General features: G+C 43.8%; 53 protein-coding genes and 1 tRNA gene (1 of these 54 running past the window's edge). 38 read left to right on the top strand and 16 right to left on the bottom strand.

Annotation, left to right across the window (positions count from 1 at the left end; genetic code table 11):
• The 4 genes from KYS23_RS11110 (at nucleotide 1) to lolE (ending at nucleotide 4,091) form a co-directional block, all read left to right on the top strand.
• Nucleotides 1–77: transfer RNA gene (locus KYS23_RS11110), tRNA-Asp, on the top strand.
• Between the two features lie 470 nt (nucleotides 78–547).
• Nucleotides 548–2,104, top strand: coding sequence for an EAL domain-containing protein (locus KYS23_RS11115; RefSeq protein WP_218418691.1), 1,557 nt, complete (start codon nucleotides 548–550; stop codon nucleotides 2,102–2,104).
• 65 nt (nucleotides 2,105–2,169) lie between these two features.
• Nucleotides 2,170–2,865, top strand: a complete 696-nt coding sequence (gene lolD / locus KYS23_RS11120; RefSeq protein WP_159530891.1) for a lipoprotein-releasing ABC transporter ATP-binding protein LolD — start codon at nucleotides 2,170–2,172, stop codon at nucleotides 2,863–2,865.
• Nucleotides 2,865–4,091 (top strand): lipoprotein-releasing ABC transporter permease subunit LolE, encoded by a 1,227-nt coding sequence (gene lolE, locus KYS23_RS11125; RefSeq protein ID WP_159530889.1) that lies wholly within the window; start codon nucleotides 2,865–2,867, stop codon nucleotides 4,089–4,091. The genes lolD and lolE overlap by 1 nt, the downstream gene beginning before the upstream one ends.
• A gap of 297 nt (nucleotides 4,092–4,388) precedes the next feature.
• On the opposite strand, the gene KYS23_RS11130 is transcribed toward lolE, so the two are convergent.
• Nucleotides 4,389–5,735: a dicarboxylate/amino acid:cation symporter gene (locus KYS23_RS11130; protein ID WP_159530887.1), complete on the bottom strand. Its 1,347-nt coding sequence runs from the start codon at nucleotides 5,733–5,735 to the stop codon at nucleotides 4,389–4,391.
• 108 nt (nucleotides 5,736–5,843) lie between these two features.
• On the opposite strand from KYS23_RS11130, the gene KYS23_RS11135 reads away from it, so the two are divergent.
• Nucleotides 5,844–8,051: an Ig-like domain-containing protein gene (locus KYS23_RS11135; protein ID WP_218418700.1), complete on the top strand. Its 2,208-nt coding sequence runs from the start codon at nucleotides 5,844–5,846 to the stop codon at nucleotides 8,049–8,051.
• A gap of 46 nt (nucleotides 8,052–8,097) precedes the next feature.
• On the opposite strand, the gene astB is transcribed toward KYS23_RS11135, so the two are convergent.
• Nucleotides 8,098–9,438, bottom strand: a complete 1,341-nt coding sequence (gene astB, locus KYS23_RS11140; RefSeq protein ID WP_218418702.1) for an N-succinylarginine dihydrolase — start codon at nucleotides 9,436–9,438, stop codon at nucleotides 8,098–8,100.
• Nucleotides 9,439–9,836: 398 nt separating this feature from the next.
• Between astB and topA the strand changes: the two genes are divergently transcribed.
• On the top strand, nucleotides 9,837–12,503 hold the full coding sequence (gene topA / locus KYS23_RS11145) for a type I DNA topoisomerase (protein ID WP_159530881.1): 2,667 nt from the start codon (nucleotides 9,837–9,839) through the stop codon (nucleotides 12,501–12,503).
• A 13-nt stretch (nucleotides 12,504–12,516) separates the two neighbouring features.
• Complete coding sequence (locus KYS23_RS11150) at nucleotides 12,517–13,068, top strand: DUF2058 domain-containing protein (RefSeq protein ID WP_218397316.1); 552 nt, start codon at nucleotides 12,517–12,519, stop codon at nucleotides 13,066–13,068.
• Between the two features lie 121 nt (nucleotides 13,069–13,189).
• Here KYS23_RS11150 and KYS23_RS11155 read toward each other — a convergent pair whose 3' ends face one another.
• Nucleotides 13,190–14,077, bottom strand: coding sequence for a LysR family transcriptional regulator (locus KYS23_RS11155; RefSeq protein WP_218418705.1), 888 nt, complete (start codon nucleotides 14,075–14,077; stop codon nucleotides 13,190–13,192).
• A gap of 128 nt (nucleotides 14,078–14,205) precedes the next feature.
• Here KYS23_RS11155 and KYS23_RS11160 point away from each other — a divergent pair, with 128 nt between their 5' ends.
• Nucleotides 14,206–15,321 (top strand): MFS transporter, encoded by a 1,116-nt coding sequence (locus KYS23_RS11160; protein WP_218418706.1) that lies wholly within the window; start codon nucleotides 14,206–14,208, stop codon nucleotides 15,319–15,321.
• An 87-nt stretch (nucleotides 15,322–15,408) separates the two neighbouring features.
• Here KYS23_RS11160 and add read toward each other — a convergent pair whose 3' ends face one another.
• The 4 genes from add to KYS23_RS11180 form a co-directional block, all read right to left on the bottom strand.
• Nucleotides 15,409–16,416, bottom strand: coding sequence for an adenosine deaminase (gene add / locus KYS23_RS11165; protein WP_218418713.1), 1,008 nt, complete (start codon nucleotides 16,414–16,416; stop codon nucleotides 15,409–15,411).
• A gap of 371 nt (nucleotides 16,417–16,787) precedes the next feature.
• Nucleotides 16,788–17,804 carry a pyridoxamine 5'-phosphate oxidase family protein gene (locus KYS23_RS11170; protein ID WP_218418722.1) on the bottom strand — a complete coding sequence of 339 codons (1,017 nt, stop codon included), beginning with the start codon at nucleotides 17,802–17,804 and terminating at the stop codon, nucleotides 16,788–16,790.
• An 8-nt stretch (nucleotides 17,805–17,812) separates the two neighbouring features.
• Nucleotides 17,813–18,484 (bottom strand): glutathione S-transferase, encoded by a 672-nt coding sequence (locus KYS23_RS11175; protein ID WP_218418723.1) that lies wholly within the window; start codon nucleotides 18,482–18,484, stop codon nucleotides 17,813–17,815.
• An 11-nt stretch (nucleotides 18,485–18,495) separates the two neighbouring features.
• Nucleotides 18,496–18,957: a nuclear transport factor 2 family protein gene (locus KYS23_RS11180; protein WP_159530867.1), complete on the bottom strand. Its 462-nt coding sequence runs from the start codon at nucleotides 18,955–18,957 to the stop codon at nucleotides 18,496–18,498.
• A gap of 153 nt (nucleotides 18,958–19,110) precedes the next feature.
• Between KYS23_RS11180 and KYS23_RS11185 the strand changes: the two genes are divergently transcribed.
• Complete coding sequence (locus tag KYS23_RS11185) at nucleotides 19,111–20,034, top strand: LysR family transcriptional regulator (protein WP_218397308.1); 924 nt, start codon at nucleotides 19,111–19,113, stop codon at nucleotides 20,032–20,034.
• Between the two features lie 101 nt (nucleotides 20,035–20,135).
• Here KYS23_RS11185 and KYS23_RS11190 read toward each other — a convergent pair whose 3' ends face one another.
• The gene (locus tag KYS23_RS11190) at nucleotides 20,136–20,369 is read right to left on the bottom strand and encodes a hypothetical protein (RefSeq protein ID WP_159530863.1); all 234 of its coding nucleotides are present in this window, start codon (nucleotides 20,367–20,369) and stop codon (nucleotides 20,136–20,138) included.
• Between the two features lie 165 nt (nucleotides 20,370–20,534).
• Between KYS23_RS11190 and KYS23_RS11195 the strand changes: the two genes are divergently transcribed.
• Nucleotides 20,535–20,993, top strand: a complete 459-nt coding sequence (locus KYS23_RS11195) for a GNAT family N-acetyltransferase (RefSeq protein WP_159530861.1) — start codon at nucleotides 20,535–20,537, stop codon at nucleotides 20,991–20,993.
• A gap of 92 nt (nucleotides 20,994–21,085) precedes the next feature.
• On the opposite strand, the gene KYS23_RS11200 is transcribed toward KYS23_RS11195, so the two are convergent.
• Nucleotides 21,086–21,859 (bottom strand): haloacid dehalogenase type II, encoded by a 774-nt coding sequence (locus KYS23_RS11200; RefSeq protein WP_218418731.1) that lies wholly within the window; start codon nucleotides 21,857–21,859, stop codon nucleotides 21,086–21,088.
• A 192-nt stretch (nucleotides 21,860–22,051) separates the two neighbouring features.
• Between KYS23_RS11200 and KYS23_RS11205 the strand changes: the two genes are divergently transcribed.
• The gene (locus tag KYS23_RS11205; protein WP_218418733.1) at nucleotides 22,052–22,627 is read left to right on the top strand and encodes a TetR/AcrR family transcriptional regulator; all 576 of its coding nucleotides are present in this window, start codon (nucleotides 22,052–22,054) and stop codon (nucleotides 22,625–22,627) included.
• Here KYS23_RS11205 and KYS23_RS11210 read toward each other — a convergent pair.
• Together KYS23_RS11210 and rne are read right to left on the bottom strand one after the other, a co-directional pair.
• On the bottom strand, nucleotides 22,624–23,703 hold the full coding sequence (locus KYS23_RS11210) for an oxidoreductase family protein (protein WP_159530855.1): 1,080 nt from the start codon (nucleotides 23,701–23,703) through the stop codon (nucleotides 22,624–22,626). The genes KYS23_RS11205 and KYS23_RS11210 overlap by 4 nt on opposite strands.
• A 149-nt stretch (nucleotides 23,704–23,852) precedes the next feature.
• On the bottom strand, nucleotides 23,853–27,164 hold the full coding sequence (gene rne / locus KYS23_RS11215; protein WP_218418735.1) for a ribonuclease E: 3,312 nt from the start codon (nucleotides 27,162–27,164) through the stop codon (nucleotides 23,853–23,855).
• A 702-nt stretch (nucleotides 27,165–27,866) separates the two neighbouring features.
• Here rne and rluC point away from each other — a divergent pair.
• Nucleotides 27,867–28,808, top strand: a complete 942-nt coding sequence (gene rluC, locus KYS23_RS11220; RefSeq protein ID WP_159530851.1) for a 23S rRNA pseudouridine(955/2504/2580) synthase RluC — start codon at nucleotides 27,867–27,869, stop codon at nucleotides 28,806–28,808.
• A gap of 132 nt (nucleotides 28,809–28,940) precedes the next feature.
• Nucleotides 28,941–29,588: an HAD-IA family hydrolase gene (locus tag KYS23_RS11225; RefSeq protein ID WP_159530849.1), complete on the top strand. Its 648-nt coding sequence runs from the start codon at nucleotides 28,941–28,943 to the stop codon at nucleotides 29,586–29,588.
• Nucleotides 29,589–29,674: 86 nt separating this feature from the next.
• Here the strand turns inward: KYS23_RS11225 and KYS23_RS11230 are convergent, their stop codons facing one another.
• Nucleotides 29,675–30,322 (bottom strand): Maf family protein, encoded by a 648-nt coding sequence (locus KYS23_RS11230; protein ID WP_159530847.1) that lies wholly within the window; start codon nucleotides 30,320–30,322, stop codon nucleotides 29,675–29,677.
• A gap of 409 nt (nucleotides 30,323–30,731) precedes the next feature.
• Here KYS23_RS11230 and yceD point away from each other — a divergent pair, with 409 nt between their 5' ends.
• From yceD to KYS23_RS11300, 14 genes are all read left to right on the top strand, one after another.
• Nucleotides 30,732–31,265 carry a 23S rRNA accumulation protein YceD gene (gene yceD / locus KYS23_RS11235; RefSeq protein ID WP_159530844.1) on the top strand — a complete coding sequence of 178 codons (534 nt, stop codon included), beginning with the start codon at nucleotides 30,732–30,734 and terminating at the stop codon, nucleotides 31,263–31,265.
• Between the two features lie 3 nt (nucleotides 31,266–31,268).
• Nucleotides 31,269–31,439 (top strand): 50S ribosomal protein L32, encoded by a 171-nt coding sequence (gene rpmF, locus KYS23_RS11240; protein WP_013784462.1) that lies wholly within the window; start codon nucleotides 31,269–31,271, stop codon nucleotides 31,437–31,439.
• 15 nt (nucleotides 31,440–31,454) lie between these two features.
• Nucleotides 31,455–32,480, top strand: a complete 1,026-nt coding sequence (plsX, locus tag KYS23_RS11245; protein ID WP_218418737.1) for a phosphate acyltransferase PlsX — start codon at nucleotides 31,455–31,457, stop codon at nucleotides 32,478–32,480.
• The gene (locus KYS23_RS11250) at nucleotides 32,477–33,442 is read left to right on the top strand and encodes a beta-ketoacyl-ACP synthase III (protein WP_013784460.1); all 966 of its coding nucleotides are present in this window, start codon (nucleotides 32,477–32,479) and stop codon (nucleotides 33,440–33,442) included. The genes plsX and KYS23_RS11250 overlap by 4 nt, the downstream gene beginning before the upstream one ends.
• 75 nt (nucleotides 33,443–33,517) lie before the next feature.
• Nucleotides 33,518–34,447 (top strand): ACP S-malonyltransferase, encoded by a 930-nt coding sequence (fabD, locus tag KYS23_RS11255; protein ID WP_159530840.1) that lies wholly within the window; start codon nucleotides 33,518–33,520, stop codon nucleotides 34,445–34,447.
• 9 nt (nucleotides 34,448–34,456) lie between these two features.
• The gene (gene fabG / locus KYS23_RS11260; RefSeq protein WP_057792377.1) at nucleotides 34,457–35,197 is read left to right on the top strand and encodes a 3-oxoacyl-ACP reductase FabG; all 741 of its coding nucleotides are present in this window, start codon (nucleotides 34,457–34,459) and stop codon (nucleotides 35,195–35,197) included.
• A gap of 199 nt (nucleotides 35,198–35,396) precedes the next feature.
• The gene (acpP, locus tag KYS23_RS11265; RefSeq protein WP_013784457.1) at nucleotides 35,397–35,636 is read left to right on the top strand and encodes an acyl carrier protein; all 240 of its coding nucleotides are present in this window, start codon (nucleotides 35,397–35,399) and stop codon (nucleotides 35,634–35,636) included.
• 86 nt (nucleotides 35,637–35,722) lie between these two features.
• Nucleotides 35,723–36,961 (top strand): beta-ketoacyl-ACP synthase II, encoded by a 1,239-nt coding sequence (gene fabF, locus KYS23_RS11270; protein WP_057792376.1) that lies wholly within the window; start codon nucleotides 35,723–35,725, stop codon nucleotides 36,959–36,961.
• Nucleotides 36,962–37,079: 118 nt separating this feature from the next.
• Complete coding sequence (gene pabC / locus KYS23_RS11275; RefSeq protein WP_218418739.1) at nucleotides 37,080–38,021, top strand: aminodeoxychorismate lyase; 942 nt, start codon at nucleotides 37,080–37,082, stop codon at nucleotides 38,019–38,021.
• Entirely contained in the window at nucleotides 38,005–39,045 is a 1,041-nt protein-coding gene (gene mltG / locus KYS23_RS11280; RefSeq protein ID WP_218418741.1) for an endolytic transglycosylase MltG, read from the top strand. The genes pabC and mltG overlap by 17 nt, the downstream gene beginning before the upstream one ends.
• Nucleotides 39,046–39,066: 21 nt before the next feature.
• Nucleotides 39,067–39,684: a dTMP kinase gene (gene tmk, locus KYS23_RS11285; RefSeq protein WP_218397295.1), complete on the top strand. Its 618-nt coding sequence runs from the start codon at nucleotides 39,067–39,069 to the stop codon at nucleotides 39,682–39,684.
• Nucleotides 39,684–40,580 (top strand): DNA polymerase III subunit delta', encoded by an 897-nt coding sequence (gene holB / locus KYS23_RS11290; RefSeq protein ID WP_218418750.1) that lies wholly within the window; start codon nucleotides 39,684–39,686, stop codon nucleotides 40,578–40,580. Before tmk ends, holB begins: the two co-directional genes overlap by 1 nt.
• 43 nt (nucleotides 40,581–40,623) lie before the next feature.
• On the top strand, nucleotides 40,624–41,403 hold the full coding sequence (locus KYS23_RS11295; protein ID WP_159530830.1) for a TatD family hydrolase: 780 nt from the start codon (nucleotides 40,624–40,626) through the stop codon (nucleotides 41,401–41,403).
• 20 nt (nucleotides 41,404–41,423) lie between these two features.
• Nucleotides 41,424–41,981, top strand: a complete 558-nt coding sequence (locus KYS23_RS11300) for a pyridoxamine 5'-phosphate oxidase family protein (RefSeq protein WP_218418751.1) — start codon at nucleotides 41,424–41,426, stop codon at nucleotides 41,979–41,981.
• 100 nt (nucleotides 41,982–42,081) lie between these two features.
• Here the strand turns inward: KYS23_RS11300 and KYS23_RS11305 are convergent, their stop codons facing one another.
• The 3 genes from KYS23_RS11305 to KYS23_RS11315 all read right to left on the bottom strand — a co-directional run bounded on the left by KYS23_RS11305 (nucleotide 42,082) and on the right by KYS23_RS11315 (nucleotide 47,850).
• Nucleotides 42,082–42,717 carry an SDR family oxidoreductase gene (locus KYS23_RS11305; protein WP_218418752.1) on the bottom strand — a complete coding sequence of 212 codons (636 nt, stop codon included), beginning with the start codon at nucleotides 42,715–42,717 and terminating at the stop codon, nucleotides 42,082–42,084.
• A 183-nt stretch (nucleotides 42,718–42,900) separates the two neighbouring features.
• Nucleotides 42,901–45,864, bottom strand: coding sequence for a ligand-binding sensor domain-containing diguanylate cyclase (locus KYS23_RS11310; protein ID WP_218418753.1), 2,964 nt, complete (start codon nucleotides 45,862–45,864; stop codon nucleotides 42,901–42,903).
• Between the two features lie 162 nt (nucleotides 45,865–46,026).
• Entirely contained in the window at nucleotides 46,027–47,850 is a 1,824-nt protein-coding gene (locus KYS23_RS11315; RefSeq protein ID WP_218418755.1) for a M2 family metallopeptidase, read from the bottom strand.
• A gap of 358 nt (nucleotides 47,851–48,208) precedes the next feature.
• On the opposite strand from KYS23_RS11315, the gene KYS23_RS11320 reads away from it, so the two are divergent.
• From KYS23_RS11320 to KYS23_RS11365, 10 genes are all read left to right on the top strand, one after another.
• Nucleotides 48,209–48,529, top strand: a complete 321-nt coding sequence (locus KYS23_RS11320) for a hypothetical protein (RefSeq protein ID WP_159530820.1) — start codon at nucleotides 48,209–48,211, stop codon at nucleotides 48,527–48,529.
• A gap of 118 nt (nucleotides 48,530–48,647) precedes the next feature.
• Complete coding sequence (locus KYS23_RS11325; RefSeq protein WP_218418756.1) at nucleotides 48,648–48,830, top strand: SEC-C metal-binding domain-containing protein; 183 nt, start codon at nucleotides 48,648–48,650, stop codon at nucleotides 48,828–48,830.
• 119 nt (nucleotides 48,831–48,949) lie between these two features.
• A complete protein-coding gene (locus KYS23_RS11330; RefSeq protein ID WP_218418758.1) occupies nucleotides 48,950–49,459 on the top strand; it encodes a M23 family metallopeptidase in 510 nt (169 codons plus the stop codon).
• Nucleotides 49,460–49,476: 17 nt separating this feature from the next.
• Nucleotides 49,477–49,986 (top strand): RDD family protein, encoded by a 510-nt coding sequence (locus KYS23_RS11335; RefSeq protein ID WP_218418759.1) that lies wholly within the window; start codon nucleotides 49,477–49,479, stop codon nucleotides 49,984–49,986.
• Between the two features lie 90 nt (nucleotides 49,987–50,076).
• Nucleotides 50,077–50,535 (top strand): methyltransferase family protein, encoded by a 459-nt coding sequence (locus tag KYS23_RS11340; protein WP_159530813.1) that lies wholly within the window; start codon nucleotides 50,077–50,079, stop codon nucleotides 50,533–50,535.
• Complete coding sequence (locus tag KYS23_RS11345; RefSeq protein WP_159530811.1) at nucleotides 50,526–50,903, top strand: DUF1294 domain-containing protein; 378 nt, start codon at nucleotides 50,526–50,528, stop codon at nucleotides 50,901–50,903. The genes KYS23_RS11340 and KYS23_RS11345 overlap by 10 nt, the downstream gene beginning before the upstream one ends.
• An 86-nt stretch (nucleotides 50,904–50,989) precedes the next feature.
• Nucleotides 50,990–52,159, top strand: coding sequence for an alpha/beta hydrolase-fold protein (locus KYS23_RS11350; protein ID WP_218418760.1), 1,170 nt, complete (start codon nucleotides 50,990–50,992; stop codon nucleotides 52,157–52,159).
• Nucleotides 52,160–52,206: 47 nt separating this feature from the next.
• The gene (locus KYS23_RS11355; RefSeq protein WP_159530807.1) at nucleotides 52,207–52,593 is read left to right on the top strand and encodes a tautomerase family protein; all 387 of its coding nucleotides are present in this window, start codon (nucleotides 52,207–52,209) and stop codon (nucleotides 52,591–52,593) included.
• 165 nt (nucleotides 52,594–52,758) lie between these two features.
• The gene (rhlP, locus tag KYS23_RS11360) at nucleotides 52,759–53,601 is read left to right on the top strand and encodes a rhombotarget lipoprotein (protein ID WP_208805102.1); all 843 of its coding nucleotides are present in this window, start codon (nucleotides 52,759–52,761) and stop codon (nucleotides 53,599–53,601) included.
• Nucleotides 53,602–53,622: 21 nt separating this feature from the next.
• Nucleotides 53,623–54,654 carry a DUF2157 domain-containing protein gene (locus KYS23_RS11365; RefSeq protein WP_218418761.1) on the top strand — a complete coding sequence of 344 codons (1,032 nt, stop codon included), beginning with the start codon at nucleotides 53,623–53,625 and terminating at the stop codon, nucleotides 54,652–54,654.
• Between the two features lie 127 nt (nucleotides 54,655–54,781).
• On the opposite strand, the gene ppsR is transcribed toward KYS23_RS11365, so the two are convergent.
• Nucleotides 54,782–55,594: a posphoenolpyruvate synthetase regulatory kinase/phosphorylase PpsR gene (gene ppsR / locus KYS23_RS11370; protein ID WP_063458448.1), complete on the bottom strand. Its 813-nt coding sequence runs from the start codon at nucleotides 55,592–55,594 to the stop codon at nucleotides 54,782–54,784.
• Between the two features lie 271 nt (nucleotides 55,595–55,865).
• On the opposite strand from ppsR, the gene ppsA reads away from it, so the two are divergent.
• On the top strand, nucleotides 55,866–57,671 hold the 5' portion of the coding sequence (gene ppsA, locus KYS23_RS11375) for a phosphoenolpyruvate synthase (protein ID WP_218418763.1). 567 nt of this gene lie beyond the right edge of the window; the window shows 1,806 of its 2,373 coding nt (coding positions 1–1,806); its start codon is at nucleotides 55,866–55,868; its stop codon lies beyond the right edge, outside the window.

The raw sequence follows: 57,671 nt of genomic DNA on the forward strand, positions 1-57,671 counted from the left end.
GGAGCGGTAGTTCAGTTGGTTAGAATACCGGCCTGTCACGCCGGGGGTCGCGGGTTCGAGTCCCGTCCGCTCCGCCATTTTCGGGAAAGCATTTACTACCTAGCAGGTTCTACTGCGCATTAGCAACGTCTTCTCATCTTTCGATTGGCTTTCTGTCCTTCGCTTGCCGTCTATTCTCATCTTGTTATTTATTTCTTCATTTTTTCTTTACCAAGCTTGTCCCTATTTGTCTTGCAGTACTGTTACCTGTAGCGTACGTATGGCTAACCACTGAATAGCGGTTTGGCTTGAATTGGCGTTTAACGTCCTTTTGTTGGCATTTTCACGTGAGTCACTTCCATAGCAGCTACATCCGTAAACTACACGTTTTAGATGATGTTGTTACCAGGTTTCATTTCGACACGAGATAAATTTATTCTTCTTCGCTTCATTAACTTATCTTAATATCCTGAAATACTTAAGTTCATCTAAAGTATCATGTGAATAGTCAATTTTTCGACTACTTTCATGTGTATACAACAAAATGTTTAAATTTTACGTGGTACGAATGACTTATAATCAGCATAAAAAATTTCTAGTCGCTGACAATCTTAAAGCAATAGCTGTATCTTTTTTGTCTGTCGTTGTTGTTTGCGCGGTGCTTGGCCTGCTGATGTTCTCAGTCATTAATGAGCATGAGGATGATCGTGCCGAAGATATTTTATTAAACGTGAACATGGTATTTAAAGACGCCGAGGCCGCATTAGATAATTTGAACGCTCAACCTTACTACTCTTGCAGCGAAGAAAATTTAAACGAAATGCGACGGACGTTGTTTCGCTCTCGTTTCGTGAAAGAAATTGGTTTCTTTGGTGATGGAAAGTTATTGTGCAGTACCTATCTGGGGATTTTAGAGCAACCCATAGACGAAGCTACCCCAGACTTTGAGACTTCTTTGGGAGATGCATTTTGGATAAATACCCCGTTAGAGTTATTTGACAATCAATCTAAAGGAACCATTGCAAAGCGTGGCCGTTACAATGCTGTATTAGATATGGATGCGGTTATTGGCCTAAACTTTAGTCAGGATTGGGCGCTATTTTACAAAGGGGATTCGTTATTTCACATGGCGGGGAACGCCGATTTAATGCCACAGAGCAAAGGTGTTGCCAGCCTTGCTACTAGCTACTTCTCTTTAAGTTTGATCAAGTGCGATAAATATTATTATGCCACTTGTTTGAGCGTAGTATCGGATAAAGAACGAATTTTTAACATTCATAAAGGCAAATTGGTTTTGTTCGTTTGTGTAATGTTAATGACGGCAGCGTTGACCCATATGCTTATGTTCAATTGCTTAAGACGCAGGCGTTCACTAGAGTCGCGGATTAGTCGTGGGCTTAAATCGGGTAAGTTCTATTGTTTATATCAGCCGTTCGTAATATTAAAATCTGGCGAAGTTGTTGGCTGTGAAGTATTAAGCCGATTTGAAGATGAATTTGGCTCGATTTACCCCGATGAATTTATACCTCAAGTCAAAGAGTTAGGAAAAACGTGGGAATTCACTACTGTGATGATTGAATCGGCAATGACTGCCCTCAACGAGAACAAGGACATTCCAGAAGGCTTTAAAGTTTCATTTAATCTGTTTCCGTCAGACTTTATGCAAGATGAGCTACTAGACTTAGATTGGGTGCTCGATATGAACGACAAGCACTTTAAGTTGGTTCTTGAGATAACCGAAGATGAGCAGCTAGCCACAGCTAGTGCGGTTAAGCATATAAAAGCACTCAAAAGCAGAGGTTTCTGGATGGCCATCGATGATTTTGGGGTAGGGTATTCAAACCTTAGCCAACTTAAATCTCTTAAATGTGAATTTTTGAAAATAGATCGTAGCTTTGTGATGGATATGGAAGATCACAGTATTCGTTCCTCTCTAATTCCCCATATTGTCAGTATCGCCGACGAATTGAGAGTGACATTAATTGCCGAAGGTGTTGAAAACACCGAGCAGTGTCAGGAACTTGTGAACATGAATGTTGAGTACGGGCAAGGGTGGTTATTTGGTAAACCGCAAACCGTTGAGAATCTAGCACATACCATTGAGCTGTCGTCTCAAACCCATTAATCGGTTGGCGTGCCGGTCGTTCCGCGATACCATGCGCTTATTGTTAAAAGACGAAGAACGGCTGCATGCAGGACGTATTACATTGCCGCAAAATTTGTAAAACTTATCAAGAAGGCGAGAATAGTACGCCTGTCCTAAACAACATTTCACTTTCTATCAATGCGGGTGAGCATGTTGCCATTTTAGGTAGCTCTGGTTCAGGAAAAAGCACCTTACTGCATTTGCTTGGTGGGCTCGACACACCCACAAGCGGTGAGGTGTGGTTTAAAGGCGAGTCACTTACACACTTAAATGCTAAACAGCTTGCCGCCTTGCGCAACAAAGAAATGGGTTTTATTTACCAATTCCATCATTTGCTAGGTGAATTCACTGCACTTGAAAACGTTGCCATGCCCCTTCGAATTGGCGGCGAGAGTGCCACATCGGCTAACGAGAAAGCTAATGCATTACTTAACGACGTTGGGTTGTCTCATCGCGCGGATCACTTGCCTAGCGCGTTGTCAGGCGGTGAACGTCAGCGTGTTGCTATTGCGCGTGCATTAGTTACATCCCCTTCCGTTGTGCTTGCCGATGAGCCAACAGGAAACTTAGATGCCACTACAGGTGAGCAGATATATCAGTTGCTGAAGCGTCTAAGTGAACAAAAACAAACAGCATTTGTCGTGGTAACGCACGATATTACGCTTGCCAATCGTATGGACAGAGTACTTCGCATTAAAGATGGTGAACTGCTTAACACAGCAACTGAGGAACAACCCTAGTGGCGTTGGCATGGCAACTTGCTAAACGATTTCGTCGAGCCAAAGTACAAAATCGTTTCATCTCTTTTATCTCTATGTCATCCACGGTAGGCATAGGCCTTGGCTGCTTCGTGTTAATTATCTTACTTAGTGTAATGAATGGTTTTGAACGCGAGCTGACGCAGCGAATTTTAACCGTTATTCCTCACGGCGAGTTATATAGCACCGATAACACCGGTATTGAGAACTTAGATGCGCAGCTATACCGCCTGAAGCAAGACCCCAGAATTGCCACAGTTGAACCTTACACAGCGCTTACCGGCATGTTGCAATTCAAAGGTGAGTTAAAGGCAATTGCATTGACGGGCATTGCGGCAGATACACAAAACACGTTTAGCCGACAAGTATCGGATGAGCATTGGCAAAACTTTGCATTAAATGCCGACAGTGTGCTGATTGGCAAAGGTATAGCTAATAAGCTTAATATTGTTGTAGGCGATACCGTTCAAGCACTTATTCCCGTCACGACGAAAGATTTACGCTTTAGCGCACCGACATCAATAACGTTAACCGTTGCAGGCTTTATGCATGTTGGTGGCGAGCTTGATAACCAGTTGGGGCTGATGCATCTTGCGAAAGCTTCTGCGGCCGCTGGCATAGAGGGCAAAGCATTAGGCATGCGCTTTACATTACACGACCCCTTTTCGGCCTATATAACCATGCGAGATATAGGCTATAGCTACCCTCAAGCGGTCTATATGTCTGACTGGACGCGAACTCAAGGTCATTTGTACAACGACATTCAGCTAGTTCGTACCGTTGTGTATATTGCTTTGGTACTCGTGATTGCCGTGGCCTGTTTTAATATTGTGTCTTCATTAGTGATGGCAGTGCGAGAAAAACAACCTGCCATTGCTATCTTAAAAACCATGGGTGCTACCGATACACTAATTCGGCGCACGTTTATGTTTCAAGGTTTACTGAACGGACTCATTGGCATAGTGGTAGGGGTAACCCTTGCTATGATTATTGCCCCTAATCTTTCTACTATTGTTAAGTTCTTAGAAAGTGTTTTTGGGGTAGAAGTGTTGTCAGGGGATATCTATTTTATCGACTTTTTACCTTCCGCGCTCATGTGGCAAGACGTGGTACTCACCTGTGTGGTCGCCATCATCATGTCCGTATTAGCAACCTGGTACCCAGCCCATAAAGCGACAAAAGTGTCTCCCTCTCAATCCCTTCACTAAAAGTGTTGGAGTTTAGAGATAGGGTGGCTTTATTGTCATCGCTAGTATGACTAGCTAGCAATATTCTTAGCTAGTCATAATCGTAAATGACAACTGTACTAGCCGCATACTAAAGCGTTTGATGGAGCGTATTGCAGCATCAATATGCTTGGCTTATTCACTTACAAATAGGTATTGAGGTAGTCAGTATATTGCAATTCAAAAGTGTATTTGCATTGGGTGATGGCAAGACCAACAAGCAACAAAAAAGGGTTAGCGATGCTAACCCTTTTGTTATGTTCGAAAGCGATGAGGGAGTTAAGCGTTCTTGTCAAATTCGCTAAAATTCACATCTTCTTCTTTTTCACCGGCATGTTCGTCGTAGTACACATCTTCATCCAGTCCTCCTTCGCTTTTCGCAACGACGCATGACACCATACAGTCACCTGTGATGTTGACCGCAGTACGGGTCATATCAAGTAAGCGGTCGACACCAATAATCAGCGCTATACCTTCCACTGGCAGATTAACTTGCTGTAGTACCATGGCAAGCATGATTAAGCCCACGCCTGGCACACCCGCCGTACCGATAGAAGCTAAGGTAGCAGTTAACACCACCATCATGTAGTCGCCCAAACTCAAATCAACGCCATAAACTTGTGCGATAAATACGGTAGCTACACCCTGCATAATGGCTGTGCCATCCATATTGATGGTTGCGCCTAAAGGAAGGGTGAAAGACGCTACTGAATTGTTAATACCCAATTTATTTCGCGCTGTTTCCATAGTGACTGGCAGTGTAGCGCTGCTGCTTGAAGTACTAAATGCAAATAAGGCGGCATCGCGCATTTTTTTCAGTAGGACAACTGGGCTCAAGCCGCTCAGTAATTTAAGCAGTATTGAGTAAGTCACTAAACCATGGATGATAAGCACACCAAATACTAAGAAGAAGTATTTGGCCAAGCTGAAGATAGTGTCGCCACCAATGGTAGAAAACAGTTTAGCCATCAATACGAATACGCCGTATGGAGCTAGGTTCATGATGATGGTTACAAGGCGCATGATAACCGTGTTGATATCTTCAAAAAACGCACTGACGCGTTTGCCCGCTTCGCCAGTCATCGCCATAGAAATACCAAATAACACCGCAAACACGATGATTTGAAGCATATTGCCTTGCGCCATCGAGTTAATAGGGTTACTAGGAAACATATTGACGATAACGTCACCCAAGCTTGGTGCGGTCTTCGCTTCAAATGATGTTTCAGTGGTTAGATTTAACCCTTCTCCTGGTGAAATAAGTAAAGCCATACTCATTGCCAGTGTGATTGCTATTGCAGTCGTGACAACATAAAGACCAACAGACTTTGCGCCTAACCGGCCTAATTTACTCGGGTCGGATAGCGTACTGGTACCGCAAATCAATGAGACAAAGACTAATGGCACCACCAACATCTTTAAACTAGCGATAAAAATCTGCCCAAGGGTAGAAAATATACCATCTACAAAAATGCTATACGCAGAGAACTGGAAACCAAATACCGAAAACGTAAAATCTCCGCTATCATCGAATAATAATTGAAGAAGCACACCTATCACGATACCGGCAATCATGCCGATAAAGATTCTGGTGGTTAAACTAAATTTATGTGCAGATTGAGACATTAAAATTCCCTGTACATTTTTATATTTTTATTTAGTGTGACAGATTCTATTGATTTTAAAACATAAAAAACGACCCAATTGTCATTTATAAAGGTTCAGGAACGAATTATGCGACAAATTACGCGAGTCTTGTCTAAGACGCTCTGGCTATTTAGTGCACTTTTTATACTAACAGCGTGTGGGGGCGGCGACTCAGTCTCTAGAGATGATAGCGATGGCTCCGATGATGGCGGTGGTTCCTCCGCTACTGTTAATGTCGTATTAACCGTTCAAAACGCCAGCGGCGAAACCGACCGCAATCTAACCGCCGACAATTCCCTTACCGTTATTGCCACTGTTACCGACACCGACGGCGTTGCCCAAGCCGACCAACTTGTCACGTTTGCTTTAAGTAATACCGACCTCGCGGTGTTCGGGAACGACACCGGTACAGCGCGAACGGATGACAGCGGGGTTGCAAGAATTACTATTAGTGCCAGTACTGCCTCAGGCGATGGAGAGATTACAGGTAGCTTGAGCAGCGGTGAAAGCGGCTCTACTACTTTTTCGGCAGTGGGTAGTGTTACTGTTAGCGAAGAACCTGCGTCGCTACAATTATATGCCAGTGCGGTTCAACTTGCCTCAAGTGGTTCAGATGACATAGAGCTTATCGCTTTGATTAAGAACGAACAAAGTGTGTTGATGGAAGGAATTGAAGTTAACTTTTCAGCCAGTAATGAAGCGGGCGTTGAATTGCAATTAACCCAATCTACCACCACCGCCGATGGTACAGCCAGAGCGTTAGTGTCTACTCAGAATGATGCGTCGAATCGCACGGTAACGCTAACAGCTCAAACCGGCGCATTAGTTGAAACCGTTGATATTTTGATCACCGGCACCGAAGTTACTATTAATGGTGCAAATTCAGTCATATTGAATGATACTGCCGAATATACGTTACGTGTACAAGATTCTGATGGGGTGGCCATTGTTAATCAAACTATCCTATTAGAAGCAGATAATGGCACTTTAAGTGAAACCTCGGTTAATACGGGGGCTGATGGGCAAGCGACTATCACTTACACAGCGACTGCTTCGGGCGCAGATACGATCACTGCATCATCGCTTAATGCTTCAGTAGAATTTGATTTAGACGTTCAACAAGATGAATTTAGTTTTGTGGTATTGCCAGATGAAGAAATATCATTAAATGAAGCGGCCACAATCAGCGTTCAATGGCTACAAGAAGGTATTGCGGCTGTTGGCAATAACGTGACATTTAGTACCTCTCGTGGAGAGATTATTGACGCAGCGGTTGTAACAACTGATGCTGAAGGTATTGCCTCTATCTCAATAGAGTCTGACAACGCCGGTTTCGCTTCAATTACTGCCACAGGAAGTGAGTCTGGTAATGAGTCTACGGTTAATGCGGTTGCGCAAGTAGAATTTATCGCGGTTGAGCCTGCTACCTTGATTGCGGATGCTACCCCTGATCTTATTGGCCCCGATGGCCAAACAAGCACCATTACTGCGGTAGTAAGAGATCCGTCAGGTAATTTAGTTAAAAATACCGTGGTTAACTTTAACGTTGATGATGTATCTACAGGCTCTATTTCACCTTCTCAATCAACTACCGACAGCAGCGGTATAGCGTCTACGGTATTTACTTCAGGCGCACCTTCAAGTGAAGATGCTGTGATTATTCGCGCTGAAGTGGCTAGCGATGAATCTATCTCTGATTTGGTTTATATGACAGTGGGTGATAGAGCATTTGATATTTCAATTGGTACGGGTAACTCTCTAGAGGAGCCTGACTCAACCACTTACTTAAAACGCTTTGCAGTATTCGTGTCAGACTCCGCGGGACGGCCAGTTAGCGGCGTTGAACTAACGGCATCGGGTACGCCAGTCAAATTTAGTGAAGGCGGTACGTACGATAAAGGTTATTGGCAGTGGAATGATACGGCTTCTATCTGGGAGTCAATCACCACGATAGTGTGCCCTAATGAAGATATAGACAGTAATGGTATTCTTGATAGCGGCGAAGATACTAACGACGATGGTTTCCTAACGCCGGGTATAGTAGGGACATTATCTTTCGCTGATACAAATGTGACGGATGAGAATGGTCAGGCAGAATTAGAATATCGCTATCCAGCTAATTACGGACATTGGTATAACCTCGTTATCACTATTTTCGGTCAGTCTACGGGCAGTGAAGCTAGCCAAGATCATTATTACAGACTAAGTGTTTCTTCTGATGATATCACTAACGAAGCCGCGTCTTTACCCAGAAACCCATTTGGTTCTGAAGCAAACTGTAGTACTTTCAACTAACACAAAAAAGCCGGCGTAAGCCGGCTTTTCATAAGCAAAACAATAACTAATCTTGTTGGAATGGATACACAGAACCAAGCTTTAATAGCTGAGTAAGTTCATCTAGGGCAGTACGTGATTCAATCAGTAACTGTGGGTCGCGTAAATCGTCTTCAGCGAGTACGTCGCGGTAGTGTTTATCTACCCATTTGTTCAGACGCGCAAATTGCATGTCGTTAATTAACGTTGCTGGGTTTACCGCATCAAGTTCTTGGTCGTTCATGGCTACACGTAAACGCAAGCACGCAGGGCCGCCACCATTGCGCATACTTTGCTTTACATCAAAATAGTTCACCGATTTTATCGGCGTGCCCAAGGTTACTAGCTTGTCTAAATAACGCTTAACCGCATCGTTTTCTTCACAGTCCGTTGGCGCAATAATCGTCATGTCACCGCTTGGCAGCGTGATGATTTGGGTATTGAAAAGATACGTTTTAATTGCATCTTGTACCGATACTTCATCAGTAGGCACTTCAATAAGATGAAGGGGGGAATCACCAAACTTAGTTTGTAGTTCTTTTAGCCCGGCGTCCTTTTTATAAAAGGCTTGGTCGTGGTAAAAAAGTACGTTTTGGTTGCCCACGGCAATCACATCGTTATGGAAAACCCCTTGGTCGATAACATCAGGGTTTTGCTGCATGTACACCACGCCTTCTTCACTTAACCCATGCAAGCGAGCAACGGATTGGCATGCTTCAAGCGTTTGTCGTGCAGGGAATTTAGTGGGGGCGGGTTTACTTGGGGCGAAAGCGTGACGGCCGTATACAAAGAGCTCTACCCCAGCATGGCTGTAATCTGAACACAAGCGGGTGTGGTTTGCTGCGCCTTCATCACCAAAGTGTTCGTTATCTGGCAAATGTAAGTGGTGGGCAAAGTGTTTTTCATTTGCGAAGGTCGCTTTTAAAATATTGCCTGTCACTTGCGGCTCTAACGAACGATGAAACTTGTTTGTTAAGTTTGCAGGTGTAAAATGCACGCGACCATCGGCCGTATCTGCGCTTGGAGAGACTGTGGCTGCATTTGCCGTCCACATGCTTGATGCAGAACAACATGCTAAGAAAATCTCTCTAGATTGCTTTGCAGCGCTTTCTAGCACTCTGGCATCTGAACCAGAGAAGCCGAGTCGACGTAATGCAGCTATGTCTGGGCGTTCTTGAGGGGCAAGTACACCTTGCATCATGCCCATGTCAGACAAGGCTTTCATTTTCAGTAAACCTTGTTTAGCCGCTTGTTTGGGGCTGCTAGCGGCATTGGCATTGTTCAGAGAAGCAACATTACCAAACGAAAGTCCGGCGTAGTTGTGGGTTGGGCCAACAAGCCCATCAAAGTTAACTTCAAATTGCTTCATACTTTCCCTCTATTTGGTGTTTGAGCGTTTGACCGCTACCCTATAAATGCACAACCCATGACTTAGGTGGTATTTACAGTGAAGCTAACGTCTCATTTTTTGGTGGCCGCGAATTAATAAGCATAATAAATGCCTGTTAATTACTAGGCGCAAAGGCATAATGGCTGGCATTATACGGTTTTTATGCGCCTTGCCAATCAAGGTGGTTGAAAAGTGAACAGGAATTGCACGTGATTGAAGCAATGGGAAGAATAACTATTAAGAAGATCTTGTTTTCCATTCACTTTGTCGATATATGTTAAAAAAGCACGGGCACCGCAATGGCACAGTCTACGGGCCCTTTATCTTTGAGAATGACTAAAATAGTCCTTTAGAATCAATAGGTTTAATTCAATTATATGGCAAAATCTCTAGTCATAGTCGAGTCGCCAGCCAAAGCGAAAACGATAAATAAATATCTTGGTAAAGATTTTATCGTAAAAAGTTCTGTCGGCCATGTTCGCGATCTGCCTACGAAGGCATTGGGCAAAGTTGAGCCCAAAAAGCCAGCGAAAGAACTCAAAACTTATAGCGAAGAAGACAAACAAGAATATCTTCGCAGACACGAATATTTAAAACTTGTTGATCGTATGGGAGTGGATCCAGAACAGAACTGGAAAGCTCACTATCAGGTTTTACAGGGTAAAGAAAAAGTGGTTAACGAGCTTAAACGCTTGGCCAAAGACGCTGACACTATCTATCTCGCAACGGATTTGGATAGAGAAGGGGAAGCTATTGCGTGGCACTTACAAGAGTTGCTGGGCAGTAAAGGCAAAACCTATCAGCGTGTGGTGTTTAACGAGATTACTAAAAACGCCATTCAAGAAGCCTTCTCAGATCCAGGTGAAGTGAACGTTGCTCGTGTAAATGCACAGCAAGCTAGACGTTTCCTCGACCGCGTTGTGGGCTTCATGGTGTCACCGCTACTTTGGAAAAAAATAGCACGTGGTTTATCTGCTGGCCGTGTTCAATCGGTAGCTGTTCGTCTAGTAGTTGACCGTGAACGTGAGATTAAAGCGTTTGTTCCAGAAGAGTTTTGGGATATTCATGCCGACTTAACCAGTGAGCAAAAAGCAGCGCTGCGTATGTTGGTAGCCAAGCACGAAGGTAAAGCGTTCAAACCGGTTAATAAAGCGCAAGCAGACAAAGCATTAGAAGATTTGAACGGTGCTAAGTATTTAGTTGAAAGCCGTGAATCTAAGCCTACGTCTAGCCGACCTTCAGCACCGTTTATTACCTCAACATTACAGCAAGCCGCGAGTACCCGTTTAGGCTTTGGTGTTAAGAAAACCATGATGATGGCGCAGCGCTTGTATGAAGCGGGTTACATCACTTATATGCGTACTGACTCAACAAACTTGAGCCAAGAAGCACTCGATAACTGCCGTGCGTATATCGATGAAAATTTTGGCAGCCAATACCTACCAGAGTCGCCTAATCGTTATGGTAGCAAAGAGGGGGCACAAGAAGCGCACGAAGCGATTCGTCCTTCAAGTGTTAAGGTAAATGCTGCGCATTTAGGTGATATGGAGCGTGACGCTCAGCGTTTATACGAGCTTATTTGGCGCCAGTTTGTTGCGTGTCAAATGACACCGGCTAAATACGATGCTACCACCATTAGAGTGGGGGCTGGTAATTACGAGTTAACGGCGAAAGGTCGTGTGTTGAAGTTTGACGGTTGGACACGCGTTCAACCGCAGCTTCGCAAAAAAGGTGAAGAAGAGTTAATGCTGCCTGATGTTCAAAAAGGTGATGTATTAAACTTAAACGCGCTTGATCCCAAGCAGCACTTCACTAAACCAGTGGCTCGTTTTAACGAAGCGTCTTTGGTAAAAGAGTTAGAAAAGCGCGGCATTGGCCGACCTTCTACATACGCAAGTATCATTTCTACCATTCAAGATCGGGGTTACGTTCGCCTTGAAAATAAGCGTTTTTATGCTGAAAAAATGGGTGAAATCGTTAACGACCGTTTGATGGAAAACTTTGATGACCTAATGAGTTTCGACTTTACCGCCAACATGGAGCAACAGCTTGATGATATAGCGGAAGGTAACAAAGATTGGAAAGACGTACTTAACCTCTTCTACAGCGATTTCTATGGCAAGTTACTCAATGCTGAGAAAGCCCCTGAAGAAGGCGGAATGCGCCTTAATCAAGCTATTCCTGCTGGCATTACGTGTGACAAGTGTGGACGTGAAATGAACGTGCGTACGGCATCTACTGGCGTATTCCTTGGATGTTCTGGTTATAACTTACCGCCAAAAGAACGCTGCACCAACACCATGAACCTGACACCGGGTGATGAAGTGGTGAAGGTAGATGACGAAGAAGAGTTAGAAACCGAAGCGTTACGTGCTAAGAAGCGCTGTCCAATATGCAGTACTGCCATGGACAGTTACTTAGTAGACGAAACCCGTAAGCTGCATGTGTGTGGTAATACACCGACCTGCGAAGGTACCTTAGTGGAGACCGGTACGTTCAAGATTAAAGGGTACGACGGCCCCATTATCGAATGTGATAAGTGTGGTAGTGACATGGAACTGAAAAACGGTCGCTTTGGTAAATACTTCGGTTGTACCAATGAAGAATGTAAGAACACGCGTAAGTTGTTACGTAACGGCGAGGCTGCGCCACCTAAAGAAGATCCGGTAGATTTACCAGAACTTCCTTGTGAAAAATCGGATGCGCACTTTGTGTTACGTGATGGGGCTTCAGGTATTTTCATGGCGGCGCATAACTTCCCTAAATCTCGGGAAACGCGTGCACCAAAAGTGGAAGAACTGGCGCGCTTTAGAGATAGAATATCTGAAAAATTCTATTATTTAGCAGATGCACCGCAAAAAGATCCGGAAGGTAACCTTGCTATTGTTCGCTACAGTCGTAAGACCAAGCAACAATATGTGATGTCGGAAAATGAAGCGGGTAAAGCTACGGGTTGGTCTGCATGGTATAACGACGGTAAGTGGGAAACACAAGCCGCCAGTAAACCTGCTGCTAAAACCAAAGCGAAAGCCAAAAAGAAATAAAGAGATTTAGTATATGGCCTCGTTACAGGAACAGTTATTAAAAGCCGGCTTAGCAGATAAAGGTTCTGCTAAGCAGGCGCGTGCTGAAAAGCGCAAAAAGAATAAGCAAAAAACAAAGAACAACCAGGGGGTGGTGGACGAAGCAACTATTGCTGCTCAGAAAGCCGCTGAAGAAAAGAAAGCCCGTTCACGTGAGTTGAATCAGTTGCAACAGCAAGAGCGTGAAAAGCGCTCTGTCATTGCACAGGTGAAGCAACTCATTGATGTGAATAAACAGCCGCGAAAAGGCGATACCGTACTGAATTTCACGCATGACAATGTAGTGAAGCGTATGTACGTGAGCGCTGAAATGCACAAGCAAGTCACCAAAGGCCGCTTAACCGTGGTTATCTTAGGTGACGCCTACGAGCTAGTGCCTACACCTGTAGCCGATAAAATTGCGCAGCGTGACGATAGCTTCATTATTTACCGTGCCGATTTAGACACCAGCGATAGTGATGGTAAAGAAGAAGCACAAGACGATTGGTATGCCGACTACGACATTCCAGACGATCTTACGTGGTAACGAACTACTGTGGCGTGAAAAGTCTTTTTCACGCCATTTTTCTTCCTCTCTACTTTCCCGTTCTCTTTTGAATTTCATTCCATTGTTTTCGCTATTCATCTTTCATCGCTTCTAGTCATTTCTAAAATGCTAGCGCTTGATTAGCACACCACCTTAACCAGGTTTCAGTAACGGTAACGCCGTTAGTTTGCCAATGCATTTCTAGCGGCACGGATAGGGGAATATTCAACGGAATAAACACACATCCTTCTGTCTGTAAATTCTTGATGCAGCTGGGTACTAAAGCCACATTTCGCGTACTGGCTATGTGGGTAAGCAGGGCTTGCATACTACTAGGCTCGTTAGTTACTTTAGGTTGTACTTTCACGCGGTGGAATGCACTAATAATGGTGTCAAATAAGCTAGATGCTTGGTCTCGGGCAAACAAAGTGAGCGAGTAACGCGCTAAATCTACCAAGTCTACGCTGCTATTTTTCGACAGTGGATGCGATTCGGATATCACGAGAACAATAGGATCATCAGTTAAATGCTGTTGATTTATGAGGCCACTGTAGCCGCCATCTATAGGCCTTGAAAAGCCAATTTCTATTCTTCCTTCGCTAAAGGCTTCTAACTGCTGAGCGGCAGTCATTTCAAATATTTGTACATCAATGAGAGGCTCGATTAGCGAGAAGCGGCTTAGTAATTTGGGCATAACATGCGCACATGCTGAGCTTAAGTAACCAATACGCAATAACCCTTGTTTACCGTTAGCAACGCTTTGAGTTTCATATTGTGCTTGTTGGAAATGGGTTAAAATATCTTCAGCATGGCGAAGAAATACTTTTCCAGGTGCGGTTAGCTCCACATAACGAGTGGTGCGCTCAAAAAGCTTAACGTTAAGGGAGGTTTCAAGTGCATTAATATGACGACTAACCGCACTTTGAACAGTATGTAAGCGCGTAGCAGCTAACGAGAAGCTTTTGCATTGAGCCACTTCGACAAAAGTATGCATGTGTTTAAGGTTCATAATAGCTCGGTGAGTAAAATAAGATTCATGCAAAATATGCATTAATTGTGAATAAAATTATCATTTAACGGATAGCAGTGCCAGTGCGTAAAATACAAGCCGCGTTAATTTAGTTTCAATGGGGTTTTATGAAGTTATCACGTTTAGGAGAAATCACGTTATTGGTGATTTCAATGTTAACCATTATGGTAGGGGCGGTATTAGCGCCCGGACTGAACTCAATTGCGCCTGCCCTAGGGGTTAGTAAATTTGCGCCTTTGTTAATCACCTTGCCTGCATTGGGCGCCATTTTGTTTGCGTCCTTTTTCGGAAAGCTCATTGATAGCATTGGGGCTCGCAAAACCTTAGTCATAGCGTTGTGGGGATACTTATTATTAGGTATTGGTGGCATTTGGGTTTACGGGCCTTTATGGGTAAGTATCGACCGAATTTTACTCGGTGGCTTTGCAGCGGGAGTAATGGCGTCAGGCACAGCGATTATTTCACAGTGGTATAATGGCAAGGCCAGACTATCTGTTATTGCTAAACAAGGCATGGCCATTGAGCTGGGCGGCGTAATAATACTATTTTTAGGTGGTCTGCTAAGTGAAATTGATTGGAGAGCGCCATTCTTGCTCTACGGGTTGGCATTGATTTGTTTGGTGCTGACCGCAATGAGCATTCCGCATAATGAGCCAGAAACTCAACCGGTTACCATTGGTGAAGGTGGTCAAATCAATGAAAACTTACGGTCTGTCTTAATCAATACCGTATTAGCCATGTCGCTGTTCTTTAGTATGTTTATAACGCTACCAAGTCATCTTGGGGACTTAGGTTACCGCGAAGCCGAAACGGGTTATTTGCTGTCTTTTATCTCATTAATGGCTGTTTTATCTGCGCTGGTTATGCCACAGATAGTCAATCTGAAGTCTGAGAAAGTCACCTTATTTCTAGCTTTTATAAGCTTTGCGGCAGCACACGCAATCTTCGCGATTGCTGAGACTACAAGTTTACTCGTTGTTGCATCTATATTTGCAGGTACAGGCTTTGGGTTTTCTATACCCTTACTCAACCATGCCACCGTTGAGCGCAGCAGTGAGGCGAATATGGGGCGGAATTTAGCGTGGTTTGCCATGGCGGTATTCTCAGGGCAGTTTTTAACGTCGGCGCTTGAGTTTTTAGCTGTAGCAGATCGTGGCGTATTCACCGTGTGTGGGGCAATTGCAATTCTATGCTCGATTTACGTGGTGAAAACAAAAGCGTAGCTAAGTGGTTTAAAGGTAAGTAAACAGTGTTAGCCCTGTTTACTTACGCAAAAAGCGAATTACCTACGCGACGCCTAACCTTACGCGTTACGCACATTTATCTATATAATCATCAAGCCCAGCTAAAAATTGGGCTTTCTCAGTAGTACTCAGCCAGCTTGCTTTAAAGCTGTTTGCCACTAGCGTACTTAGCTCATCTTCGCTGAATCCCCCTTCTTGCTGAAGTGCAATAAGGTTTTCATTTAAATACGCTCTGAAATAAGAAGGATCGTCTGAGTTAATCGTTGGCATTAACCCACGTTCAAGCATGGCTTTTATTTCAGTTGAGGTTAGTGATTGCACCACGAATTGGTTAGACACAGGGCAAACCGTTAACCCAATATTTTTTTGCTTCACTAATTCGCATAACGCGTCTGATGCTAAAATATTTACGCCGTGATCTATTCTGTCTACATCTATATCTTCTAGTACTTGGCGAATATGTTCTAGGGTATTTTGCTGATTCACATCGCAATGCATAGTGAGTTTTAGTCCCCACTCACGGGCTTTGGCAAACACCTCGGCAAACTTAGAGGGTGGGTTATTGTGTTCATCTGAATCTAATCCTACGCCAATGAGTTTACTGAGATGCGGTTCAGCCATAGTTAAATGTTTCATGGCGGACTCGGCCGACATATCGCGAAGAAAACACAGTATAAGGTTACTTTGCACACCAAATTTAGTGCTTGCGTCTTGTTGTGCGCAATAGATACCATTAATCACAGTATCAAAATCTACACCTCTGGAAGTATGCGCTTGTGGGTCGAAAAAGAGTTCCACATATACAATGTGCTGCGCCGCTGCTTTTTCAAAGTAAGCCATGGTAAGTGCGTAAAAGTCTTCTTCTTCAACTAATACACTCATACCTGCGTAGTAAATATCTAAAAAAGAGGGAAGGTCGTGAAAATTATAAGCAGCAATCATTTGCTCTGGGGTTTCAGCACTCAGTTTTATGCCATTTTTCTGCGCTAATGCAAAGCTTAGCTCGGGCTCTAATGTGCCTTCAATATGAACATGTAGTTCGGCTTTTGGCATCTTTTTTATAAATTCTTGCATATGGCCTCGGTGTTATTTTTTTGGAATAAGCGCGGAAAACGCATTCAGTCTGAAATACAGCTAATTAATGACGCTGCCTAGAGTGGGCTTATGTGCAAAGCTACATAAGTCAAAACTACATTAAGTCAAAGCAATGCAAAAAACACGCCTTAGTTTAAAGTTATGGTATTCAACTAAATAGCTTAAGTTATTAATAGTAGAGGGTAATTTACGTTTTTACTTTGTGTTCATGTACAGGTGTGTAATGGAAAATGATAGATAAATAAGCTGCATGAAGCAGGGGAGGCGTTTTGGCGTTAATGGTGTGACGCGACAATAAGTGGCAGATGCATCGAGTTAGTGCAGTGTTGTGATTAGTAACAATGCGTATTTCACCACACGCCGGTATGCTCAGTGTTAATTGACCTTTCAATGATAGGGTGCTCGAAAGGGTAAAGACTAAAAACCCGGGTAACGTCTTGAATGGATACTTGTACAAACCGCTCCGCGCCAGCGAACGCTTCCAGTTTTGGGTGAGACCACAAGATAGATGCTTTGCCATTAACGAACAAGATATCTCCATTGCTATCATCAACAAAGCATAAACCTACCCGCCCATCTGATTCGATGTTGCCTAGAGTATTAAAAAACTTATTCCCACTAAAGTCAGGAAACAACAAGCTACTGTCATCTACGTAAATAAAGCCAGGCTTACCGCCTCGATGTGATACATCCAGTCCGTGGCGAGGGTCGTCGGTAAAGTCATGGTGCCTTGAGGCAATGTAAAATGTATCCGCCCGAGCGATTAGCAAAACATCTTTCTTCCTTAACCCATTAGATTGCACATACTGAGCCTTAACGTTTGAATTCGTGCTTGAGCTGGCAGCCAGTGTAGGCGCAACATCACGGTGCAAGGTATCTCGAGGGTGAATATACTGAGGGCAGTTTCCATAACTTTGCTCTACTTGCACGCGTATTACGCCACCCCTATTGTGCATTATTAGTCCGTTGAGCCTATTACGGCGGCGAGTGCTGAGTTGTAACCCAAGTAGCGCAATTTTACTGCCAGTATTAACATCTAACAATGCGACATCATTAATTAACCAAGTTACATTATCGTTTAAGGCAAGTGAAAGCTGAGTGGGTGATGGCGACTGAATATAGTGGTGGTCGTCAACAGTGGTATGGTCACCCCAAAGTGGTATAGCCCAGGGATGCCCCTGACTATCCACAAGGCCAGCCATCATGAATGGGCTACTGCAAAAAAATGCGCGGTGCTGCGCTGGCATAAAAGGGCGTATGAAGCCTTTCATCTGCTCATCCATACGCTCAGCAACGCCTAAGCGTTGCTGAATGCGATATTCCTCAGTATGAAAGACACTCGCATTACTAGTATTAGCGCTGCTCATAACAAATCCTACAGCCTACACTCCACTATGGGAGAACTGGCCATAGGAATGAAATTAGCTAGCGATTCAATGCGGTTAACCCAAGCGCGAATAGCGGGGTAGGGTTGCAACGAAACACCCCCTTCAGGTGCATGGGCTATGTAACTGTACATGGCAATATCCCCAAGCGTCAGCGAGTCGGTAGCCAAGTATGATTTGGTGTCGGATAAAGTATCTTCCATCACTTTTAGCAAGGTTTCAGTTATTGCTAATGCGCTGGCTACATCAATATTGGCACCAAATACATACTCAAGACGAAGTGCGGCTGGGCCTTTGGCAAGCTCACCTGAAGCCACTGAAAGCCAGCGTTGTACACGGGCCTTTTCAATAGGTGTCGCCCCCATCCAAGGATAAATACTGCCGTAAGTATCTGCTAAATAGACAATAATAGCGTTGGAGTCTGACACTGTGTGTTCACCATCAACAATCACTGGTACCTGCCCGAAAGGGTTCTTGGTAATAAAGTCGGCCGATTTGTGCGCGCCGTTAACCATATCAAGTTCGTGATTAATGTAGCTAATACCGAGCAGCGACATAAACAATTCCACTTTATGACAATGCCCAGATTTTGGGTTTCGATAGTGAATAATAGGTGCGTCTTTCATTGTGCTATTTGGGGCATTTTTCGGTAATGAAGTCATCAACACTCTCCTTATAAATCAAGTTCTGTAAGGCTTGGAAAGTCATCTGGACGGCTATCGCCTTCCCAAGTCAGTTTACGTTCATTGGCATTGATAGGGTGGTCGTTAATACTGGCTATGCGGCGCTGCATTAAGCCTTCCGGATTAAACTCCCAGTTTTCGTTGCCATAAGCCCTAAACCATTGACCTGTTTCATCTTGAAACTCATAAGCAAAGCGAACAGCAATACGATTTTCAGTATGCGCCCACAGCGCTTTTACCAATTTATAGTTAAGTTCTCTGGCCCATTTTCGTGTTAAAAAAGCCTCGATTTGAGCCGTTCCGGTAATAAACTCAGCACGATTTCGCCACTGACAATCAGCCGTGTACGCTGCAGCTACTCGCACAGGAGAACGACTATTCCAAGCATCTTCAGCCAGGCGAATTTTTTCAATAGCAGTTTCTTTGGTAAAAGGGGGAAGTGGAGGTCTCATAAGCTCATCCTGTTTATTTATATTGCAGTGAGTATGATTGCTTGCTAAAAATAAATAATTACTCAATTTTGAAATTTATAATTTCATTATTTGAAATAATAAAAGTGTAGAATAGTTGGTAAACCCTATTAGGAATGAGTAAAACGACTCGGTATGGATAGAATACAAGCAATGTCAGTGTTTGCGGAAGCAGCCAAGCTTGGCAGTTTTGTAAGCGCTGCCGAGCAATTGTCGATGTCGGCTCCGGCGGTAACGCGGGCTATCGCTACTTTAGAAGCACAGTTGAACACGCGATTGTTCCATCGTACAACTCGTCGTATTCGATTAACCGAAGCGGGCATACAATACCTTAATGACGTACAGAGAATATTGGCAGACATAGCACAAAGTGAAGCTGCAATTGCGGGTGTTCAGTTATTGCCAAAGGGTACGCTGAGTGTAACGGCGCCCGTGTTATTTGGTGAGCTTTACATTACACCTATCATTGCTCAGTTTTTACGAGACTTTCCTGAAGTAAATGTGCATGGCTATATGTACGACAACATTGTTGATCTACTCGATACAAAAATTGATGTGGCAATAAGAATTAGTAAGCCGAAAGACTCTGGATTATATGCCACTACTGTGGGGTACGTAAGAAAGGTAACGGTAGCATCGCCAGACTATTTAGCTAATGCACCAAACCTAAAAACACCGGAAGATTTAAAACATCATACTTTGCTGTACCCGAGTGACTTCAAGGAGCCGCCGGTGTGGAATTTCAAACGTAATGGTAAAACGGTAGCCATCCGTTTACAGCCTAGATTTGAATGTAATCAAAATCGTTCGACAATTAGCGCCGCAAAATCTGGGCTAGGCATCACGCGCCTGATGTCTTATCAAGTAGCGGATGCAATAGAAAAGGGCGAATTAGTCAGTGTGTTAGATGAATTTAACGATGAAAAACTACCTATACAAGTAGTCAGTCTTGAAGGGCGTCATAACCTAGAAAAAGTGAAGAAATTCGTGGAATATGTCAAAAATACACTAACAAAAGATGTGTACTTGAATTCGTATTCTCACGCTAATATTAAATAAGCTGTGCAACAATCCGTTCAGCAAGCTGTTAATACGAGCTCCGAATCACGCTTTTTAAAAGCGTTGTACCTAAACGTTGAATAACGATTGATACGTTACTTTTACTTACCCTGGTTAATACCCTCATTAATGACTTCGTTTCTTTCTCGTTCGTAGGTGTCATAACTTTTTTGATACTGAGCTTCGCACTCTTCTCGTTGTGCGCCATAAAGTTTACGGCATTCTTGAAGGCGGTTCTCTTGCGTAGCTTCGTACAAATCTTGCGACGTGCAAGCGAATAAAAACGGCAATACCGTTGCCACTACCGCGAGGGATGCGAGTTTGCGATTAAACATAAATTACCTTTGCGAAGAGAAGTGCCACACTCGTGGCTAACAGGTATTTGTTATGACGGTTCAAATTCCATTTGGTTCATTGATTCAACCGTTCATTTTTTAGTGCTATCTTCATACAGGTTTGATAAAACTAGCCCCATAAATAAAGAGTAAATAACCAGCCTTATGATTTCTTGGAAAGTATTAACATTTAGTCAGCTCAATACCCATCAGTTGTTCGAGCTTATGAAACTGCGAGTTGATGTATTTGTGGTAGAACAAACGTGCCCATACCCTGAGCTTGATGAAAAAGACAGACATAGCGATACGCGGCATTTGTTGGGCTTTACTAACGACAAACTAGTCGCTTATGCCCGTTTGATCCCTGCGGGGGTGAGTTATCCTGGGGTAAGCATTGGCAGAGTGGCTACCCATGCTGACTTCAGAGGCAATGGTGCGGGTATAAGCTTGTTAACTGAGGCGATAAAGCAGTGTGAAAACCTGTGGCCGAAAGAGGATATTGAAATTGGTGCACAAGAATACCTGTTAGCGTTTTATCGAAAGTTTGGTTTTGTGCAAACATCTCAAGTGTATCTAGAAGATGATATCCCCCATGTGGACATGAAGCGTAACGCCGTAGTTTGATTCAAGTATCGCCTGGGTATTTAGGGCGGGTAGTTAATTAGGGCAGGTAGTTAATTAGGGCGGGTAAACACCCGCCCTAAAATAACCGGTAATTATTGTTGCTTAGGTAGCATGTCTACCAATTCGTTAAGGTCATTTACGTTGTAATCGGGTGCAATAGCCAGTGGATACAATACCTTTCCAGGGCGGGCAATAAAGGCGGCTTGCCAACTGGCTTGTTTAGCGCCAGCAATATCCCAACCATGTGCAGCAACTAGCATCGCATCTTCGGGTTTAACCCCCATTTTTTCAGCGGCCCATGCGTAAGTGCGAAGATCAGGTTTGTATAGGTTGATATCTTCAACACTTAAGCGGTGTTCAAAAAAATCCAGTAAGTTAGCGTTTTTAAACTGGGTATAAACGCCTTTGTTTGAAGAGTTGGTCAAGCTTACCAGTGTATACCCTTTGTCTTTTAACGCTTGTAAACCACTGCGTACATCTGGGTGTGGTGGCAAACTGCGAAGTGGGGTAACAATGGCCGTTTTCGCTTGTTCTTGAGTAAGCGAGATGCCTTCTATTTCAGCCACCATTAGCAATGACGCCACACCAATTTCACCGAAAGTGTGAAAACGTTGGGTGGTAGAGTCTACCAATGAGTGATGCAACATGGTTGAAAACCACAAAGGGAGTAATTCATTACGCCCGCCTAATGCTTCTCCCACTGAGCTTCGCATCGCAGTCAGGTCTAGCAGGGTTTCATTCACATCGAAGAAAATAACTTTTGGGGCAGAAGGTTGAGCCGTCTTCATAGTGCTGTCTGCCTGCTGTTGGGCATAGGTTGAAAATAACGGCAGTGTGAGTAGTACTGCAGTAATAAATCGTTTCATAAGGTGTCCTCTTCTAATGAGCAAGATAAGTGAGCGAATAATACGAGTGGGTTTTACCGATGGTCTAAAAATAGACTTTCATATTTTGAATGATTATTCAAAACGATAAAGGAGTTTGCAGTAGGGTTCAATAACTTTTTGAGTGTTTGTTCAAAATTGCTATTATGTAAATAAGTAAAGCATAAGAAAAAAATGGCGACTGTGATGGCTAGAGCGCAATTTGATAAAGACAGTATTCTGGATAAAACGATTATGCTGTTTTGGCAGCAAGGCTACCATGGCACATCGATGCAAGATGTCACTGCTAGCACAGGGTTAAAACCTGGTAGCTTATACAATAGCTTTGGAAATAAAGAGCAGCTGTTTATTGCCAGTTTGGAACGTTACGCACAGCGTAGCGCTGACAAAATGAAGCTTGCGATGTCACATGGCACAGGTGAGGGCATTGTTATGCTGCTGACCGACATGGTGGCAGCAAGAGGGAAGAAAGACTACGCAAGCTGCTTTATCATTAAAACCCAATTAGAACTTACCAGTACGGAGCCTAAGCTCGCTAAGCTTGCTGGAGACTACTTAAGCCGTACTAAAGCGCAGTACAAACTGGCGATTGCCAGCGAATACGGTGAAGCGCTGAGTGAGGTGTATGCCACGTCGGTCATGATGGCTATTTTCGGTATTCGGGTTTACGGATATCAGCAGCCAAATGAGGCCGATGTGCTTGAAAGCCTCAGGCTGTCTTTACACTGGTTGCCTTGGGAAAATCATTAAATAAATGTTGCCAAAGCTATTTTGGTTTGCCGAGCTAATTCATCGTTTAATTTCCAGTGGTCAGGACTCCAACCCGCTAAAAAACGATTAAAATCAGCGCAGGCAATAGGATATAGCGCTCGCCATTCCTGTTCTATTTCATGATGTTGAGATTCATACTGTGTGCCTATCAGTTTTGTGCGAAGGCAATCGAAATAATAATCCAAACAGTGAGTAGTGTGGGTTCGTTGGCTGCTTTCACTTAACGCGCTGCCAATGAAGTAAGCAACGTCTTTCATTCCTACTCCTAATCCAGTGTATTGAAAATCTACACCACCGCATTGGTTAAAGTCGGGGGTAAAGCAAAAGTTCGCAACCTTGGCGTCGCCGTGTAATAAGGTTTGAAAGCGTGCCGATGAAAGCTGACTCGACAACCTGCTAGCTTCCCGTTTTAAAGGCCCATCTACCATGGCTTGCCATTCATCTTGTCGTGTACTCAAATGCCAGTAAGTGCCTTCGGGCCAGACATTTGTGTCAACAATACCCATGAAGCGAGCATGAAATGCTGCCAGCCAACGCAATACCGAATGCGCTTGTTTTGCACTCAGCGAGGTTACACGCTTTGTATATCCCGCGTCATCTAGGTCGTTCATCACTAAGATATGCGCATTGCTATTGTTTTCACTCTTAAGCTCTGCATTGTTAGCGGCGCTGACGGTTTCTTTGGCAACTAGATTCGCAGCTGGCTTCTCAAGTACGTTGGTTCCGCTAGCTGATACTAGGCACATAGGGGTTAAGCAGTCTGCGTTAGTGTTAGGTTGCAAATGAGTGTAAAAGTAGTGTTCTACCTCAAATGATCGGCATTTTCTAATGTGACTGGTGTTGCTTTGCCATCCCTTAGGGTGGCTGATTTCAACAGAAGGTTGAACGCACTTCGCCACCACAGGCATTGAAGTGTTATCAGCTTTATCAAACAGGGTGGCACGAAAGCATGCGCCATAACCACTCCACAGTGACTGAATAAGCGTTGGGGAGCGCACTTCTTTTTTGGTTGTGCTTGCTAACCAATCAATCAAGCTGGGTTTAACTTTTTCCATCGCTTTACTCCCACAGTTCAACAATACAAATGACCAATAAAAAAGCCGCAATTAAGCGGCTTCTTGTAATGTTTAAACAACCTTAGTCCTTAGTAATAACGATAGTCAACAGTAACTATCGCTATCAGTAACTAGGGGTGTTAATCACGCTAGGCGTTTTCATCAACACTGGCTGGCAATGTTGTTGGGGCTGATGCCGCTGCGCTTGCTTTCGCAATAGTTGCGCTTCTACCCGATACTACCACGGTAGGTCGGCTATCGTCTGACTTAGCGGTAAGCGCTACGTCATTGAAAGCATCATCAACTGATGCAGGTGCTGCCATTGGCGCAGATGCATTAATGCGGCCTCGGCTACTTGCAGGTGCGCCTGTAATAATTGGCTTGGTTATCACAGCTTTCGCTTTCTTAGGCTTAGCTTTTGGCGCAGGCTTTTCAGTTGTTTCCGTTGCTGCTTTATCAGACGCTTCACCTAGGTTAATTTCAACCTGTTTAGGTGCAGCTTCAGTGGTAGGAGCAGGGGCTACTTCAGCTTTAGCTGGCTTAGCCGTGTCCGCTTCACTTTTAGGTGAAGCTAGCTCGAACTGCATTTCGTCTTGAACTACTTCAGGCGCCGGCTTGGCTGTTGCAGTTTCTGTTGTTGCTGGCACTGCATTTTCATCCGACGGGGCCAATACACCAGGCTTGCTGGCTTGGGTGTCTTCTGTTTTAGACGCAGGTGCATTATCACTACCAGAAGGCGCTTCAGCCTTATCGGCACTTGTATCAACAGCAGCAGGCTGTACATTCTCATTTTGAGTATGCGCAGTGTCTGCCTCAAGTTTACCAGGCATAGCTGCTTGCGTATCTTCTGCACGAGGTGCTGGTTCACTAGTGTCTGCGGCAGACGTCGTTGACGCTGGTGCTTCCTGTGATGGTGAAGTTTCAACGTTTGCTGCTGGCTGTTCGCTTACTGATTCGCTGCTGTCATCATTAGACTGCTGCGCTTCTTTCTTGCGGCGCTGACCAGCGGCACGAACATGACGAGGAGAGCGGCGTGAACGACCACGGCTTTCACGTTTTTGACCGTTTTCATCAGTGTCGTTACTCGATTGTTCAGAAGATGTTTGAACATCTTGTTCAGTGGTCGAGTTAACGTCAGCAGGTTGAGAAGCTTCTTTTACTGGCGCTGTTGATTCAGAAACTGCTGTTGTATCAGTTGACTGAACTGGCGTAGCCTTAACTTCTTCTACTTCAGCAGGCGCTGATTTAGCTGGATTAGGCTTATCAACTGCAAGAGATTTTACTGGTTTGCTAGCCGGTGCTTCATTTGACTGTGTATTGTCATCTTTTTTCACACGTACGCTGCGACGAATGTCTCTTCGTTTGCGGCGCTCGGCCACTTCTTGCTTCTTCTGCGCTTCTTGAGGCTTAGCATCTTGAGACTTGCTTTCTTGTGTCTTAGGCGCTTCGTCTTGCGCGTTATTTCTGCTTTGCTCTTGCTTAGGCTTCTGAGTTTCGTCACGAGGTTTACGAGGCTTACGGCCTTTATTGTTACTTGCGCGTGGCTTGTCGTCTTGCTCAGAACGTGGCGTACGCTGTTCTTGTTCGCCGTCTTTGTTTTGAGGCTGGTTACGACGGGTATTCTTTCGTGGTTTACGACGACGATCATCACCATTGCGGTTGCGAGACTGATTGCCACCACGATTGTTTCGGCTTTCAGACTGCTTCTGTTTCTCTTTTTCTTTCGCTTCAGCTTCAGCTTTCGCTTTTTCGTCTTCACCGCCAAGTACATCACCTAACCATTTACCAATACGGGCAAATAGTGATGGTGAACTTTCAGCTTTAGCCGCAGGTACTTCTGCTTTAGGCGCAACAACTGGCGCAGCTGAAGGAGCAACTAACCCTTTTAATGCTGGCTCTTCACGTTTAACCGGCGCTGACGCTGTAGTTTCAGTTTCTGTTTCAACCGTAGGCATCAACTCTACTTCGTAGCTTGCGTCATCGAGAATATCATCTGGGCGGCGGCGAGTGACTTGATAGTGAGGTGTTTCAAGGTTGGCATTAGGGATAAGCAGTAAGTTAACACCATGACGTTTTTCTAAGCTTTGAATCGCTTTGCGCTTTTCGTTAAGCAAGTAGGTTGCTACCGATACAGGTAGCTGCGCTTCAATTTGGCCTGTGTTTTCTTTAATGCTTTCTTCTTCAAGAATTCGCAAAATAGAAAGTGCTAATGACTCGGTACCACGAATGGTGCCGTGACCTGAACAGCGAGGGCACACATGATGTGCTGAATCACCCAATGATGGGCGTAAACGCTGACGTGACATTTCAAGCAAGCCAAAGCGAGAGATACGGCCTAATTGAACACGAGCACGATCGCTGCGAACCGCGTCTTTCATGCGGTTTTCAACTTCACGTTGGTGGCGCACTGGGGTCATATCGATAAAGTCGATAACGACCAAGCCACCTAAGTCGCGTAAACGTAATTGACGGGCAATTTCGTCCGCTGCTTCTAGGTTAGTATTGAACGCTGTTTCTTCAATATCACCGCCTTTTGTTGCACGGGCAGAGTTGATATCAATAGAGGTAAGGGCTTCAGTAGGATCGATAACAATTGAACCACCAGAAGGCAAGCGAACTTCACGTTGGAAGGCTGACTCAATTTGGCTTTCAATTTGATAATGGCTGAACAAAGGCACTTCGCCACGATAAAGCTTAACGCGGTTGGCAAAGTCAGGGCGCACAAGTTGGATGTGCTGCAATGCTTGTTCATAGATGCTGGTTTTATCAATTAATATTTCACCAATATCACGACGTAGATAGTCACGAATTGCACGAACAATAACGTTACTTTCTTGGTGAATTAGGAAGGGGGCTTCACGCTCTTCAGCAACGTTAGAAATAGCTTCCCAATGGGTAAGTAATACTTTTAAATCCCACTCTAACTCTTCGTAAGATTTACCCACACCCGCAGTACGAACTATCAAACCCATGCCATCAGGCAGGTCTAGTTTGTTCAAAGATTCTTTAAGCTCTGTACGTTCATCACCTTCGATACGACGAGAAATACCGCCAGCACGAGGGTTGTTTGGCATTAATACTAAGTAGCTACCCGCTAGTGATAAGAATGTGGTAAGCGCTGCGCCTTTTTGACCACGTTCTTCTTTATCAATCTGAACGATAACTTCTTGGCCTTCCTTAATCACATCTTTAATGTTTGGGCGGCCTTCGAATCGGTAGCCTTTAGGGAAGTAAGTGCGCGCAATTTCTTTGAGGGGTAGGAAACCGTGGCGATCTGCGCCGTAGTCTACGAATGCCGCTTCGAGGCTTGGCTCAACGCGGGTTATTTTACCTTTGTAAATGTTTGCTTTTTTCTGTTCGTGCCCAGGACTTTCGATGTCCAAATCGTATAAACGCTGCCCATCAACAAGGGCAACACGCAACTCTTCTAATTGAGTTGCATTAATTAACATTCTTTTCATTGTATCTAACTCTGTTTTAATACAGCCGTCCAGATACAAAATTAAAGTGACATGTACAAACCCTCACCGCGCAATCTCACGATTGGACGGGGACCTTGTTGTAACGCCGCATTATCCTTGAACTTACGCAGCATGTAACGTTTTTCGTTACTCGTTCCGCGTTTTATATTGTTCTTAAGGATGTCGGGAGCGACATACCCTTATTTCTATCTATCTTTTTAACAAACACCGCTCTTAGGCTGGCGCTTGTTTGTCAATTCAATTCTGTTAGCTAAACGGCGAACTTATTTTATGTTCGCAAACAGCATCTGAATTATCTAACGGCAGTGTAGTCGTTGCCTCTATAATTCTCGTTCCAGATATAAAATTGCGTGTTCATTGAATAATGCAATTGGAACGTGACGCTGTTCTAATGGATAACAATAATGGCGAAATAAGCGAGTAACGAATTAACTAGCTCTAAATGCTCACTATGTTAAATGTAGTGTTTTACCGGTATGGTTTAGCCGCGTAAAATACAGCTTCCATTATGGCATCAAAGGTTCAATTTAAGCAAGGTGCCAAGGGTAAATAAGCCCAGATAATACGGTTTTTCAGTGCTAAATGCCCGTTTAGTATCAAAAGTAGTCAAAGGGTTTTATTTTTACGGCACATCAAAGTTTCTGTATCGGTCTGCTTTTGCATTGCGTTATAATGGAGTCTATGAAAGAACAAACCCAACAATCAGTCCGTTTCGTTACCGTTGAACCCGATTTAGCAGGGCAACGTGTAGACAATTTTTTGCGCACCCAATTAAAAGGCGTGCCCAAAAGTATGATTTATCGCATCTTGCGTAAAGGTGAAGTGCGCGTAAATAAGGGTAGAGTAAAACCCGAATATAAACTCGTTGCCGATGATGTCGTGCGTATCCCACCTGTGCGTGTTTCAGAAGGAACACCAGGGCCATCGCCAAAACTCGATAAAATTGCAGCGCTAGAATCTCAAATATTATTTGAAGACGAGCGCATTATTGTAATTAATAAACCTTCAGGCATTGCTGTTCATGGTGGCAGTGGTTTAAGTTTTGGCTTAATTGAAGGTTTACGCGCACTGCGCCCCGATGCTAATTTTATGGAATTGGTGCACCGTTTAGACAGAGACACCTCTGGCTGTATTTTAATTGCTAAGAAACGTTCGGCGCTTCGTCATATGCATGAGCAGTTGCGTACCGGTAAAATGGATAAGCGCTACCAAGCATTAGTGGCAGGGCAGTGGCCTGAAAATCGCTTTAAAGTGAAGGCGCCACTTCGCAAGAATGTATTGCAGTCAGGTGAACGCATGGTGAATGTGAGTGAAGATGGTAAGCCATCTGAAACCCGCTATCGGATATTGCAAAAATTCGAGGCCGCCACATTGGTAGAAGCATCACCTATTACTGGTCGAACCCACCAAATCCGAGTTCACTGTTTACACGCAGAGCATCCAATTGCGTGTGATCCTAAATACGGTGATACCGAGTTTGACGAAACTATGCGCCAAAAAGGGTTAAACCGCCTATTCTTGCACGCACACAGTATTTCGCTAATTCACCCCGGTACAGAAGAGCGGGTTAAATTTACCGCGCCATTAGATGCCACCTTAACCAATACCCTTAAAGCTTTGTAATTAGGCTTTTAGGGTATTCGGTACAACGTTAAATAAAGCGACTGGATTAGGTAGTACTTGGTTGCAAACCCCTTGAATAAATTTATTCGTTATTTGAATTTGTCTTTTTTATAAATAAGGATCGCAGTAACTATGCGCTATAAGTTGGTTATATTTGATTGGGACGGCACCTTAATGGACTCCGCCGATAAAATTATTAACTGTATGCAAATAGCAGCAAAACACTGTGATGTGCCTGTTCCTAGTGCTGATGCGGTAAGTCACATTATTGGAATTAGCTTAAAACCTGCGATTAAGCAGTTATTTAACATCGATGATGATGCTCTTGCTGAGCGTTTAGTACTGGCTTATAAAGAAGCCTTCGTAAGCCATGACGCTACGCCTTGCCCTTTATTTAATGGTGTAGACGATTTGTTGTCAGCGTTACAGGCTGAAGGGGCTACTCTTGCTGTCGCAACAGGGAAAGCACGTAGAGGTCTTGATAGAGCCTGGTTGCAAACCGGAACTGGCCACTTTTTCAGTGCGTCACGGTGCGCTGATGACGCCCAGTCGAAACCGTCACCTGACATGCTACTGCAAATTTTAGACGAGCTAAATATTAGTGCCCACGATGCCGTTATGATTGGCGATACTACCTACGACATGCAAATGGCAAAATCTATTGGTATGCGCAGAATAGGGGTTTCTTACGGGGTGCACGCACAAGTTCACCTTGAAGCGTTGGCGCCTGAAACCATAGTGCATTCTATAGGCGAGCTTCAACAGTTTTTAATTCGCTAGTTTAGCTTTTAAATTAGCTGTTGAAGGAATACTGCTCTCGCTGTCTATCTTCACTAGCTAATTCTCGTTAAGCACATCTTCAAGCGCTAGGCTTTGGCAGTAGCAAGGTCTAGCAAATCGATATTAAAATGTTTGTCTAGCATATTATGCAGCAGCATCACAGGAAGCCCTATTAAAGTATTAGGGTCACGACTGGTAATGCGTTCAAACAATAAGGCCCCCATGCCTTCACATTTGAAACTTCCTGCGCAATCAAGTGGCATTTCGGCTTCAACATAAGCACGTAATTGTGCTTCCTTATGACTACGAAAATACACACAGGTTTCTTCAGCTCGGGTAATAGTGTCTAAATTGCTGGTAAGGATGTCGGGTAGGTCTTCGTCGTCTTCAGTTTTACACAAACTTATCGCGGTATAGAAGTACACAGATTTTCCTTGGCACATTTTTAATTGCGCTACCGCATTTTCTACCGTGCCGGGCTTTCCTAATATGATTTTGCCATCAGTGCCTTCTACAGAAGCAACTTGGTCGCTACCAATCACAATTCTACCTGGCTGTTGTTGTGCAATCTTTTTTGCTTTTTCGAATGCTAAACGTTTACACAACGCAAGGGGAGTTTCATTAGGTAGGGGAGTCTCATCTATATCTGGTTTGCTTATTTCAGCTTGAATGCCAATATTCGACAACAATTGCTGGCGGTATTTTGATGATGAAGCTAGAACGAGTGTGGTCATACTACAAAACCTCAATCTTACATTAAGTGTTAATTAACCGAATTTTGCTTTGCGTGCGTGCCTTCTTACGAAAGTGTGTTTATATGTGCGTTAATAGTTAAACACCAAATTCCTTTTATGTAGTTGTTTCTTGCAAATTACCCATTAATAGTAATCACAACTTACCCTAAATATAGCGTGTTTTAGTAAAGGAGCGTAATGTCCTTTGCCCACTTGGGCATTTTCGATAATAGGCTGTTTTGCGAACCGTACCCCATTTTATACACATCATATTCTTTTTACTTGTTATTTTGGGTTATTCCCTTAAAATTCGGATCATGAAAAGAAGTACAAAACCGCTAAATTATTATACAAAAATGCCCATTAAATCTTTGACAGTGGGATGTGGAATCTATAGAATGCGCGCCCTATGCAGAAAGTGAAACTCCCTCATACGGTCGAACCGACCAGCAGCGCTATGAAACGTTCCGATTATCGGGGTGTTCTTGTGTCTGAAGATATGGAACGATTGGGTGGGGCTGTTGTCCGATGTAGTGAATTTGTGAACGTCGATGTGCAGTTCAAAAAAGACGAGCAGGGTCTTACTGTATTTCACGGTCATTTAGACACGCAGGTAACACTTCTCTGTCAGCGGTGTAATGGTGAATTCGATACCACACTTGATGTGGATTTTTGTTTTACTCCAGTGCAGGGAGAAGAGCGAAATGAAGAAGATCCAATACCCGAGGCTTACGAACCGGTAGAGGTCAACGACCACGGAGAAGTTAATCTGCTTCAGATATTTGAAGACGAGTTGCTTTTATCTTTGCCCATCGTACCCCTTCATGCAGAGGAGGAGTGCTCAGTGTCTAAAGATGATATGTCGTTCGGAAAGATTGAACCGGAACAAGAGCGAGAAAACCCTTTCGCGGTTTTGAAAGAACTTAAGCGAGACCAGGAGTAAGTTATGGCTGTACAAAAAAATCGTAAAACACGCTCTAAGCGTGGTATGCGTCGTTCACACGATGCATTGACTGCGTCGACTTTGTCTGTCGACCCAACGTCGGGTGAAACACACCGTCGTCACCACGTGACAGCTGACGGTTACTACAAAGGCAATAAAGTAGTCGGCGCGTAATACGGCGTCTACATTTTGTCTAAGCTAACCATCGCGTTAGATATCATGGGGGGCGATCATGGTCCCCCTGTTATCCTCTCTGCGGCTGTTAAAGCCATTGAACTTCATTCTGACGTTCATTTTCTGCTATGCGGCGACCAAGCCGTTATATCTCCAGCAATTGAAAATCTCACCGCTTCTCAACGAAGTCGGGTAACCGTATCTCATTGCGACCAAGTCGTTGAAATGGGTGAAGCGCCTACCTCTGCGTTACGCAATAAAAAACGCTCGTCAATGCGCCGTGTGATTGAATATGTTCAAAGCAACGAAGCCGATGCATGTGTAAGTGCAGGCAATACTGGTGCGCTGTTAACCTTATCGTTCTATTTATTAAAAACCTTATCGGGTATTGATAGGCCAGCACTTATCAGCATGATGCCCACCGCGAGTCACCATAATGTTTTCTTGCTCGACTTAGGCGCAAATGTTAATTGCACGCCTGAAATTTTATTTCAGTACGGTGTGATGGGTTCGGTGTTAGCGCAAGAAGCAGCGGGTATTTCTTCTCCTCGTGTTGCGTTATTGAACGTGGGCGAAGAAGATATAAAAGGGAATGCGTACGTAAAGTTAGCCGATCAACTATTTAAAGATGCCCCAGGCATTAACTACATTGGCTATGTAGAAGGTAATGATATCTTTACCGATAAAGCCGATGTGGTGGTGACTGACGGTTTTACCGGCAATGTCGCGCTTAAATCTAGCGAAGGGTTGGCCAAATTGGTTATCAACGAAGTGAAACGTCAGTCACAAAAGAACTTTTATACGCGGCTAATGGCCAAAATTGCTTTTCCATTGCTTAAATCTATCTATAACAGCGTGAACCCCGACCAGTATAATGGTGCGAGTCTGATAGGATTGCGCGGCATTGTTATCAAGAGTCATGGAAATGCATCTAAAGACGCCTTTTATTACGCCATTGTGCAAGCAATGAAAGAAGCAAAGATGCGAGTTCCAGACAAGATAAAAACGAAGATAGAAACGGTTTTATTGGAGCAGCTTTGAGCAAATATTCTCGATTTATCGGTACCGGCAGTTATTACCCTAGTGATATACGAACCAATGCCGATTTGGAAGTTATGGTTGATACCAGTGATGAATGGATCACTGATAGAACCGGTATTAAAGAACGCCGAATTATAGGTGCTGAAGAAACCGCTGCGACCATGGGTGCAGAGGCAAGTAAGAAAGCCATAGAGATGGCAGGCATCGACCCTCAATCAATTGATATGATAGTGTGTGCTACTACTAGCGGACGCTATGCACTTCCTAGCACTGCGTGTGAAATCCAGCGCATTTTAGGCATTAACGGTATTCCTGCTTTTGATGTGGCAGCTGCCTGTGCAGGTTATTGCTACGCGTTAAGTGTGGCCGACCAATACATCAAATCTGGCATGGCTAAGCGTATCTTAGTTATCGGTACAGATTGTCTTAGCCGCTTGATAGCACCTGAAGATCGCACTATGGTCATTTTATTTGGCGATGCTGCTGGAGCCACGATTATAGAAGCCAGTGATGAGCCGGGTATATTATCGACTCACATAAACGCCGATGGCTCTTACGGCGATTTACTTTATGTTGGTAACCCAACACGTGGTGATGAAGCATCTGTTCACGAAAATTGGGGTGTTATGCGCGGGAACGAAGTTTTCAAAGTTGCCGTGAATAAATTGTCTGAAGTGGTCGAACAAACCCTTGCGGCCAACAATATGCAAAAATCTGATCTGGATTGGCTAGTGCCTCATCAGGCGAATTTCAGAATTATTAAAGCGACAGCAAAGAAATTAGATATGTCGTTAGACCAAGTGGTGGTTACGTTAGAAAAATACGGTAATACCTCGGCTGCCACAGTACCCACAGCATTAGACACCGCTATTCGCGATGGCCGTATTCAGCGTGGGCAACATTTATTATTAGAAGCATTCGGCGGCGGTTTTGCGTGGGCATCTGCGCTGGTACGATACTAGTTTCTTTTAATAGTCTTCATGAATTCGTAGTATTCAAGAGATTCGTTGTACTCAAAAAAATAACAAGGAACAACAATGACAAAAACAGCCTGCGTCTTTCCTGGGCAGGGTTCACAATCTGTGGGCATGCTTAAAGAGTTGGCAGACAGCCATCCTTCTGTTTTAGATACCTTCAAAGACGCTTCAGACGTATTGGGTTACGATCTTTGGGATCTGGTACAAAACGACACCGAAGGAAAATTGAACGAAACCCATATTACCCAGCCAGCTTTACTTGCCGCCAGTGTTGCTACTTGGCGAATATTAGAAGCACAAGGCATTGAAGTGAGCTATTTAGCGGGTCACAGTTTAGGTGAATATTCAGCCTTAGTGTGTGGCGGTGCCATGTCTTTCGCCGATGCGATAAAGCTAGTTGAAGCGCGTGGGCAATATATGCAAGAGGCGGTGCCAGCAGGGGCAGGTGCTATGTATGCTATCATCGGCTTAGACGACAACACCATTGCCAACGTGTGCCACCAAACGGCGATTGCCACAGGCGATGTAGTGTCTCCGGTTAACTTTAATTCGCCAGGCCAAGTGGTTATTGCCGGTGAAAAGGTGGCCGCTGAGCAAGCTGCTGCTGCATGTAAAGAAGCCGGTGCCAAGCGAGCGCTTCCATTAGCGGTTAGTGTGCCTTCGCATTGCGAACTTATGCGCCCCGCTGCTGACAAGCTAGAAGATGCGCTGGCGACTTTAAATGTTCACACCCCTGCAATTAATATCATTAATAATGTTGATGTCACCATTGAAACCGATGGAGCATCAATAAAAAGTGCGTTGGTACGTCAATTATATTGCCCCGTTCAGTGGACGCGTACCGTTGAGTACTTGGCCGCAGCAGGTGTTGAACGCATTATTGAAGTAGGCCCAGGTAAAGTACTTTCTGGATTAAATAAACGCATTAATAAAAGTTTAGAATCCATTGCTGTAAACACCCCAGAAAGTGTGGAAGCATTAAAACAATAAGGAATCGCTATGAGTCAGTTAGAAGGCAAAGTAGCACTGGTAACCGGCGCAAGCCGAGGCATTGGTAAAGCCATTGCCAGCCAGCTTGCAGCGCAAGGTGCTACGGTTGTGGGCACGGCTACAAGCGACAGTGGTGCAAGTGCAATTACTGAGTATTTATCTGAATTTGGTGGCAAAGGCATTGCACTAAATGTTACCGATAAAGACAGTATAGATGCTATAATCAAGGAAATTAATGACACCTTCGGTGGCATTGATATTTTGGTTAATAATGCAGGTATTACTCGTGATAACTTGTTAATGCGTATGAAAGATGACGAATGGCAAGATATTATTAATACCAACCTTACAGCCATTTTTACGCTGTCAAAAGCAGTACTTCGCGGTATGATGAAGAAACGCTTTGGCCGTATCGTAAATATCGGTTCTGTGGTGGGTAGTTCGGGTAATGCTGGGCAAGCAAACTACGCAGCAGCGAAAGCAGGTGTTATTGGTTTTTCGAAATCTATGGCACGTGAAGTGGCTTCTCGTGGTATAACTATTAACGTTGTTGCGCCTGGTTTTATCGATACCGACATGACAAAATCATTGACGGACGATCAAAAAAGCGCAATTTTTAAAGATATTCCTGCTAACCGTTTAGGTGAACCTGATGAAATAGCAGCCACTGTTGCCTTTTTAGTGAGCAGCGGTGCAGCCTATATTACAGGCGAAACTATCCATGTAAATGGTGGTATGTATATGGGTTAAATTCACGAAAATTGTGAATTTAACTGTGTTTGGGGTGGATTTTCCCCGAACTTGGATGTAAAAATAGAACATTAAGAATTTGGGATGTCGCTGGTTTGACCAGAAAATTTGTTTAAACTGGTGCTTGCAAGCTAGTACCTTGCAAAATAAACTAGCGGCACTTTGACTATCTAGTGACGTTTAAGGGAAACCTAGAATTATGAGTAACATTGAAGAACGCGTTAAGAAAATTATCATTGAACAACTTGGCGTAAAAGAAGAAGAAGTAAAAGCTGAAGCTTCATTCGTTGATGATTTGGGCGCAGACTCACTTGACACTGTTGAGCTAGTAATGGCGTTAGAAGAAGAATTTGATACTGAAATTCCTGACGAAGAAGCAGAAAAAATTACTACTGTTCAGTCAGCTATTGACTATATCAATGCTAACAAAGACGCTTAAGTCTTCGTTATAGTAAATTAAAAAACGGCTCTCTTTAGAGCCGTTTTTGTATTCCCACCTTATTAGTTCCAATGCGAGGGCTTTTTGTGACAAAACGTCGCGTAGTGGTTACTGGTCTTGGCATGCTTTCACCTTTGGGTCTTTCTGTAGATGAGACTTGGCGTCGTCTGTTAGCAGGCGAAAGCGGTATTGGTGAAATCACCCATTTTGATTGCAGTGACTATTCCACCCGTTTCGCAGGTCAAGTTGATAACTTTGACCCGCAGGAATATATAGAAAAGAAAGAAACGAAAAAAATGGACAGGTTTATTCAGCTGGGTATTGCAGCGGGTAAACAGGCCATGGCTGATTCGGGCTTAACGATAACTGAAGAAAATGCACATCGTGTAGGTGTAGCTATTGGTTCAGGCATTGGTGGGCTAGAACAAATCGAACAAAACCACACTAAATTAATGAATAGCGGTCCTAAGCGCGTTTCGCCATTTTTTGTGCCTTCTACTATTACCAACATGATTTCTGGCTTTTTGTCTATCATGGAAGGGCTTAAAGGGCCAAACCTAAACGTAGTGACGGCATGTACCACTGGTGTGCATAACATTGGTATTGCTGCGCGTACTATCGCGTATGACGATGCAGATGCCATGCTAGCAGGCGGTTCAGAAGCGTCTATTACGCCATTAGGTATAGCTGGTTTTGCTGCGGCACGTGCATTGTCTGCACGAAACGACGATCCTCAAGGCGCCAGTCGTCCTTGGGATAAAGATCGTGATGGTTTCGTCATGGGCGAAGGTGCTGGCGTAGTGATGCTAGAAGAATACGAAGCGGCGAAAGCACGTGGTGCAACCATTTATGCTGAACTTGTTGGTTTTGGTATGAGTGGCGATGCCTATCATATGACATCACCACCTGCTGACGGTGAAGGTGCAGCGGCTTCAATGAGTAACGCTATTCGCGATGCTAAAATTGAGAGCAGTGAAATTGGTTACGTTAACGCGCATGGTACATCTACACCAGCGGGTGATATTGCAGAAGTAGCAGCGGTTAAGCGTGTATTCAACGAACATGCGCATAACATGCTGGTAAGCTCTACTAAGTCGATGACAGGTCATTTACTTGGTGCAGCAGGCTCTGTAGAAGCTATTTTCACTATATTAGCACTACGTGACAAAATGGCACCGCCTACCATTAACTTGGATGAGCCAAGCGAAGGATGTGACTTAGACTTCGTGGCTAATAAAGCAAAAATGTTTACTTCAGACTATGCGCTGTGTAATTCATTTGGCTTTGGTGGTACTAACGGTTCGCTTATCTTTAAAAGAATTTAAGCCCGAACATACGTTTGGATACCCTAGTTATTGAATAAAGGCAGCGCAAGCTGCCTTTCTTGTTTGCGCACAACAACTTGGTATACTGCGCCCTAGACGTTACTAATTAGAGCTAGTTGTGAAAATAGTCGCAAACACCGACACCGCATCTTTAACCTCTTCATCCGCCGATGCAATTGCCCTTAACGACAGGGCACTGAACTATGGTGATGGGGTGTTTACTACTATGTGTGTTAGCCAGGGGAAAGTAGAGCTGCTGTCTTTTCATCTCGCTAGGCTGAATCATGATGCCAAAGCGTTAGCCATTCCCCTCAATATGGCTAAACTGAGAACTGCTATTGACGAGTATGTCAGTACGCTTAACGCATCGCTTGAACACACGAAGACTCAAAGAGTAATGAAGATTCATGTATCTTCAGGAGAAGGCGGTCGTGGTTACGCGCGAGATAGCCACGCACCTGCGATTGTTCGGTTTTCCACGCATGCTTATCCGGCACATTATTCTGAACTTGCTGCTAGCGGTTTAACCCTTATAAATGCGAAAACACCGCTGGCAATTCAGCCTTTGCTTGGTGGTATTAAACATATGAACCGGTTAGAGCAGGTATTGGTTAAGCGTGAAGTTATCGCGGCCAATGCCGATGATGCCTTGGTGTTCGACACGCAAGGGCACCTTATTGAAGCCAGTGCGGGAAACGTATTTTTTCAAACCGATAGTGGATGGCACACACCAAAGGTAAATAACTGTGGTGTAAATGGTGTTGTGCGCCAGTGCTTATTAAGTATGTTAAAAGCAAGCTCTTCAAAAGACAGGGACATAATTGGCAACCCCTCAAGCGTTCATGAAGGCGAATACACACTGGCAGATTTAACTAACGCAAAAGCATTAGTTATCACCAATGCCTTAATGGGCGTGATGCCAGTAAATAAAGTCATTTACAATAATAATGACAAAGAGATTAGCAATGAATTGGAATTCAGCGCGTCCCACCAAGGGGCAAAGACCCTCGCTAAATTAGTATTAGATAAAATTCAGGACGATCATGCGAATAGTTATTAGCATTGGGATAATGCTAGCGCTTGTTGTAGGTGCAATTACCTTTGGTGTTTTATATGTAAACGGGCAAGCTTCATCACCCTTGTCGATTTCTCAACCGCAGCTTTATACGGTAGAAAAGGGCAGTAACGGATATAAAGTGGTAAGGGAGCTTCGGGCGCGTGAGTTACTTGATAGCCCTGAATTAGCGACAAAACTTTGGCTCAAATTTTTCGCTGCCAATACCCACGTGAAATCGGGTACTTACCGTTTAGCACCTGGGTTATCACTACGAGAAGTATTCGGTATATTAAGCCGTGGTGACGAGCACTATTTTGCCGTGAGCTTGGTAGAAGGACTGACACTAAAAGAGTGGTTGGTTACGTTAAAGGCGCAAACTGAACTGATAAACGATGTATCGCTGGATCAGGTTGAAGAGACGATTAATATCTCAAGCTCGGTAAATGAGGAAAAAGCGCCAATGCTATGGCTGAGTGAAGCTAGCAGCGCCGAAGGCTTATTTTTAGCCGATACGTATTTCTTTACCGCTAACACTGCGGCCAGTAGCATTTTAAAACGCGCCCACAAGGCCATGTTAGATTATGTCGAAACCCAGTGGCAGCAACGGCAAGCAGATTTGCCATTGAACTCACCGTACGACGCCCTAATATTGGCAAGTATTATTGAAAAAGAAACCGCAGTGAGTGCAGAACGAACCAAAATAGCGGGGGTATTTGTAAACCGACTGCGGAAAAATATGAGATTACAAACCGATCCCACCGTTATTTACGGCATTGGCGATGCGTATGATGGTAATATTACCCGTAAGCACCTTCGTACGCCCACACCTTACAACACGTATACAATTAAAGGTTTACCGCCCACGCCTATTGCGATGGCCGGTAAGGAAGCCATTTGGGCCGCGTTAAACCCAATGGAAACCGATGCCTTGTATTTTGTTGCCAGAGGTGATGGTAGCCACGAATTTTCGTCTTCGCTCGCTGCCCATAATGCAGCTGTGCGAAAATATCAGTTAAACAAAAAATAAAAAGTCCAACAACGAATAATTATGAACGGAAAGTTTATTGTAGTAGAGGGTCTTGAAGGGGCCGGAAAGAGTTCAGTGATTGGGCTTATAGTAAAGCATTTGCAAGACGCAGGTATTGCGGTTGAGCAAACACGCGAGCCTGGCGGTACGCCTATGGCCGAGGCTATACGCGAGTGTGTTAAACACGACTGGGACGAAACCGTAGCCGAAGAAACAGAATTGCTGTTGATGTACGCCGCACGGGTACAGTTATTAACTAACCGTATACTTCCGGCATTAAATGCAGGGCAGTGGGTAGTAGGTGACAGGCATGACTTGTCTTCACAAGCTTACCAAGGCGGTGGTCGCGGCGTAAGCGCTAATACCATGACTGCCATTAGCAAAATAGCGCTTAACGGTTTTAAGCCAAATTTAACCTTGTACTTAGACGTTGAGCCAGCCATAGGGCTAGAACGCGCTAGAGGCAGGGGAGAGCTAGATCGCATTGAACAAGCAGGCTTGGCCTTTTTTGAGCGTACTCGTGAACGGTACTTAAGCTTAGCAGCACAAGACGACAGTATTGTGGTGATTAATGCCATGCAAGCTATGGAAGATGTACATAAAGACGTGATAACCGCTGTGCAGGAGTACCTTTCTTAATGCAATCTGGGCAAATGCTTCCTTGGTTCACTGATACCTATAACGAATTGCTTGTACGCTATTTTAATAACAAGCTGCACCATGCGCTGTTATTCATTGGCGCTAAAGGTATTGGTAAAGCAAAATTGGTTGCAGGGCTGTCGGATACGCTGTTGTGCAAAAAGCCAACCCAGCAAGGGGCCTGTAATGATTGCCAAAGCTGTCATTTACGGCTTGCTGGAAATCACCCCGATTTTTACGTGCTAGAAAGCGAAAAACAATTGGGCGTGGATAAAATTCGTGAAGGTATTGCCAAGTTAAGCGGTACGGCGCAAATGGGGGGCAATAAGGTGCTGGTGATCCCCGTGGCCGATAGCATGACTGAGGCGGCGGCCAATGCACTATTGAAAACGTTAGAAGAGCCCACCAATAATACGTACTTGTTGCTAATCACTGACAGCCTGAACAGAATAATGCCCACTATTTTGAGTCGATGTGAAAAACATTCGCTCGGCTTGCCTGACGTACAAAGTAGTTTGGCCTATTTACAGCAACAGGGCGTACAAGATGCCAGTGAAGCGTTATTAGAAGCCTATGGCTATGCGCCACTTCGTTTAGAAGCAGCACTTAATAGCGAAAGCGACTTTAATTATCGTACTTTTACAGATGGTATGGGCGCATTACTTGCTGGTACTGGAAGTCAGCAGCTTTTAGCGCTTGCGAATAAATGGCAGAGCGATGCTGTTCAGGTAGCAACGTGGTGTCAACACATGGCACATAAATCGTATGTAGAACGCCAGCAAGCGCAAGATTACGCGCGTTATCGTGCCTGTGTAGAGGCAGTAAAAACCTTACAGCACCCTGGGGTGAATAAATCCATGGTGTTGGTAAGTATTTTGAAACAATTTCAGCGCTAGGCCGCGGTTATAGTGGGTTAGCCTTAAAAAAGATAGGTATATTTTGTTTGTAGATTCACATTGTCATTTAGACAGATTAAAGCAATCGCCAGAAGAATTGGCAGAAACCCTTAACTTTGCCCGCACCCGCGGTGTAGAGCACTTTTTATGTGTGTGCGTATCGGTGAGCGATTACGACAGTATGTTAGAAACGGTAAAAGGCTTTAATGATGTTTCTGTTTCTTGCGGCGTACACCCGCTTCACCAAGAAGATGCATGTACTTACGATGAGTTACTTGAAAAAGCGCAAGACGATGCGGTAGTGGCCATTGGTGAAACAGGCTTAGACTACTTTTATAGCCCTGAAAGTAAAGAAGTTCAGCTAACGTCGTTTGTTGACCATATTAACGTGGCTAACGAAACGAAAAAGCCGCTTATTATTCATACCCGCGATGCCCGTGACGATACCATTAATTTATTGCGCGAGCATAAAGCCAGCCACACAAAGGGCGTGCTACATTGTTTTACCGAATCGCTAGAAATGGCGCAGGCTGCCATTGAAATGGATTTTTATATTTCAATTTCTGGCATAGTGACATTTAATTCCGCCAGTGAATTACGAGACGTTGTAAAAGCAATTCCACTTGAGCGCTTATTAATTGAAACCGACTCCCCTTGGCTGGCACCGGTGCCTCACAGAGGTAAACAAAATCAGCCTGGCTATGTGGTAGAAGTCGCAGAATTCATTGCCGAATTGAAAGGTATTTCGGTAAAAGAGTTAGCACGTATTACGACTGAAAACTTCTACACTTTGTTTTCACTTGCCCAACGCAAAGCCGCTTAAGCGACCGGAGAGTTTTAACGATGCCGCAGTGGCGCACAGGGTTGACAAAAAGCTTACACGCTAGCAGAAGTATGCCTGAGAGCCGTTATTTTCAGTTGGCAACTGCTGACAAAGACGGCGTGCCGTACTGCAGAACCGTGGTGTACCGAGGCTTAAGTGATGACAACAAGCTGATTGTTATTTCAGACACCCGTACCGAAAAATACACCCAATTGTCACAGCAAGCGAAAGCGCAAGGCTGTTGGTATTTTTCGAAAACTCGTGAGCAGTATCGATTTAGCGTAATTGCGACTATCATGACTGAAAACGAAGATAGGCCACTCATAGAGTCTCATTGGGCTAAATTGTCTGATGCAGGTAAAAAGCAGTTTCTATGGGGCGACCCAGGTACGCCAAGAAACAACGGGTTACCGCTTCAGATTGCGGGCGACTACTCTGTCGCTCCCGAACATTTTTGCGTAATTTTGCTAGATATTGTGAACGTGGATTATTTGAATTTGCGCGGTAATCCGCAGTATCGAGAGTTACATCGTCGTGACGATAAGGGGAACTGGATAAGCCAGTCTATTATCCCCTGATGCGCTAAAGTTGAATTCTAACAATCAAGCCTATACGCATACGAAAAAACGCCAGCACAATGTCCGGCGTTTTTAATTTTATCCTTTTGCTTACATTATTTTACTCGAAAATTTTCGAAATTGGCGTATCACCTTTAAACAAGTAAGTAGTGACATTACTTGTGTCGCTGCGATTAACTGCTTCCACAATAGCTGTAGCCACGTCCTCTCTAGGAATCACTGCATCGTCTTGGTTGTCAGGCATGTCGGTAGATACCAAATGTGTACCTGGCTCGTTTAAGAGAGTACCGGGGCGTAGAATGATATAAGGCACGCCGCTGTTCATCAGGTGCTCATCAGCCATGTGTTTAGCGACTAAATAAGGCTTAATGCTAGAGCTAACTGCGTCTGGATCGCCGGCCCCTATTGAACTTACCATCACAAATTTAGGCGTACTCGCTACCTTGGCATAATTCGCTGCGTTTCGCGCTGCCCATAGATCTATAAGGAGTGTTTTATCATCGCCTGAATTGCCGCCGCTGCCGGCAACGAATACAACGCAATCGACACCTTCGAAATGTTCAGAAAAGTCTTTTTCAAGATCTTGTTCTTTAATGACGAGGTTGTCGTTTTCAAAGTCGTTTAGCTTTTCGGGGCTTCGTACAGGCGCTACCACGTGGTGACCTGCTTCAAGTAATTTTCCAGTAGCCTGCTTACCAATTTGGCCTGATGCGCCAATGACAAGAACCTTAGCCATAAATGTTACCTCCATGATTGAATATGGTTATTCATAAGCGTGGGAGGGGATTTCGATCACACAGTACGATGAGTTTCATCATACTGCGCTGGTCGGCGTTAAGGCATAAATTAATTACACTCGGGAGAAGAGTGGTTTACATAATAGGTAAAGCAGCGGCTAAATCAGCAGGTTAACATAAGGCTATTTAACAACAGCATTGCGCCCCTGGGCTTTACCTTTGTAGAGTTTTTTATCAGCTGCGTGAATGCATTGCTCTACGCTATCGCTTTCACGAATATCAGCTATCCCCGCGGTGATAGTCACTTTCACATCATGTCCTTCGCAGTGAAATGAGGTTTTCTCAACCGCTTTTCTTAATTTCTCACCTACCCAGTAGCATTCATGCGCATTAAGCTCAGGCAATAGAATAAGAAACTCTTCGCCACCCCAACGACAAATAACGTCGGAATTTCTCAAACTCGTGCGTAGCAGTTCTGCCACCTTAACCAATATAAGATCGCCTACATGGTGACCGTAAGTGTCGTTAATTTGTTTAAACCAATCAATATCTACAATAAGCAAAGAAAATGCCTGTGCATAACGCTCGTAACTGTCCCAAGCCTCGAGCGCTCGGCTTGTAAAATAGCGCCTATTTTTCAATCCGGTTAACGAGTCTTGGCTTGATAGCAACGTTAGTTTATCTACTACGTCTTCAAGATCTTTGGTTTTTTCTTCGACCATTTTTGCAAGCACAACCGAACGGTTTTTAAGGGTTCGAATACGCCACCACACAAGTAGCGTTAACAGTAGAAAAGCCGAAACGATAATGGCACTTCGCCAGATGGGTTTGTCCCACCAAGGGGGGACAATACTGATTTTCAGCTTGGCTTCATTTGGGCTCCATACTTTTTCTTTATTCATCGCTCGAATAGTGAGGGTGTAATTCCCAGGGGCCAAATTGGTGTAGGTTACTCCGCGGCGGCGATGGTCGGTAAAACGCCATTTATTATCAAACCCTGATAATAGGTAGGCGTAACTTACTTCATTTGCACGAGTAAAATCGAGCGCCGCGAATTCTACAGAAAATGAAACATTGTCTGAGCTAAGGATTAATTCTTCGATATTGGTATTCGGGAAGAGGTCTTTCGAATCACTGCTTTGTTCATTAATAATTTCAATATGCGAGATATTGACCTTAGGCGACCAAGGCTGTTGTTTGATATCACTTGGCTTGAAGCGAGTGAGACCCTGTGGGCTGCCCATGAAAATAGTGTCGTCAACGGTTTTTACGGCAGCGCCTATGTAGTAACCAGCTTCACTAACACCATTTTGTGCCCCAAAATAAGAAACCGACGATAAGGTAGAATCGATATGTGCAATGCCGACGGTTGTTGAGATCCAGAGTGCGTTTTCTTGATCTTCAACAATAGCGCCAATCGAGATGTTGCTTAAGTAGCTGTCTGCTTCTATTTGGTTAAATGATACTGAAGATACTTCGTCATCTCCAAGCACCATAAAATAGATGCCGTTTGACTGTGTGCCAATCCAATAGCCGCCACGAATAGAACGAGAAACCCACGTCACCACCGCATCTTTAGGAAAATTACTGCTACTTTCACCAATATTACGGATTTCACCCGTAAATTTATTGGCAAAGTATAAACCCGATATGCTGGCCAGCCATGCGTTCTCGTTATCTTCAAATACAATGCGAGTGGTTAGCGAAATAGGCCATTGGCGAATAACTCGATTTTCGGAAGGGCGATACACAAAAACACCGTCGCTATAGCCGCCGTACCAAACATCACCGTCTGCATCTACATTAAGGGTATAGCCGGCCTTGCCCTCCAAGGCCACCAAATCTACTTGTTCGGTGGTGGTATTTAGTTTTGCTAGCCCCGCGCGAGTCGATAGCCAAACTGAGTCTGACGGTTTATCGTAATGCACGGTTAAAAGCTTGTTTGAAGATGATTTGCCTTCAGACTCGAGTGTTGAGGTATAGGGGCCGCGAACCTTGCCAGAATGATAATTGTAATGCCAAAGGTTTTCTTCAGTAGCAAGCCACACTGAGGTATCTGAATGTGCCGCAATACCAGAGATATTATTGCCAATAGCTGCGCTAGTTGAAAAGTTGGCCAGCACAGGGTTGTGAATAGAAAACCCATTGTCGCGAGACCCAGCTATAATGGCACCAGCTTCTGTTTGATATAGCGCGGTAATGTAATTATTGGCGAGTTTCGATTGAGAGACCGATAACGACACAATCTCTGATGTGTCTTTAGCCGGAATAATATTTACTCCGCCGCCCGTAGCAACCCAAATATTACCATTACGCTGAAATAAAACATTCAGCACATCATTAGATGAAAGGCCGTTGCTTTCATCAAAACAAGTAGACTCGGAAAAATCGTTTTTCGCAAATAAGGGGTAACGGCAAAGACCGTTAGCGCCTGTGCCAATCCACAAGCTCTCGTCAGCAGCTAATGCCATCAATGTTAAGTTTGTGTCCGCCAGTTGCTGAAGCTCTAAGGTATTGAAAGCCGTATTAAGCTTGTATAGCCCTGATGTTGAACTAAGCCAAACGTGACTGTTTCTATCAAAAACGATGTCGGTTAACGTACTGGTTATGTTATCTAAAACAGCAACTTGAACCAGTTTGTTTGAAAGTGATGAAAAACGATAAAGCGCACGGCCGCTAATAACCCAAACGTTGCCATTCTTATCAATCTTTATTCGTTTGATTGAGCCGGCTTTTATTTTGCTGGATACAGTTATGGGGAAGTGTTCGAACGTTGTCGTTTCGATATGAAACTTGCTTACCCCACCAATAGTACCCACCCACAAGTATTCTTTGTCTAACGAAGCCTCAATTTGAAAGGTAGTTGCAGCGTAAAGCCCGTCAGACTCAGTCTCTTGCCATTTACCGAGATGCTTAAATTCGTTCCCATCAAACCTGTCGATCCCCGACTGTGTCGCCAGCCAAATATAGCCGTTGTTATCTTCTGCGATATCTAAAACCGATACCTGCGATAAGCCTTCTTCGATTGAAAAGCTTTTAAACACGGGCAGGGGGAAGTCAGCGGCACGAGATGTGGCAGCTAAAGAAAAAACAATAGGTAATAGCATAGTGGCGGTAACCAGAAATCTTACCACTACAAACTTCATAAATACGCTCGGGAATTGGGAACAAGCGTTACGATATACTAGGGTTAACCTAGTAAAAATGGGACATAAGTATTAATTTTGCATTTACGAGATACAAGCGCAGATAAAAAAGAACCCCGATTAACGAGGTTCTACTATTAAATCATTTAGTTGGCTAAAACATTACCAGCCACACTGACGCGTAGCATTTTGCTCATCTAACCATGATTTTAACGGTGCAAAGTAGTCAGCAATGGTACTTGCATCCATTTCAGGCGAGCCAGTGAGGGTTTCTAACGCCTTTTGCCATGGCTGGCTCATGCCCATTTCAAGCATGGCGTTTAGTGCTGTACCTGCTTCTTCACTGTTATAAATAGAACAGCGATTAAGTGGGCCTTCATCACCCGCAATATCACATAACGCTTTGTGGAATTGGAATTGCAAAATATGTGCTAAGAAATAGCGCGTGTAGGGCACATTAGCGGGAACATGGTATTTAGCACCTGGGTCAAACGCATCAGCAGGTCTGTCTACCGGTGCTTTTACGCCTTGGTATTTTTCTCTTAATTCCCACCAAAGTGTATTGTATTGCTCAGGTGATACTTCACCTGCCATGACTTTCCAGCGCCACTGATCGACCATCAGGCCAAATGGAATAAAGGCAATCTTATCTAGCGCCACCTGCATTAGCATGCCTATGTCGTTAGACGCGTCTGGAATTTCGTCAATCAAACCAATTTCTTTGAGGTACTTTGGCGTGATCGACAAGGCAATGGTGTCGCCAATCGCTTCATGGAAGCCATCGTTAGCTGAACCACGGTACAATAAAGGTTGGTCTTTATAGGCACGCTGATAATAGTTGTGACCCAGTTCATGGTGAATAACATTAAACTCTTCCCCCGTTTTTTGGATACACATTTTTATACGTAAATCGTCTTTGTCGTCTAAGTCCCAGGCTGAAGCGTGACATTGTGCGTCTCGACCTTCAGGTTTTTGGAACATAGAACGCTCCCAAAACGTATCAGGCAGCGGCGCAAAGCCCAGTGAAGAAAAGAAAGACTCAGCCTGTTTCACCATTTTTATTTCATCATAGTCCTGCGCAACAAGTGATAATGTCACGTCTGGCACCGTCATCTCTTGTTCAGGCTTCACGATATCGTAAACATTGCCCCACGTTTGCGCCCACATATTGCCTAACAAGTGCGCTGGAATAGGTTGGTCTTGAGGTACTAATTCTTCACCATAATGCTCACCCAACTTAGCACGAACGTGACAGTGCAACGATTCGTAGAAAGGCGCAACTTGTCCCCACAACCTATCAAGTTCTTTCGGGAAGTCGTCGGCTGGCATATCGTATTTACCGCGCCATAGTTCGCTAACGTTTTGAAAGCCTAATTCAGCAGCGCCTTCGTTAGCCAAATTGACCTGTTGTTCATAAAGCGGCTTCATAGGCACAGACACTTCACGCCAACCTTTCCAGTACTCTAGTAAGGTGTCGGCATCGCGAACAGTCGCCATTTCACTGCTCATTTCTACCAAGCTTTTACAGGTGCCATCTTCCATGCAGTACTGACCAGAACCATACATTGCACTAAGCTCAGAACCAATTTTAGCAAGTTGCTCTGCTTTCGCAGGTTCTGACGGAGGTGGCATGGTAAGCCCGTTTTTGAGCAAATTGAGTTGACGACGGGTATTTTCATCTACTTCAACATCGTTAAATTTAGCCGCTTCTTTGGCTAATACCGCTACTTTGCTGGACAGTACTTCATTAAAATAGGCACTGACTGCGGCGGTATCAAAATTGATGTTAGTGGCGTAACTCCACTCGGCATGTGCGGCTGGCACCTGCATTTTACTAATGTCGTTTTGCGCATTAATAAGGAATTCTTGCGCATCTTGCGCGGTAGGTGCCGCAGGTGTGGTTTCAGTTTTAGTAGTAGCTTCACCGCAACCTATTAGCGTAATGCTAACTAGCGCTGCGACGATAGTGCGTTTAGTTGAAAACATAAGTTTGCTCTTGTCGTTGTTGTTTTTATGTATTGGGGAGTACATATATTTTAGCGTTATATTTTGGAGTGACTAGCACGCTTTGTAAAACAAATTTGCAACAAAAAGCGATGGCTAAATGATTTTGTGTAAAGGTGAATAGCGTAAAGCGAAAAATAAAGGCTTAGTCTGCTATCGCTATTTTCAGATTTTAGCTCATAAGCCGCCTCATAAGCTGTCTTATAACCCGGGTACATTGTGTGAAATCTTGTTTTATTTTAAGCGTGCAGAGGGTAGGCTTTGAGTCTCACCTTAATAGGCTCAATGCCATTTTTAGTTGGCTTAGTATTATAAGCCAACGGTAATCTCAGGAATTTAAATGAATGTAGAGGTTAGTTTTAGGTTTCTATCGCTCAATAAATTACAAGCTCACACGTTAGAACGAGAAGTGGCGAATTCATCTACTCGCTATGTTGAAGATAAAAATTGTTATGTGGGAATAATTCCACTTACCGAAGATATCTTTGACCCATTGATGATTTTTTTCGAGCGCCAACAAGTCGCACTTGCCAATTGCGATATTTATTTGTCGGTGCTTAGTAGTAAAGACAACAACATTGTTGATGTTCCTTCCTCGGTCAATAAAATGTTAAAGCATATAAACTGTAAGCTAGTATTTTCATACGCTTACAATCAGTAACGATGTGGAATGATAAAAGGGGTCAAGCATTCTAAGATAGTGCAGGCTCATATCTAAATGCGTATATTTAGCAAATTTGATAAAGTCTAAGTTTTATAGCGTTAAAATTAGCGTAGTGATGACTGATAATACAAATAAGCATGCAGCAAGTACCTTTGAAGAATCTAGTACAGGTTGTACAAACACAAGCTGCTGCCCGCCCAAAAGCCCAATAACCCGTTCGGCACCAAAGATTGGTCGCAACAGTCCTTGTCACTGCGGTAGTGAAGTTAAATTTAAGAAGTGCTGCGGTAAAAACTAACTCACCGCTTTTTCGATTGTTAATAGAGCCGAGTGTGCGACTGTGAGTAAATGGAAGGTCGAGTATAGACCTTAACGCACCACAACGCCTTCCAACTACTGGGTTCATAAGGTTTAATGATGAGATGGATTTTGTTAGGGCTATGCGTCGTTGTACTACTTGGCTTTGTTATACCAGAACCGCGAACTACTCCCGTAGATAACGCCAGTGCCGCTGATTGGAACAAAGACACTTTTTGGTATGAACCCTGGGGCACTTCAGGGGTCCACAAAGGTATCGATATCTTTGCTCAAAAGGGCACGTCGGTGCTGTCATCCACGCATCAACTTATTATCTATCAAGGTCAGAAGCCAAAAGGCGGCAATATCATACTTGCCTTAGGGCCTAAGTGGCGGCTGCATTATTATGCGCATCTTGATTCAATAGATATTGACGGCATTACACTTGTTTCCAATGGTTCAAAAATCGGTAAGGTTGGTTCAACAGGCAATGCCCAAGGTAAAGCGCCTCATCTGCATTATAGTATTGTTTCGTTGTTTCCCTATTTTTGGTTGGCTGATGAATCGACTCAAGGTGCTAAGAAGGCGTATTATTTAAATCCAATATCGTACTTAAGCACGGCTGATTGATTAAAAATGGAGATATAATGAATAGTACAACCTCCTCAGATACTGGCGCTGAATATAAAAAAGAATACGAAGAAGCGTATGTGTATGCAGGTTTTGGGATTAGATTTGGCGCATCAATTATTGATACATTACTTTTATTAGCGATTACTTTTCCACTACTGCATCTAATTTATGGCAAGGGATATTGGACTGCTGAGGACTCTGTTGTAGGTATAGTTGATGTCTTAATTAGTTATGTTCTACCGTTAATTGCCACAATATTATTTTGGGTATATAAATCGGCTACGCTAGGCAAAATGGTGCTTAACGTTAAGGTGGTTCATGCTAAAACGGGAAGTGCGCCCACAATACGCCAGTCTATAATTCGCTATATAGGATATTACGTTTCTATATTCCCCCTAGGCTTAGGCTTTTTATGGGTGTTATGGGATACCAAAAAACAAGGATGGCATGACAAAATGGCTGGAACTGTTGTTATTCGACCTAAAAATAAAGGTGTTGAACCGGTCAGTTTCGATGAAAAGTAACGTTGAATATTGGTAAGAGCGAGTCGATGGGTATAGCTTATCTACTTGCTCGGCAGCTTTCAAATTACGTATTAGTCACAAGGAAGCACGATGAAGCTTGAGCAAAAAATCCCGCCAGTTGCCGTCTTTTTACTGTCAGCCTTTTTTATGGTGGTGACGACCAAAGTCGCTCGGGGTGTAAGTGTTGAATATCAATACAAGTTTGAGACGCTAATTCTATTTCTATTGTTGGGTGTTGGAATAGCGGTTATAGGTGTCGTTTCGTTTAAAAAACACAAAACCTCGGTACATCCTATCAAAACCGAACGTGTTGTTAGTTTAGTGACTTCAGGTGTGTATCAGTACAGTAGGAACCCCATGTATGTAGGTATGTTGTTGTGTTTGGTGGGTATTGGGCTTTACACGGCCAACCCCGTTAATGTTGTCTTTATTCTGCTTTTTGTGTGGTACATGAATAAGTACCAGATAATACCCGAAGAGGCATTTCTAACGGATAAATTTGGCGCCAGCTATACAGAATATATGAAAACGGTTCGAAGATGGCTGTAAGCAAATTCGGCGTACTTATCACTCTTACCTTTTGCACCGCCTTAATAGCAGCGGCTTTTCTGAATTTATTACCTGTAGAAGTGGTATACCTTTACATTACTATCAGCACGATAACTTTTGCCATGTATGCTTTTGATAAATCGGCCGCTCGCAAAGGAAAATGGCGTGTACCAGAAACTCGTCTTCATCTTTTAAGTTTACTTGGTGGTTGGCCTGGGGCGTATCTTGCCCAACGAAAATTAAGACACAAGTCGGCTAAAGTTTCATTTAAGCGAGTTTATTGGGCTACGGTGACGCTAAATTACTTTGCGTTTATTTGGCTTTTTAGCGAACAAGGTCAACATTTCATCAATGCTATTTTGGCGTAAATAACGTGTCCTTTTCTTGTTGGCATTGAGCGGGTAAGATTAAAAGTTAACCACGGACTAAAACTAAAAAAATAAAGGAATATGTTGTGTTCAGACCGGTCATTACGATTGCAGTATTTTTACTTATTTTGGTGCCTTTACACTCGTACTCAAAAGTACGTGGAGAAACTACGTACCTAAATATTCATTCTGAAATACTCGATGAAGAGCGTGAGTTGTTCATACACTTACCCAATAATTATCACCAGCCGACTAAGTTACGTTATCCTGTACTCTATTTACTTGATGGTCAACGAAATTTCAGCCATGCAGTAGGTACATTAGACTTGCTCAATCAATCTAATATGGCGCAAGAAATGATAGTAGTTGGTATCGCAAATACCCATCGCTCAAGAGACTTTACCCCAACTTATGATGAGAATTATAACGAGTGGGGAATATCAGGTGGTGCCGACAATTTCCTAGATTTTATCGAGAAAGAGCTCGTGCCATACATTAGCGAAAACTATCGCGCCAACAACTACAAAATAATATCAGGGCATTCGTTAGGTGGGCTATTGTCGGTGTATGCCTTGCAGTCTAGACCCCATTTGTTCCAAGCCCATTTTGCCTTTAGCCCAAGCTTATGGTGGCAAGAACAGGTTATCTTTGACGATGCCGAAACCTTCTTTTCCGGTACTTCTGAATTAAACAACTACTTGTATATCAATATGGGCAGCGAAGGCGGCGATATGCTGAGCGCTTACCAGCGCTACCACGAATTGCTAAACACGCATAAGCGAAAGGGATTTAGCTACAATACAGATTTAGATACCTCAGAAAGCCACAATACCACTGCGCTTGCTGGGCATTCGTTGGCTTACCAAAATCTTTACACGTCGCTGCAGCCATCAAAAGAAGTGTTAAGTGGCGGGATGCCAGCAATTAAGCAGTTTTATAAAGCACAGTCTGAAATGTACGGTTATGAAATTAAGCCCAGTTATCGCGCCATTAACAGTGTGGGATACAAAGCATTATCTGAAAAAGATTATTCATCGGCTATTACGATATTTCAAAGCAATGTCGACAGCTACCCTTATAAAGCGGATGCCTACGACAGCTTAGCCGATGGGTTTGAAGCTAGTGGAGATTTACAAAAAGCATTAAAAATGAGAGCGCTCGCGATAAAGAAAAGTACGGCTGAAAATGTTGAAAACGGCGCTTATAAAACCCGTCATGCGAATTTACTCAAAAAAATTCAGGACAAAAAGCTTTAGTACTTTCTCTTTACGCGCGTTGAACATAATTTATAAAGGAAAACGTTGTGGTAGTGATCTATGGAATTGATAAGCACTTAAACCCAATTAAAAGCCAGTTGTCTGATGTGATCCACCGTTGTATGCAATCTGTTTTGGGTATGCCGGAAGACAAACGCGCTCATCGCTTTATTCCGCTTGCCAAAGAAGACTTTTTCTATCCTGGTGGCAGAACAGATAGCTATACCGTTATTGAAATTAACGTGATGAAAGGGCGTAAGCCCGACACCCAAAAAGCACTGATTAAAGGGCTTTTTAAAGCAATCGAGTCTCAATTGGGAATTAGCACGGTAGACATTGAGATAACGATTAAAGAACAGGAAAAATACCAATGGGGTTTTCGTGGTATTACCGGTGATGAGGCGTCAGATTTAAAATACAACGTTGATGTGTAAACTAGGCCTGCGCTCATACCTACACAAAGCCACATTATGGCTAGCTGGTGCCTTATATAGTAATAAATATAAATTTTGGGTAATTTGAAGTATTACGGTTAACGCCTTAAACGATAAATACCATTTAATTTCGTAACCTTTCAATAGCAGTAAAAAGGATTGTCGATGACAACAAGAATACTAAAAACTATGTCTGGGGCAATGTTACTCACGGCACTCTTTTCACTCGCAGCATGCAGTGCAATAGTTAGTAACAACACAGGTAAACAAGCTCAATCTAGCAGTTTAATGGATTTCCTTTACCCCGATGAAGAAAGCCGGGTTAAGCACCAGCCTGAAATTCCCACGCTACAATTACCGGTAAAGGTGGGACTTGCGTTTGTTCCTTCAAGCAATTGGCGCCGAGATGGCCTGCATGGTAAAGACCAAGTCGAGCTTCTAGAAAATGTTAAGCAGTCTTTCCTTCAGTACGAGTATATCGATCGCATTGAAATCATTCCTAGTGAGTACTTAAGCGGGGGAGAAGGTTTTTCAACGTTAGAGCAAGTAGGAAGGTTATATGATGTTGATGTAATGGCGTTAGTGTCTTACGACCAAGTTACTCAGTCACTCGAAAATAACGCGGCGTTATTGTATTGGACCATTGTAGGAATGTACGTTATTCCAGGGAATGAAAACACGGTACAGACCTTTGTGGATACTGCAGTTTTCGATATTAAAAGTAAAAAGATGCTTTTCAGAGCGCCAGGGGTAAGTAAGCTTGAGAAGCGTACCACCGCTGTAGGTATTGACGATACGTTGGCCGAAAAATCTTTAGAAGGGTTTGGTATAGCCGTTGACGATATGTCTACAAACTTAGATGCTGAACTTGCTCGATTTAAAACCAGAGTAAAAGAAGAAAAGATTGCGAAAGTAGAGCATAGAGAAGGCTACAGTGGCGGCTCACTTCAGATTTTTTGCTTACTGTTTATGGGCGTCATGTTATTTAGAAAAATGACTTTGCGGTAACACACTGCCAAGGAGTGCAGATTGAACGTCACCAAGCAACATCTTAAAGACGCAGTAAGCGCCAATATTCTTTCATTTGAGCAGTCTGAACAGTTGATCGCGTTTTTGAATCAGCAAACGAGTACCACTGCCAAGTTCGATTTCACCCATGTGTTGTATTACCTTGGTGGCTTAATTGCCATTGGCGCAATGACACTGTTTATGAACCTAGGCTGGGTATCTTTTGGCGGAATCGGTATTGTTTTCATTAGTTTATTCTATGCAGCTGTGGGAATTAAGTTAGCTAACGTTTTCAAGGTGAAAGGATTGTTTGTGCCCGCGGGCCTATGCGCTACCTTTGTTGTTGTGCTAACCCCGTTGGCAGTTTTTGGTGTTCAGCAGGCTTTAGGCGTTTGGCCTGACGAGACCGTTTACCGCGACTATCATAGGTACATTCACTGGCATTGGTTGTATATGGAGCTAAGTACGTTGGCGGTGGGTGTTGTCATTGCTTGGAAGTATAAATATCCATTTTTAGTCATGCCTATTGCGGTTACGCTATGGTATTTAACCATGGATGTCTCGGTGATGTTGTCAGACGGGGAATACAGCTGGGAACTTAAAACAATAGTTTCTATGTACACAGGTCTTCTCATGATAGCGCTCGGGTTTTGGGTAGATGTACGCACAGCAAACAAAGCCGATTACGCATTTTGGATATACTTATTTGGCGTTATTGCGTTTTGGGGAGGGTTATCTTCTCAACATTCTGACAACGAGCTTTCGAAATTCTTCTATTTTCTGATTAATTTCGTGATGATATTTATCGGCGTACTCTTAATTAGGAGAGTATTTGTTGTATTTGGGGCTATTGGGTGTACAGGCTATGTAGGCTATTTGGCGGCAGATGTATTCGCCGATAGCTGGTTTTTTCCTATTGCGTTAACGTTTTTGGGGTTATTTGTGATTTACCTAGGTATAAAGTGGCAAAAGAACGAAGCCGCTATTACCGCGAAAACACGTAAACTTTTGCCCAAGGCAGTGCAAACACTGTTGGACGCTAAACACCTATAGATTAGCCCGTGTTAAATGCACAAGCTGATACTCGATTAGGAACCTGTTTATAAATTAGCGTGTTTTTAAATTCGCGGTAAATAGGCCAGCCAATCATTTGGCTGGCATTTATGCACTTTGCGGTTGGCTAATACTTTCTTCGTTTTAACCCTGTTTCCGCCAATATTTTCGCTGAAATCTCTTCTATTGAATATTTGGTACTGTTTAAGAACGGAATTTTTTCTTTTCGGTACAAGTTCTCAACTTCTCGTAGCTCCATTCTGCACTGCTGTAATGACGCATAGCGGCTATTCGCTTTTCGCTCAGAGCGAATTTGATGTAGCCGTTCTGGCTGAATAGTGAGCCCAAAAAGTTTGTCTTTATAGCGGCGAAGCGCCGTAGGCAATTTAAGCATGTCGCCCATGTCATCTTCGGTAAAGGGGTAGTTTGCCGCCTTAATACCAAACTGCAGGGCTAAGTATAAGCTGGTGGGCGTTTTACCCGAGCGCGAGACGCCTACTAAAATAATGTCGGCTTCGTCGTAATCTTTCAGGTTAGAACCGTCATCGTTGGCTAAGGCATAGTTAACCGCCTCAATACGAATGTCATACGTGGTTTCATGAATGCTATGAGTACGATGTTTTTCGGGTTTTGAGGGCACACCAAGCACTTTTTCCAGCGGGGCCACGAACTGATCGAGGAAATTGTAGTTAATACCCACAGATTTTGAAATTATCTTGCGAACATCTACATTCACAATTGTATAAAAAACGAGCGGCCTTTCTCCTGTGTCTTGAAAACTTTCAGATATTTTATCCAAAACCTTGTTGGCTTCTTCCTCAGTTTCAACAAAAGGGATGGTATTGTGATTGAATTCAACAGGGAACAAAGACAGCAGGGCGTGGCCAAACACCTCTGCTGTAATGGCGGTACCATCTGAAATATAAAAAGCTGTGCGCACAACAAATCCTTAACATTGTCGTAATTTTATTACAAAAGTAATAAAGAGTTTACTTTCCGATTTCCCCCATTCTAAGATGATTTCGTCGAAAAGCTATATGGTTATTAATGATGACTTGATGTAACGCAAGTCTGCTTTACTTGGTACTCGTTAATATTAATAAGCATTAAGCGCGTTTGGATATACGCAGTCGACACGTATTTTACCAATGTTGGGCATGTGGCCCGCCATTGCTTATACCCTACTCAAAAATAAGCTGGAGGCTTCGGCAGTGAAAGAATTCGTACTTTGGTATCAAGAACTGGGCATGCATGATGTAGGTCGCGTTGGCGGCAAAAATGCATCTTTAGGCGAGATGATTTCTAACCTAGCTAACGCCGGTGTACAAGTACCGGGAGGTTTCGCCACAACTGCAGAGGCTTTTAATGAATTTCTAGAGCAAAGTGGTCTAGAAGCAAAAATTCATAACGTACTCGATAAACTCGATGTTGAAGATATTAGTGCGCTTAACGAAGCCGGCAAAGATATTCGTCAATGGATCATCGAGACGCCGTTTCAACCTGCACTAGAAGACGCCATTAAAGAAGCGTTTGTAAAATTGCAGGGTGATGCAGGCGACGAAGCATCATTTGCAGTTCGTTCATCAGCTACCGCAGAAGACATGCCAGATGCGTCGTTTGCCGGTCAGCAAGAAACCTTCCTTAACGTGAAAGGTTACGAGTCTGTATTAGTAGCCATTAAACACGTATTCGCCTCGCTATTTAACGACCGTGCTATTTCGTATCGTGTTCACCAAGGTTACGACCATAAAGGTGTCGCATTGTCTGCTGGTATTCAGCGCATGGTTCGAAGCGATATTTCATCGTCGGGCGTGATGTTCACTATCGACACAGAGTCGGGCTTTGAAGACGTAGTATTTATTACGAGTTCATACGGCCTGGGTGAAATGGTTGTGCAGGGTGCGGTAAACCCAGATGAATTTTACGTACACAAACCAACCCTTGATAAAGGGCTTCCAGCCATTGTTCGCCGTAACCTAGGCAGCAAGCTAGTTAAAATGATTTACTCAGACGATGAGGCGCATGGCAAGCAAGTGTCTATCGTTGATATCGACAGCGCTGAAAGTAAAGCTTTCTCACTGAACGACGAAGAAGTGATGGAGCTGGCGAAGCAGGCGCAAATTATTGAAAAGCACTACGATCGCCCGATGGATATCGAATGGGCCAAAGATGGCGTAGATGGTAAGTTGTATATTGTTCAAGCGCGCCCTGAAACGGTTCGAAGTCGTGAAGATTCTCAAAGTATTGAGCGTTTCCAACTTAAAGGTCAAAGTAATATCGTGTGTGAAGGCCGCGCTATTGGGCATAAAATTGGTGCAGGCGTGGCGAAAGTACTTGGCTCTATTGAAGAGATGGACAAGATTCAAGCTGGCGATGTACTGGTTACCGACATGACAGACCCAGATTGGGAACCTATCATGAAAAAGGCGTCTGCCATTGTCACTAACCGAGGCGGTCGTACATGTCACGCAGCGATTATTGCTCGTGAGCTAGGCATTCCTGCAGTAGTAGGGTGTGGTAACGCCACTGACAGTATCGAGAACGGCGATAAAATTACCGTATCTTGCGCAGAAGGTGATACAGGTTATATCTATGGTGCAGAGCTAGAGTTTGACGTAGTGACCTCACGTATCGACTCTATGCCTGACTTACCACTAAAAGTAATGATGAACGTGGGTAACCCAGACCGCGCCTTTGATTTTGCGCGTTTGCCTAATGCAGGTGTTGGCCTTGCTCGCTTAGAATTCATTATTAACCGTATGATTGGTGTGCATCCTAAAGCGTTACTTAACTTCGATAGCCAGCCTGCTGAGCTTAAAGAAGAAATTGGCGATATGATTGCCGGTTACGACTCACCAACTGAATTCTACATTGAAAAATTGGTTGAAGGTATTTCTACCATTGGTGCTGCGTTCTCGCCTGAAAAAGTCATTGTTCGTATGTCTGACTTTAAGTCTAACGAATACTACAACTTAGTTGGCGGCTATCAGTACGAGCCAGATGAAGAAAACCCAATG

The organism is Alteromonas lipotrueae, from assembly GCF_019249255.1.
Lineage (GTDB): Bacteria > Pseudomonadota > Gammaproteobacteria > Enterobacterales > Alteromonadaceae > Alteromonas > Alteromonas lipotrueae.

Excerpts from the sequence above, each read along its gene's own strand:
- KYS23_RS11190 (WP_159530863.1), bottom strand. The coding sequence starts at position 20,369 with ATGTTTAATCGCAAACTCGCATCCCTCGCGGTAGTGGCAACGGTATTG.
- topA (WP_159530881.1), top strand. The coding sequence starts at position 9,837 with ATGGCAAAATCTCTAGTCATAGTCGAGTCGCCAGCCAAAGCGAAAACG.
- astB (WP_218418702.1), bottom strand. The coding sequence starts at position 9,438 with ATGAAGCAATTTGAAGTTAACTTTGATGGGCTTGTTGGCCCAACCCAC.
- KYS23_RS11315 (WP_218418755.1), bottom strand. The coding sequence starts at position 47,850 with ATGTTTTCAACTAAACGCACTATCGTCGCAGCGCTAGTTAGCATTACG.
- KYS23_RS11345 (WP_159530811.1), top strand. The coding sequence starts at position 50,526 with ATGGCTGTAAGCAAATTCGGCGTACTTATCACTCTTACCTTTTGCACC.
- KYS23_RS11150 (WP_218397316.1), top strand. The coding sequence starts at position 12,517 with ATGGCCTCGTTACAGGAACAGTTATTAAAAGCCGGCTTAGCAGATAAA.
- yceD (WP_159530844.1), top strand. The coding sequence starts at position 30,732 with ATGCAGAAAGTGAAACTCCCTCATACGGTCGAACCGACCAGCAGCGCT.
- KYS23_RS11305 (WP_218418752.1), bottom strand. The coding sequence starts at position 42,717 with ATGGCTAAGGTTCTTGTCATTGGCGCATCAGGCCAAATTGGTAAGCAG.
- rhlP (WP_208805102.1), top strand. The coding sequence starts at position 52,759 with ATGACAACAAGAATACTAAAAACTATGTCTGGGGCAATGTTACTCACG.
- KYS23_RS11180 (WP_159530867.1), bottom strand. The coding sequence starts at position 18,957 with ATGAGACCTCCACTTCCCCCTTTTACCAAAGAAACTGCTATTGAAAAA.
- KYS23_RS11200 (WP_218418731.1), bottom strand. The coding sequence starts at position 21,859 with ATGAAACGATTTATTACTGCAGTACTACTCACACTGCCGTTATTTTCA.
- KYS23_RS11135 (WP_218418700.1), top strand. The coding sequence starts at position 5,844 with ATGCGACAAATTACGCGAGTCTTGTCTAAGACGCTCTGGCTATTTAGT.
- KYS23_RS11330 (WP_218418758.1), top strand. The coding sequence starts at position 48,950 with ATGAGATGGATTTTGTTAGGGCTATGCGTCGTTGTACTACTTGGCTTT.
- KYS23_RS11155 (WP_218418705.1), bottom strand. The coding sequence starts at position 14,077 with ATGAACCTTAAACACATGCATACTTTTGTCGAAGTGGCTCAATGCAAA.
- KYS23_RS11225 (WP_159530849.1), top strand. The coding sequence starts at position 28,941 with ATGCGCTATAAGTTGGTTATATTTGATTGGGACGGCACCTTAATGGAC.
- rpmF (WP_013784462.1), top strand. The coding sequence starts at position 31,269 with ATGGCTGTACAAAAAAATCGTAAAACACGCTCTAAGCGTGGTATGCGT.
- fabD (WP_159530840.1), top strand. The coding sequence starts at position 33,518 with ATGACAAAAACAGCCTGCGTCTTTCCTGGGCAGGGTTCACAATCTGTG.
- rluC (WP_159530851.1), top strand. The coding sequence starts at position 27,867 with ATGAAAGAACAAACCCAACAATCAGTCCGTTTCGTTACCGTTGAACCC.
- fabG (WP_057792377.1), top strand. The coding sequence starts at position 34,457 with ATGAGTCAGTTAGAAGGCAAAGTAGCACTGGTAACCGGCGCAAGCCGA.
- KYS23_RS11115 (WP_218418691.1), top strand. The coding sequence starts at position 548 with ATGACTTATAATCAGCATAAAAAATTTCTAGTCGCTGACAATCTTAAA.
- KYS23_RS11320 (WP_159530820.1), top strand. The coding sequence starts at position 48,209 with ATGAATGTAGAGGTTAGTTTTAGGTTTCTATCGCTCAATAAATTACAA.
- KYS23_RS11210 (WP_159530855.1), bottom strand. The coding sequence starts at position 23,703 with ATGGAAAAAGTTAAACCCAGCTTGATTGATTGGTTAGCAAGCACAACC.
- tmk (WP_218397295.1), top strand. The coding sequence starts at position 39,067 with ATGAACGGAAAGTTTATTGTAGTAGAGGGTCTTGAAGGGGCCGGAAAG.
- KYS23_RS11340 (WP_159530813.1), top strand. The coding sequence starts at position 50,077 with ATGAAGCTTGAGCAAAAAATCCCGCCAGTTGCCGTCTTTTTACTGTCA.
- KYS23_RS11160 (WP_218418706.1), top strand. The coding sequence starts at position 14,206 with ATGAAGTTATCACGTTTAGGAGAAATCACGTTATTGGTGATTTCAATG.
- KYS23_RS11130 (WP_159530887.1), bottom strand. The coding sequence starts at position 5,735 with ATGTCTCAATCTGCACATAAATTTAGTTTAACCACCAGAATCTTTATC.
- add (WP_218418713.1), bottom strand. The coding sequence starts at position 16,416 with ATGCAAGAATTTATAAAAAAGATGCCAAAAGCCGAACTACATGTTCAT.
- KYS23_RS11335 (WP_218418759.1), top strand. The coding sequence starts at position 49,477 with ATGAATAGTACAACCTCCTCAGATACTGGCGCTGAATATAAAAAAGAA.
- rne (WP_218418735.1), bottom strand. The coding sequence starts at position 27,164 with ATGAAAAGAATGTTAATTAATGCAACTCAATTAGAAGAGTTGCGTGTT.
- lolD (WP_159530891.1), top strand. The coding sequence starts at position 2,170 with ATGCAGGACGTATTACATTGCCGCAAAATTTGTAAAACTTATCAAGAA.
- KYS23_RS11205 (WP_218418733.1), top strand. The coding sequence starts at position 22,052 with ATGGCGACTGTGATGGCTAGAGCGCAATTTGATAAAGACAGTATTCTG.
- acpP (WP_013784457.1), top strand. The coding sequence starts at position 35,397 with ATGAGTAACATTGAAGAACGCGTTAAGAAAATTATCATTGAACAACTT.
- KYS23_RS11310 (WP_218418753.1), bottom strand. The coding sequence starts at position 45,864 with ATGAAGTTTGTAGTGGTAAGATTTCTGGTTACCGCCACTATGCTATTA.
- KYS23_RS11325 (WP_218418756.1), top strand. The coding sequence starts at position 48,648 with ATGACTGATAATACAAATAAGCATGCAGCAAGTACCTTTGAAGAATCT.
- mltG (WP_218418741.1), top strand. The coding sequence starts at position 38,005 with ATGCGAATAGTTATTAGCATTGGGATAATGCTAGCGCTTGTTGTAGGT.
- KYS23_RS11175 (WP_218418723.1), bottom strand. The coding sequence starts at position 18,484 with ATGACTTCATTACCGAAAAATGCCCCAAATAGCACAATGAAAGACGCA.
- KYS23_RS11185 (WP_218397308.1), top strand. The coding sequence starts at position 19,111 with ATGGATAGAATACAAGCAATGTCAGTGTTTGCGGAAGCAGCCAAGCTT.
- KYS23_RS11195 (WP_159530861.1), top strand. The coding sequence starts at position 20,535 with ATGATTTCTTGGAAAGTATTAACATTTAGTCAGCTCAATACCCATCAG.
- holB (WP_218418750.1), top strand. The coding sequence starts at position 39,684 with ATGCAATCTGGGCAAATGCTTCCTTGGTTCACTGATACCTATAACGAA.
- KYS23_RS11230 (WP_159530847.1), bottom strand. The coding sequence starts at position 30,322 with ATGACCACACTCGTTCTAGCTTCATCATCAAAATACCGCCAGCAATTG.
- KYS23_RS11300 (WP_218418751.1), top strand. The coding sequence starts at position 41,424 with ATGCCGCAGTGGCGCACAGGGTTGACAAAAAGCTTACACGCTAGCAGA.
- KYS23_RS11170 (WP_218418722.1), bottom strand. The coding sequence starts at position 17,804 with ATGAGCAGCGCTAATACTAGTAATGCGAGTGTCTTTCATACTGAGGAA.